Annotated in this window: 44 protein-coding genes (2 of these 44 cut by a window edge); 30 read left to right on the plus strand and 14 right to left on the minus strand. The window is 35.4% G+C overall.

From position 1 onward, the window contains the following. Nucleotides 1-573, plus strand: the final stretch of a protein-coding gene (gene alaS, locus AC3IS6_RS09920) for an alanine--tRNA ligase (RefSeq protein ID WP_489164729.1). It extends 2058 nt beyond the left edge of the window; only the last 573 of its 2631 coding nucleotides appear in the window; the start codon falls outside the window, past its left edge; it ends in the stop codon at nucleotides 571-573. A gap of 355 nt (nucleotides 574-928) precedes the next feature. On the opposite strand, the gene AC3IS6_RS09925 is transcribed toward alaS, so the two are convergent. Then, nucleotides 929-2674 (minus strand): ABC transporter ATP-binding protein, encoded by a 1746-nt coding sequence (locus AC3IS6_RS09925; protein WP_489164730.1) that lies wholly within the window; start codon nucleotides 2672-2674, stop codon nucleotides 929-931. A 273-nt stretch (nucleotides 2675-2947) separates the two neighbouring features. On the opposite strand from AC3IS6_RS09925, the gene AC3IS6_RS09930 reads away from it, so the two are divergent. The 5 genes from AC3IS6_RS09930 to AC3IS6_RS09950 all read left to right on the plus strand — a co-directional run bounded on the left by AC3IS6_RS09930 (nucleotide 2948) and on the right by AC3IS6_RS09950 (nucleotide 13169). After that, nucleotides 2948-3745 (plus strand): hypothetical protein, encoded by a 798-nt coding sequence (locus AC3IS6_RS09930; RefSeq protein WP_489164731.1) that lies wholly within the window; start codon nucleotides 2948-2950, stop codon nucleotides 3743-3745. 98 nt (nucleotides 3746-3843) lie between these two features. Continuing rightward, nucleotides 3844-4800: a GSCFA domain-containing protein gene (locus tag AC3IS6_RS09935; RefSeq protein WP_489164732.1), complete on the plus strand. Its 957-nt coding sequence runs from the start codon at nucleotides 3844-3846 to the stop codon at nucleotides 4798-4800. Between the two features lie 230 nt (nucleotides 4801-5030). Further along, a complete protein-coding gene (locus tag AC3IS6_RS09940; protein ID WP_489164734.1) occupies nucleotides 5031-10121 on the plus strand; it encodes a translocation/assembly module TamB domain-containing protein in 5091 nt (1696 codons plus the stop codon). Next, the gene (gene tamL / locus AC3IS6_RS09945) at nucleotides 10105-12423 is read left to right on the plus strand and encodes a translocation and assembly module lipoprotein TamL (RefSeq protein WP_489164735.1); all 2319 of its coding nucleotides are present in this window, start codon (nucleotides 10105-10107) and stop codon (nucleotides 12421-12423) included. Before AC3IS6_RS09940 ends, tamL begins: the two co-directional genes overlap by 17 nt. Before the next feature lie 116 nt (nucleotides 12424-12539). Continuing rightward, entirely contained in the window at nucleotides 12540-13169 is a 630-nt protein-coding gene (locus AC3IS6_RS09950) for a DUF4230 domain-containing protein (RefSeq protein ID WP_489164736.1), read from the plus strand. Nucleotides 13170-13319: 150 nt separating this feature from the next. On the opposite strand, the gene AC3IS6_RS09955 is transcribed toward AC3IS6_RS09950, so the two are convergent. The 3 genes from AC3IS6_RS09955 to AC3IS6_RS09965 all read right to left on the minus strand — a co-directional run bounded on the left by AC3IS6_RS09955 (nucleotide 13320) and on the right by AC3IS6_RS09965 (nucleotide 16339). Next, nucleotides 13320-15077: an aromatic amino acid hydroxylase gene (locus AC3IS6_RS09955; protein ID WP_489164737.1), complete on the minus strand. Its 1758-nt coding sequence runs from the start codon at nucleotides 15075-15077 to the stop codon at nucleotides 13320-13322. Between the two features lie 144 nt (nucleotides 15078-15221). Beyond that, a complete protein-coding gene (locus tag AC3IS6_RS09960; RefSeq protein WP_489164738.1) occupies nucleotides 15222-15662 on the minus strand; it encodes a hypothetical protein in 441 nt (146 codons plus the stop codon). Nucleotides 15663-15952: 290 nt separating this feature from the next. Beyond that, nucleotides 15953-16339, minus strand: coding sequence for a group III truncated hemoglobin (locus AC3IS6_RS09965; protein WP_489164739.1), 387 nt, complete (start codon nucleotides 16337-16339; stop codon nucleotides 15953-15955). Nucleotides 16340-16723: 384 nt separating this feature from the next. Between AC3IS6_RS09965 and AC3IS6_RS09970 the strand changes: the two genes are divergently transcribed. Next, nucleotides 16724-18880 carry an RICIN domain-containing protein gene (locus AC3IS6_RS09970; RefSeq protein ID WP_489164740.1) on the plus strand — a complete coding sequence of 719 codons (2157 nt, stop codon included), beginning with the start codon at nucleotides 16724-16726 and terminating at the stop codon, nucleotides 18878-18880. 80 nt (nucleotides 18881-18960) lie between these two features. On the opposite strand, the gene ilvA is transcribed toward AC3IS6_RS09970, so the two are convergent. From ilvA to AC3IS6_RS09990, 4 genes are all read right to left on the minus strand, one after another. Beyond that, nucleotides 18961-20205: a threonine ammonia-lyase IlvA gene (ilvA, locus tag AC3IS6_RS09975; protein ID WP_489164741.1), complete on the minus strand. Its 1245-nt coding sequence runs from the start codon at nucleotides 20203-20205 to the stop codon at nucleotides 18961-18963. A 242-nt stretch (nucleotides 20206-20447) separates the two neighbouring features. Then, entirely contained in the window at nucleotides 20448-20987 is a 540-nt protein-coding gene (locus AC3IS6_RS09980) for a DUF4136 domain-containing protein (protein ID WP_173964672.1), read from the minus strand. Between the two features lie 85 nt (nucleotides 20988-21072). After that, on the minus strand, nucleotides 21073-23049 hold the full coding sequence (gene hutU / locus AC3IS6_RS09985; protein ID WP_489164742.1) for a urocanate hydratase: 1977 nt from the start codon (nucleotides 23047-23049) through the stop codon (nucleotides 21073-21075). 325 nt (nucleotides 23050-23374) lie between these two features. After that, nucleotides 23375-23560, minus strand: a complete 186-nt coding sequence (locus tag AC3IS6_RS09990; RefSeq protein ID WP_489164743.1) for a C1orf53 family protein — start codon at nucleotides 23558-23560, stop codon at nucleotides 23375-23377. Between the two features lie 112 nt (nucleotides 23561-23672). On the opposite strand from AC3IS6_RS09990, the gene AC3IS6_RS09995 reads away from it, so the two are divergent. From AC3IS6_RS09995 to AC3IS6_RS10015, 5 genes are all read left to right on the plus strand, one after another. Then, entirely contained in the window at nucleotides 23673-24014 is a 342-nt protein-coding gene (locus AC3IS6_RS09995) for a hypothetical protein (RefSeq protein WP_489164744.1), read from the plus strand. 3 nt (nucleotides 24015-24017) lie between these two features. Next, nucleotides 24018-24914: a 1-aminocyclopropane-1-carboxylate deaminase/D-cysteine desulfhydrase gene (locus AC3IS6_RS10000; protein ID WP_489164745.1), complete on the plus strand. Its 897-nt coding sequence runs from the start codon at nucleotides 24018-24020 to the stop codon at nucleotides 24912-24914. Beyond that, nucleotides 24907-25800, plus strand: coding sequence for a glucosaminidase domain-containing protein (locus AC3IS6_RS10005; RefSeq protein WP_489164746.1), 894 nt, complete (start codon nucleotides 24907-24909; stop codon nucleotides 25798-25800). Before AC3IS6_RS10000 ends, AC3IS6_RS10005 begins: the two co-directional genes overlap by 8 nt. 76 nt (nucleotides 25801-25876) lie before the next feature. Beyond that, complete coding sequence (gene hemL, locus AC3IS6_RS10010) at nucleotides 25877-27163, plus strand: glutamate-1-semialdehyde 2,1-aminomutase (RefSeq protein ID WP_489164747.1); 1287 nt, start codon at nucleotides 25877-25879, stop codon at nucleotides 27161-27163. 404 nt (nucleotides 27164-27567) lie between these two features. Then, a complete protein-coding gene (locus AC3IS6_RS10015; RefSeq protein WP_489164748.1) occupies nucleotides 27568-30042 on the plus strand; it encodes a zinc-dependent metalloprotease in 2475 nt (824 codons plus the stop codon). 53 nt (nucleotides 30043-30095) lie between these two features. Here AC3IS6_RS10015 and AC3IS6_RS10020 read toward each other — a convergent pair whose 3' ends face one another. Next, nucleotides 30096-30536: a DUF4890 domain-containing protein gene (locus tag AC3IS6_RS10020; protein ID WP_489164749.1), complete on the minus strand. Its 441-nt coding sequence runs from the start codon at nucleotides 30534-30536 to the stop codon at nucleotides 30096-30098. Nucleotides 30537-30780: 244 nt separating this feature from the next. On the opposite strand from AC3IS6_RS10020, the gene AC3IS6_RS10025 reads away from it, so the two are divergent. The 4 genes from AC3IS6_RS10025 (at nucleotide 30781) to AC3IS6_RS10040 (ending at nucleotide 33991) form a co-directional block, all read left to right on the plus strand. After that, a complete protein-coding gene (locus AC3IS6_RS10025; RefSeq protein ID WP_489164750.1) occupies nucleotides 30781-31704 on the plus strand; it encodes a DUF4274 domain-containing protein in 924 nt (307 codons plus the stop codon). 76 nt (nucleotides 31705-31780) lie between these two features. Next, nucleotides 31781-32197: a hypothetical protein gene (locus AC3IS6_RS10030; protein WP_489164751.1), complete on the plus strand. Its 417-nt coding sequence runs from the start codon at nucleotides 31781-31783 to the stop codon at nucleotides 32195-32197. 89 nt (nucleotides 32198-32286) lie between these two features. Continuing rightward, entirely contained in the window at nucleotides 32287-33312 is a 1026-nt protein-coding gene (locus tag AC3IS6_RS10035) for a 2-hydroxyacid dehydrogenase (protein ID WP_489164752.1), read from the plus strand. A 76-nt stretch (nucleotides 33313-33388) separates the two neighbouring features. Then, entirely contained in the window at nucleotides 33389-33991 is a 603-nt protein-coding gene (locus AC3IS6_RS10040; protein ID WP_489164753.1) for a hypothetical protein, read from the plus strand. Between the two features lie 352 nt (nucleotides 33992-34343). On the opposite strand, the gene AC3IS6_RS10045 is transcribed toward AC3IS6_RS10040, so the two are convergent. Then, nucleotides 34344-34577, minus strand: coding sequence for a hypothetical protein (locus AC3IS6_RS10045; protein ID WP_489164754.1), 234 nt, complete (start codon nucleotides 34575-34577; stop codon nucleotides 34344-34346). 138 nt (nucleotides 34578-34715) lie between these two features. After that, a complete protein-coding gene (gene lysS, locus AC3IS6_RS10050; RefSeq protein ID WP_489164755.1) occupies nucleotides 34716-36416 on the minus strand; it encodes a lysine--tRNA ligase in 1701 nt (566 codons plus the stop codon). A 435-nt stretch (nucleotides 36417-36851) separates the two neighbouring features. Here lysS and AC3IS6_RS10055 point away from each other — a divergent pair, with 435 nt between their 5' ends. The 6 genes from AC3IS6_RS10055 (at nucleotide 36852) to AC3IS6_RS10080 (ending at nucleotide 42945) form a co-directional block, all read left to right on the plus strand. Then, complete coding sequence (locus tag AC3IS6_RS10055) at nucleotides 36852-37607, plus strand: hypothetical protein (protein WP_489164756.1); 756 nt, start codon at nucleotides 36852-36854, stop codon at nucleotides 37605-37607. 6 nt (nucleotides 37608-37613) lie between these two features. Then, entirely contained in the window at nucleotides 37614-38312 is a 699-nt protein-coding gene (lipB, locus tag AC3IS6_RS10060) for a lipoyl(octanoyl) transferase LipB (protein WP_264522994.1), read from the plus strand. Nucleotides 38313-38337: 25 nt separating this feature from the next. Continuing rightward, complete coding sequence (locus AC3IS6_RS10065; RefSeq protein ID WP_489164757.1) at nucleotides 38338-39159, plus strand: AraC family transcriptional regulator; 822 nt, start codon at nucleotides 38338-38340, stop codon at nucleotides 39157-39159. 78 nt (nucleotides 39160-39237) lie between these two features. Continuing rightward, entirely contained in the window at nucleotides 39238-39828 is a 591-nt protein-coding gene (locus tag AC3IS6_RS10070) for an NAD(P)H-dependent oxidoreductase (protein WP_489164758.1), read from the plus strand. Between the two features lie 92 nt (nucleotides 39829-39920). Further along, nucleotides 39921-40502, plus strand: coding sequence for a Crp/Fnr family transcriptional regulator (locus AC3IS6_RS10075; RefSeq protein WP_173964688.1), 582 nt, complete (start codon nucleotides 39921-39923; stop codon nucleotides 40500-40502). A gap of 67 nt (nucleotides 40503-40569) precedes the next feature. After that, a complete protein-coding gene (locus tag AC3IS6_RS10080) occupies nucleotides 40570-42945 on the plus strand; it encodes a TonB-dependent receptor (RefSeq protein WP_489164759.1) in 2376 nt (791 codons plus the stop codon). 88 nt (nucleotides 42946-43033) lie between these two features. Here AC3IS6_RS10080 and AC3IS6_RS10085 read toward each other — a convergent pair whose 3' ends face one another. Both AC3IS6_RS10085 and rnhB read right to left on the minus strand, forming a co-directional pair. Beyond that, nucleotides 43034-44044 (minus strand): OmpA family protein, encoded by a 1011-nt coding sequence (locus AC3IS6_RS10085; protein WP_489164760.1) that lies wholly within the window; start codon nucleotides 44042-44044, stop codon nucleotides 43034-43036. Between the two features lie 201 nt (nucleotides 44045-44245). Next, nucleotides 44246-44902, minus strand: a complete 657-nt coding sequence (gene rnhB, locus AC3IS6_RS10090) for a ribonuclease HII (RefSeq protein WP_489164761.1) — start codon at nucleotides 44900-44902, stop codon at nucleotides 44246-44248. Between the two features lie 387 nt (nucleotides 44903-45289). On the opposite strand from rnhB, the gene AC3IS6_RS10095 reads away from it, so the two are divergent. The 7 genes from AC3IS6_RS10095 (at nucleotide 45290) to AC3IS6_RS10125 (ending at nucleotide 55815) form a co-directional block, all read left to right on the plus strand. After that, the gene (locus tag AC3IS6_RS10095; protein WP_489164763.1) at nucleotides 45290-48394 is read left to right on the plus strand and encodes a SusC/RagA family TonB-linked outer membrane protein; all 3105 of its coding nucleotides are present in this window, start codon (nucleotides 45290-45292) and stop codon (nucleotides 48392-48394) included. Nucleotides 48395-48404: 10 nt separating this feature from the next. Then, a complete protein-coding gene (locus AC3IS6_RS10100) occupies nucleotides 48405-49988 on the plus strand; it encodes a RagB/SusD family nutrient uptake outer membrane protein (protein ID WP_489164764.1) in 1584 nt (527 codons plus the stop codon). A 183-nt stretch (nucleotides 49989-50171) separates the two neighbouring features. Next, the gene (locus tag AC3IS6_RS10105; RefSeq protein ID WP_489164765.1) at nucleotides 50172-52139 is read left to right on the plus strand and encodes a putative porin; all 1968 of its coding nucleotides are present in this window, start codon (nucleotides 50172-50174) and stop codon (nucleotides 52137-52139) included. Between the two features lie 50 nt (nucleotides 52140-52189). Further along, entirely contained in the window at nucleotides 52190-53551 is a 1362-nt protein-coding gene (locus tag AC3IS6_RS10110) for a pyridoxal-phosphate dependent enzyme (protein WP_173964695.1), read from the plus strand. Nucleotides 53552-53636: 85 nt separating this feature from the next. Next, nucleotides 53637-54119, plus strand: a complete 483-nt coding sequence (locus AC3IS6_RS10115; protein ID WP_489164918.1) for a 3'-5' exonuclease — start codon at nucleotides 53637-53639, stop codon at nucleotides 54117-54119. Between the two features lie 74 nt (nucleotides 54120-54193). Beyond that, entirely contained in the window at nucleotides 54194-55462 is a 1269-nt protein-coding gene (locus AC3IS6_RS10120; RefSeq protein ID WP_489164766.1) for a DUF2851 family protein, read from the plus strand. A 125-nt stretch (nucleotides 55463-55587) separates the two neighbouring features. Next, a complete protein-coding gene (locus tag AC3IS6_RS10125) occupies nucleotides 55588-55815 on the plus strand; it encodes a PspC family transcriptional regulator (protein WP_007810860.1) in 228 nt (75 codons plus the stop codon). 54 nt (nucleotides 55816-55869) lie between these two features. Here AC3IS6_RS10125 and AC3IS6_RS10130 read toward each other — a convergent pair whose 3' ends face one another. After that, nucleotides 55870-57339, minus strand: a complete 1470-nt coding sequence (locus AC3IS6_RS10130) for an APC family permease (protein WP_489164768.1) — start codon at nucleotides 57337-57339, stop codon at nucleotides 55870-55872. 273 nt (nucleotides 57340-57612) lie between these two features. Between AC3IS6_RS10130 and AC3IS6_RS10135 the strand changes: the two genes are divergently transcribed. Beyond that, on the plus strand, nucleotides 57613-57671 hold the start of the coding sequence (locus AC3IS6_RS10135; protein WP_489164769.1) for a ComEA family DNA-binding protein. The gene runs 829 nt beyond the window's last position; 59 of the gene's 888 nt are visible here — the first part of the coding sequence; it begins with the start codon at nucleotides 57613-57615; the stop codon falls past the right edge of the window.

Below are 57671 nucleotides of genomic sequence, written 5' to 3' on the forward strand. Positions count from 1 at the left end.
ATTTCAGAAGGAGCTGTAGCAGCAGGAATCAGAAGAATTGAAGCAATCACCAGCGAGGCTGCAAAAGATTATTTTGAGTCTCAATTGCTTTCTTATGACGAAATTAAAGAGACTTTGAAAAATGCTCAGGATCCTGTAAAAGCGATCCAGTCTTTACAGGAAGAAAATATTCAGTTGAAAAAACAATTGGAAGTACTATTGAAAGATAAAGCCAAAAACATGAAAGGTGATTTGGCAAAGGAGTTACAAGAAATAAACGGAATCCAATTCATGGCAAAACAAGTTGATCTGAATGCGGAAGGAGCAAAAGATCTGGCTTACGATTTAGGGAATTTAGGAAACAATCTGTTTTTACTTTTGGCTACTGCCGAAGATGGAAAACCGATGTTAACGTGTTACATCTCTAAAGAATTAGTTGCCGAAAGAAAACTAAACGCAGGACAAGTAGTTCGTGAATTAGGAAAATACATCCAGGGAGGAGGAGGAGGACAGCCTTTCTTCGCCACTGCAGGAGGTAAAAATGCTGACGGAATTGCTGAGGCTTTGACGAAAGCGATTGATTTCGTGAAGTAGTTTTTTTAAGATACTAAGAATGTAAGTTTCTAAGCTTTTGAAATATTATAATAAATCCGACAGGTTAAAACCTGTCGGATTTTGTATTTAATGCAAATTCAATAGCGTCCAGCTTTAGCTGGATGTTTCTTGAAGTTAAAAAGAAAAGGGCTTTAGCCAAACGTAACAGTTTGGCTAAAGCCCTTTGTCTTAATTTATTTTTATCATCCAGCTGAAGCAGGATGCTATTGAAAAAAAATAGATTAGATCCTAGTTATAGAGATTTCTCTTTCGCAGAAATAACAAATAGTACGTTTCGGGAATGCTAAAAAAAACTTAGCACCTTAGATTCTTAGTACCTTAGGAACTTAAAATATTACTTTCGTTCCCCAATTTGCTGGCGCCACATCGCATAATACAACCCTTTTTCGAAAATTAAATCCTCATGTTTTCCCTGTTCGATGATTTTTCCTTGTTCCAGTACAAAAATCTTATCCGCATGCATTACAGTTGATAAACGGTGCGCAATTAAAACTGTGATTCTGTTTTTGTCTGATATATTACGAATGGTGGTATTGATTTCTTCTTCGGTAATAGAATCTAAGGCAGAAGTAGCTTCGTCAAAAATCAATAAATTCGGATTTCTTAAAATAGCACGAGTAATCGATAAACGTTGTTTTTCACCACCGGAAACTTTGATTCCGCCTTCGCCAATTGTAGTATTTAAACCATCTTCGGCACGTTGCAGAAGTTTTTCACAGCTCGCTCTTTTTAAAGCATCGTATAAGTCTTCATCGGTTGCGTTGGGTCTTACGAATAATAAATTCTCCCGAATTGTTCCGGAGAACAGTTGTGCATCCTGAGTAACGAATCCTAATTGTTTTCTTAAATCCAGCAAATCAATTTCTGCCGAATCAATATCATTATAAAATACATGGCCTTCAGCGGGTGTGTACAATCCAACTAATAACTTTACTAAAGTAGTTTTTCCTGATCCCGACGGACCTACAAAAGCAACGGTCTCACCTTGTTTGATATCGAAATTAATATTTTCTACTGCTTTAAATTTGGCTGTTTTGTGCTGGAAACTCACATTAGAGAAAAGCAAGGACTGAATTGCTCCAACATGTTTAGGGTTCTTTGGACGAAATTCTTTTGGAGCACTCAACAAGGTTTTGAAATTTTCCATGGAAACTTTAGTTTCATTCAGTGCAATAATAAAATTCCCTAATTCTTGTAAAGGCCCGAAGATAAAGAAGGTAAAAAACACCATAGTTAATAAATCACCTACAATGATTTTATTTCCAAATAAGAAATAATACAACGTAAAAACAACGCAGGTTCTTAAAAAATGGACTGTTGTTCCCTGGATAAAACTCAAACTTCTGATAAAACGGATTTTTTCAAGTTCAAGTTGCAGGATTTTAAAGGTGTTCAGGTTCAGACGTTTTTCTTCCTGATATGTTAGTCCAAGGCTTTTTACCAGTTCAATATTTCTTAAACTTTCGGTTGTAGAACCAGCCAAAGCATTGGTTTGATTTACGATTTTTTTAGAAACAATTTTTATCTTTTTACCTAGGTACGAACTTACCAACGCAATAATTGGAGCCGTAACCAAAAAGATGATCGAAATACAATAATCGATTCGGGCAACATAAACAATCACGAATACAAAACCAATAACAGTCTGAAAGATTAAAGAGATCGATAATGTGATTAACTTCTCAGAATCAGAGCGTACTTTAGTTAGTTTGCTTAAAGTTTCACCACTTCGCTGATCTTCAAATTCAGCAAACGGCAGATCGAGTGATTTTTTAATTCCATCTGTATACATTTGGGCTCCGGTACGTTGAATCACTACATTGGTAAAGTAATCCTGAAAGTTTTTAGTAATTCTCGAAACCATCGCAGCACCAAGAGATAGACCAAGCCAAAACGACAGTGATTTTATAAAACCTATTTCATTGCCTGCGTATTTGTGAAGTCCAACACCACAATCCTGCATTAATTTACCGGTAATGATAGAGTCAGACAAACTGAAACAGATGTTAATAGAAGCCATAATCAAAGCAAAAAACAAGAGCATTTTATGTTTGATTATATAAGAATATAATAATTTCATAAGTAAAATTGAATTTGTGGAAGATGCAAAAGTAATGAATAGTTTAACGCTGTTAAGTTGCTTTTTGTTATTAAAAATGTAAATTTTTTATAAATACAGATATAAAAGATTTATTAGGTATCAGATTCAAAATGAGGAGAAACAGAAAGTAATTTAAAACTCAAAAAAACTAAGAAATGAATTAAGAGATTTGTTTTTTCATGGGAAGTACTAAATTTCCTTATTCGAATTATTTTCAATTATATTTGTCCAACTGAAATAGATACCATAAAAATGAAAAAACTTTTATTACTTTTTAGCGCCTTAACATTAGTGTGCACATCCTGTTCTAGTGATGATAATTCTTCTGCAGAAGATATCTCGATTTTACCTAAAACAATTTCTTATATTTATCCATCAACCGATTTAGGTACAAATAGTAGGAGCATTTTAAATTATGATGGGAATAAAATACTAAGCAGTATTGATAATAATTCAAAAACAATATTTACTTATAATGGAAATGTAATTACAAAACAGGAGAAATTTGACGTAGATTCGAAAGGTGTAGAGACAAAAGACACAGATGTTTTATATACTTATGAAAATAATAAATTAAAGACAAGAATCATGAGGGAGGAATTTAGTACGAAATTTCCAGATGGGCAATATATTGATAAAACAGTATATACATATACTTCTGAAAATTTAATCTCGTATGTAAATTACTCAGTTGATCCCAGTACAAAAAAAGAGACAAAAAGTAGTGAGGGTAGTTTGACTTATAAAGATGGTAATCTTGTGAAAAGCCAGCAGATTTTTGGTTCTTCAACTTCTACAAGAACTTATGAATACGATACAAAAAACAATCCATTAAAGAATATTTTAGGATTTGATTTACTGTTAAATGAAATAAGCGAATTTGGAAAAAATAATAGTACAAAAACGACTGTTTTAAACTCAGGAAATTCAAAACCTACAGATTACTTAACAACTTATACGTATAATGATAAAGACTATCCATTGAGGCAAACATCATTTACTGGTGGTGCAGGAAAATCAATAGAGTATGAAATTGAATATACTTATTAATGTAATTAAAATTTGAAATCAGCCAAATAGCCAAATACTTCTGTATTTGGTTTTTTTATTGGTGGAAATTGGTGAAATTCGTGTTCAAATTAAAAGCCATGCAATTCAGAACTCAAATACCAATTTCTAAATCGAATAATCCACTCGATTATAATTCGAAAGTAATTTCTCTTGGTTCTTGCTTTGCAGAGAATATGGCAGAGAAATTTGATTACTTCAAGTTTCAAAACGCCACAAATCCGTTTGGGATTATCTTTAATCCGGTTTCAATTGAGAAGATAATCGACCGAATAGTAAAGCAGGAAGCGTACACCGAAAAAGATGTTTTTTTTCATAACGAACGTTGGCACAGTTATGAAGTACATTCTGATTTGAGCAATTCAGATCGACAGGAATTACTCGAGACTTTGAATAAAGCAATTTCAGAAACCAATAAAAAATTAAAAGAAGCCACACATATTATCATTACTTACGGAACTTCCTGGATTTACCGAAATTTAGAAAGTGATGAAATAGTGGCCAATTGCCATAAATTACCTCAAAAACAATTTACAAAAGAAATGCTATCAGTTGATTTGATTTCGGAAAGCATTCAAAGCACAATTAATTTGATTCAGACTTTAAATCCAGATATCAATTTTATCTTTACTGTTTCTCCGGTACGACACATCAAAGATGGTTTTGCCGAAAATCAATTGAGTAAGTCGCATTTATTTGCCGGACTTCATCATAATCTGCAATCTAAAAGCAACAATCAACAATTAGGATATTTCCCGTCTTATGAGATTATGATGGATGAACTTCGGGATTATCGCTTTTATGCCGAGGATATGTTACATCCAAACGCTGTAGCGATTGATTATATTTGGCAGCGATTCAGCGAAAATTATATTGCCGAAAACAGTATTTCGACCCTGCAGGAGGTAGATGAAATTCAGAAGAGCCTGCGTCATCGAAGCTTCAATCCGGAGTCTGAACAACATCAGAAATTCTTAGCCAAACTACAGCAAAAAATAAAAGTTATAGAAGATAAATGGACGCATATTAACTTTTAAACAAGATTCGTTATGTGACGCTGCGTCATTGCGGGAGTATTTCTAAAGTTCTCTTTTTTATTTGCACTTTCGCGTCTTCATGACAATATAAAAGTAAGAAAATAATTATTTGTCCCTAAATTTTAGAATAATTGCAGGTAATTGTGTAAATTGTTAAAGTTTAAATTTTACAAATTTGTAAATACAGTTTTGTATGAATTAAAATTAATCCAAATGTGTTTTATTGACGTATGAATAAAAAAATCATTCATTTTCTAAAAAAAACACTTCGTGTACTGCTTTGGTGCATGGCTTCCGTAATTACGCTTTTATTGCTTCTTATTATTTTAATTCAGGTTCCGTCGGTGCAGAATTTTGTAAAAGATAAGGCGATTACCTATCTGCATAAAAAGATAAAAACAAAAGTATCCCTTGAACACATTTCGATAGAATTTCCGAAAGATATTGTTTTGGAAGGTTTTTACTTTGAAGATCAAAAAAAGAATACACTGTTAAGCGGGAAACGTTTAGAGCTCGATGTTGATTTGTTTAAACTGATCAACAGCGAACTGGAAATTAACTCCGTTTCACTGCAAAACACAACGACCCATATTTCGAGAGATAAAAAAGGCGTTTTTAATTTTGATTATATTATCAAAGCATTCGAATCTGAAGAACCAAAAGCGGAAGATCCAAATGCCAAACCTTTTAAAATTTCGGTTGTAAAAGTAAATCTTGACAATGTTAGGTTTGATTTTAAAGATGATTTTTCGAAAAACGACATCCGCGTAAAACTCACACATTTTGATACCAAATTCAAAGAATTCGATCTGGATAAAATGAATTTCAATATTCCGAATATTGATTTAAACGGATTAAAAGTAGTTCTGAATCAGGATGTGGTCGAGAAGATTGCGGAAGCATCGGTACAAACCGTTGATACCATTTCGAAAAGAACTGATTTCAATTTGAAATTAGGAAAGATCCGATTCACAAAAATTGATATTGCTTATGACAACAAAGATTCTAAATTAGATTCCGGAATAAAACTGGATCAGTTGAACTTATCGGTAAACAAAATTGATCTGAACCGCCAGTTATTGGATTTTGATGCTTTCGAACTAAAAAATCTAAAAGGGAATTTACGACTGGGCGCAAAAGACAAAAAAGTTCAGACACCTGATTTAGATACCACAGCTATAAAACAAGCAGGCTGGAAAGTAAAACTAAACCTTATCGACATACAAAATATAGCCTTCAAATTTGATGATATGCAATCAAAACCAATTGCTAAAGGAATTGATTACAGTCACATGGATTTGGATCAACTTAATTTTAAAGCAGAAAAATTGTATTATGGGAACGATACGATTTCAGGGAATATAAAAACGCTGACCGTAAACGACAAAAGTGGTTTACAGCTGCAGGCTTTAAAAACCAATTTCTTTTACGGTCCGAAGAATGCTTACCTGAACGATTTGTATTTAAAAACCCCGCAAACACTCTTTCAAAATAGTATTAAAGTCGCTTATCCTTCTATAGCTTCTATTTCTAAAGACTTGGGCAATCTTACTTTGGATGCCGTTTTAAGTCAGTCTAAAATCGGATTTAAGGACATCTTGCTTTTTGCCCCCGATTTACAAAAGACAAATCCGTTTAAAAGTAATCCAACCGCTGTTTTGTATCTCAACACCCGTTTGAGCGGAAAAATAAAAGATCTGACGATTCCACAGTTCGAAATGAGTGGAATCGGAAGCACAAAAGTCGCTGTTTCTGGAAAGATAAAAGGCCTGCCTGACGCGCAAAAGGCAGATTATGATTTAGATATCAAAAATCTTTCAAGCACCTCCAAAGATATTTATTCGTTTGTGCCGGCGGGAACCATTCCGAATAACATTCAGGTGCCTTCTCAGTTAAATTTGCAAGGAAAGTTCAAAGGGTCAGTTCAGAACTTTAAAACAAATCTGGCTTTAAGCAGCAGTTTTGGTAGAGCAAAAGTAACTGCCTTGTTCGATCAGCGGTTGAAGAAAAAAGAAAAATATGATGCGACCGTTTATTTATTGGATTTTGATTTAGGAAGATTGATTAAAAATGATTCGATAGGAAGAATTACGCTTAAAGCAAAAGTAAATGGCAAAGGTTTGGACCCAAAAACAGCTCAGGCAGAATTTGACGGATTGGTTCAGAAAGCAGTCTTTAATAAATATACCTATAAAGATCTGGCTCTAAAAGGGCATATTGCGAATGGTTCTTTTGCTGTAAATTCAGGAATGAAAGACCCGAATCTGAATTTTAATTTAACGGCAAGCGGAGATACCAAAGACAAGTATCCTACGATTCAGTTAAAATTAAACCTGGACATTGCTGATCTTGAAAAACTAAACCTGCATGCCGGTCCAATGAAGCTGCGCGGAAATGTTGATGCCGATATTGCCAATAGTAATCCTGATTTTTTAAACGGAAAAGTGTTTCTTTCGAACATTCAGATTGCACAGGAGGCAGAACCGATCATTCTCGATTCAATTCGGGTAATTGCCTTTGCCGATCAAAATCGAAACAACATCAAAGTATCTTCTCAGTTTTTAAACGCCGAAATCGATGGTAAATACAAACTGACGACTTTAGCTGCAGCATTGAAAAAAACAGCATCAAAATACATTGATTTAAAAAATCCAAAAGTAAAGGGAGAATCCGATGAGCAACGTCTGACTTTTACAATAAAGATGGATAACGATCCTGTTTTACTGAAACTACTTCCAGAATTAAAAGGTTTAGAGCCGATTACCCTAACAGGGAAATACAACAATGTAACTGATTCTCTCGAAATCAACGGAAGTATTCCGAGAATTGTATATGCAGACAATACCATTGCCGATGGGAAAATTAACATTGAAGCCAAAGAGAAAGGTTTGGAATACAGGGTTTCTTTTGGCACAATCGAAAGCGGATCTTTAAAAATTCCGTTTACAAACTTATCCGGAAAAATCGAAAACAATATTTTGGATTATGCACTTGAAGTTAAAGATGCCAAAGAAAAACAGCAGTATTTTATTGCTGGAGATTTAAAGCATGACGGTTCAAAAAACAGCTTCAGGATTGATGCTCAAAATTTTGTTCTGAATTATGATAAATGGAATATTGATCCGGAAAATGAGATTGAGTTTGGAGGTAAAAGATTGTATGTCAATAAATTTAATTTAGAAAATTCAGGTAACGAATTAAGGATTCAATCGCAAGGAGATCAGGATAATGCTCCATTACAGGTTGATTTTGTGAATTTCAAAATAGAGACGATTATGAACATCGTCAAAAAAGATCAATTGTTAATGCAGGGGCTAATCAATGGAAATGCTCTGGTTGAAAATGCAATGACGAAACCTACTTTTACTTCGGACATAAAAATAGATCAGTTTGCTTTTAAAGGAGAGCCGGTTGGAGATATTGCGGTTAATGTGGATAATAAAATCAATAATTTTCTGGCAGCCAATGTCACGCTTAACGGAGAAGGTAATGATGTAAATCTGACCGGAAATTACAAAATGGACGACGGAAATCTGGATTTTGATTTAAATCTGAACAAGCTGAATATCAAAAGCATTCAGGGCTTTAGTATGGGCAATCTAACCGAAGGAACGGGGTATTTAACAGGGAATTTCAAAATTACCGGAAACGCAACCGCACCAAAGGTAAATGGAGAACTCAACTTTAAAGAGACAGGTTTCAGAGTAACGAAGTTCAACTCCTATTTTAAAACAGTCGATGAAAAAATAACACTTCAAAATGATGTGATCACCTTTGATACCTTCACACTGCATGATGAAAATGATAATGAACTGATTGTAAACGGAACCATCAAATCGATAGATTACACTCGTTTTGACTTTGGTTTAACCGTTGTTGCAGATAATTTTAGAGCCATACATTCGAAGGAAAAAGACAATGATTTGTTTTATGGAGACCTGTTGTTAGATACCAAACTAAACATTAAAGGAACACTTGAAAATCCTGTAGTTGGTGGAAATATCAAAATAAACAAAGATACTAAGTTTACAGTGGTAATGCCACAATCCGATCCTTCAATTGCAGATCGCGAAGGAATAGTAGAGTTTGTCAACGAAGACAATCAGTACCTAAAACAAACGGCTGTCATGGAGCAAAAACTTAATCAATCAAGGTTAGTTGGGATGGATGTAAGTGTGGCTATTTCGATCGACAAAGAAGCCGAATTAACATTGGTTATCGATAAAGGAAACGGTGATTATCTGAACTTAAAAGGACAAGCTGAACTTATAGGTGGAATCGATCCGTCAGGAAAGACAACTTTAACGGGTAAATATGAGTTCTCGGATGGGGCTTATGAGATGAATTTCAACATGATCCGACGAAAATTTGATATTCAGAAAGGAAGTTATATCATTTGGAACGGTGAGCCTACCATGGCCAATCTGAATATTACGGCGATTTATAAAGTAAACACCGCACCAATAGATTTATTGGGCAATCAATTGCCAACGGATAACCCTACCGAACGAAACACCTATAAACAGAAAATTCCGTTTCAGACCTTGTTGAAAATGAACGGGGAGCTTTTAAAACCTGAAATCACTTTTGATATTGTACTTCCGGAGGGTAATAATGATGTTTCTGCAAATGTAGTATCACTTACCAAAGCAAAACTCCAGCAGTTAAGACAAGAACCGGCGGAATTGAACAAACAGGTCTTTGCTCTTTTGCTCTTGAATCGCTTTATTGGTGAGAACCCATTTTCGAGCGAAAGCGGAGGAACCAGTGCAGAATCTCTGGCACGACAAAGTGTGAGTAAGATTTTGTCACAGCAATTAAACGATCTTGCCGGAGAGTTAATCACCGGAGTTCAGTTAGAATTTGATCTCGAATCAACAGACGATTATACGTCGGGAAGCAGAGAAAACAGAACCGATCTGAACGTTGGGGTTTCTAAAAAGCTGTTAAACGATCGATTAAAAGTTACAGTGGGAAGCAGTTTTGCCGTTGAAGGTCAGGAACGAGCCAACGAGCAAAGTACCAATATTGCGGGAGATGTGGCGTTGGACTATCAATTAACAAAAGATGGTCGTTATATGGTTCGTGCGTATCGAAAAAACGAATATCAGGTGGCCGTTGAAGGACAGGTAGTCGAAACAGGGGTTGCCTTTATCATCACCATGAGTTATAATAAATTCCGCGAGCTTTTTCATCGCAGTGCAGCCGAAAAAGAAATGATAAAAGAAGAAAAACTGCGCAAGGAAAAAAATAAACTCAAAGAGAAAGAGGAGAAGCAAAAAAAGGAAAATCAAATAGAAGGAAATGAGCAAAAAACATAGCAACAGGAGCATGAGATATATCAGATGTTTTGCTGCGCTATCCTTATTTTTTGTTTTTGGATGCAGTAATACAAAGTATTTACCGGAAGGCGATTTATTATACACAGGAGGTTCTGTAACCGTAAAAGATTCTATTCTTAAAAAGAAAGAACGCAAAGAACTGGAGAACGAACTGAATGATTTGCTGCGCCCGAAACCGAACAAACAGTTTCTGGGATCACGGCCTAAACTATGGTTTTATAATATGGCAGGAGAACCTAAAAAGCAAAAGGGAATCCGATATTGGATGCGCACTAAAGTGGGCGAACCTCCAGTGCTTTTTAGTAAAGTCGACTTAGACTATAATGCAGCTGTTCTTCGGAATTTTACCGAAAATAGAGGATATTTTAAAACCCGCGTGAGTGCCGACTCCACCGTAAACGATAAAAGAGTTACAGCAGAATATACAGTGGTACCCAAAAAGCAATACAGGATTAAAAGCGTAATTTTTCCTGATGATTCATTGGCAATGTCAAGAATAATTGGAAGATCAAGCCGAAGAAGTTTGTTGAAAGTGGGGCAGCCGTATGATTTGGATGTTATAAAAGCAGAACGGGAACGTATAGACGCCAGACTGAAGGAGAAAGGATATTATTATTTTAACCCCGACTATCTCTTGGCTCAGGTCGACAGTAGTAAAGGAGATCATGAAGTAAAAATTAGATTGGTCATTAAAGCAGATACGCCTCCAAAAGCGCTTACAGCTTACAAGATTAATAAAGTTGTAGTCTATCCGAATTTTACCATTTCAAAAGACAGCGTAAAATACCAGTCTAAAGATGTGGTTCAGTACAAAGATTTTACCATTATTGATACGGCAAACACTTTTAAACCAAGAGTTTTTGACCGCGCCATCTACTTCAAAAAAGGAGATGTCTACAACCGTAAAGACCACAATCTGACCCTAAATCGCTTTGTGAATCTGGGAACATTCAGTTTTGTTAAGAATGAATTTAAGCCTTCTGATAGTTTGTCAAATGCGCTGGATGCGTATTATTATTTAACACTTTTACCAAAGAAATTTATTCGGGTAGAAGTTTTGGGGAAAACAAATTCAGCCAGTTACACCGGAACAGAAGTAAATCTAAACTGGAACAACAGAAACTTATTTCGCGGAGCAGAATTACTGACGGTTTCTATTTTTGGCGGTGCCGATTTTCAGCTTTCAGGAGCGAATAACGGGAGAAACATTTACAAACTTGGAACAGAAACCAGTTTGACCTGGCCAAGATTTATTGTTCCGTTTTTTCATATTGAAGGTTCCAGTGAATATGTACCGCGAACCAAAGCAACAGTACGCTATGAATATCAAAACCGAACACAATTGTATGCTTTAAACTCTTTTAAAACGTCTTTTGGATACCAGTGGAAAGAGAATATTCGGAAAGAACATCAACTGAATGTAATTGATGTGACCTATGTGAGTCCCAATCATGTCACGGCTGAATATTTAGAAGATATTAAACAAGACAAATCTTTGGAAAAAGTAATTGAAAAGCAGCTTATTTTTGGACCAACTTATACCTATACCTACACCAATACCATGCAAAAGCGTAGAAAAAATACGTTTTACTTTAGTGGTGATTTAGATTTGGCCGGAAACGTTACGGGACTGGTGACAGGCGCTAATATTAAGAAGAATGATACCATAAAGATATTTGACGTTCCGTTTAGTCAGTTCGTAAAAATGAGAGGTGATTTCAGGCATTATTTAAAACTGGGTAAAGAAAGTGAATTGGCCAGCAGGATTATTTTGGGAATAGGACTTCCGTATGGAAATTCACGAGCTTTGCCAACGGCTAAACAATTTGTGGTAGGAGGAACCAATAGCATTCGGGCTTTCAGAGCCAGATCACTCGGGCCGGGAAGTTATCTCAATACACAAACGACTAATAACTTTCTTCCGGATCAGTCAGGCGATTTGAAATTGGAGTTTAGTACCGAATACAGGGCAAAACTTTTTAGTATTGTTCGTGGTGCTGTATTTGTAGATGCAGGAAATGTTTGGTTGTTAAATTCGGATCCAAATAAACCTGGCGGAGAAATTACCAAAAATTTCATGAAAGATATTGCCGTAGGAGCCGGAGCCGGATTGCGTTTTGATTTGTCTTTTCTGGTTTTAAGAACCGATCTGGCATTTCCGTTGAGAAAACCCTATTTGCCACAAGGACAGAGGTGGGTCATCGACGATATTAATTTTGGAAGCGGTCCCTGGAGAAAAGATAATTTGATTTTAAACATCGCAATTGGATATCCTTTTTAGTTTTTTACGAATTTAATTTTTATTTCGCTATCGCTCGCGTAGTGGTAAAAAAAACGTAGCAGAAAACGTTTAACCTCTTGAAAAAAAGAAGTAAATTGGTCTAATAAATTAACGGAATGCAAAATTTAATAAAGAGAATAATAGTTTTGGTTGCAGTCGTACTTGTAATAGTACTGGCTTTCAAGTATTGTGAGTTTAAAAAAGGCGACGATTCGACTATCGACTATAATACCAATCTGATTCAGCAGCAAATCTTAAATGTTGGAAAGTTAGTCGTTACCGAAGGCCATTTCTCTGAGGTTATTACCTATAAAAATCAGCAGAAGTATTTAATGGACATGGTTTCTTTTGAGAAGAAAGCACTTGTAGTGGTAAATGCAAATGTTACCGTAGCCTACGATTTGCACAAAATGAAGTACGATATCGACGAGAAGAACAAAACGATTACGATTTTAAACATTCCAAAAGAAGAAATCACCATCAATCCGGACATACAGTTTTATGATGTAGAACAAAGCAAACTGAATCCATTTACCGGAGACGATTACAACAAAATCAATAAATCGGTAAAAGCGAATCTGGCTAAAAAAATAGACGGCTCTACGCTGAAAACAAATGCTCAGAACCGATTAATCAGCGAGTTGTCTAAAATTCTAATCCTAACCAATTCAATGGGCTGGAAATTGCAATACAACGGTAAAACTATTGAATCTGAGAAAGAACTGAATCAGGATTTGAAGCTTTGATTATTTGAGGTACTAAGACGCTAAGATACTAAGGTTCTAAGTTTTTATTTCCAACCAGATTGCTATTGTTTGTCAAAAATGACAAGATTTTAAAAAAAAACTCAGAACCTTAGTATCTCAGAAGCTTAGCAACTTACAATAACTTCTAAACTAAACCGCTTCCTTATCAAAAATCAAATCCAAACCTCCCGAAATCAAATGTGCTACTTCCGGACGTTTCAGTTTCAATTGATCCAAATGAACCAAAACTTCCTGTAAAAGTTGTTTCTCATTGGAGTGTTCTAAAAGCTCGGCAATTTCAACAGCAAGTAACCAATCATTAGAGTGGCTTTCCTTTAGTTTGTGAAATACAGCTTTTAATTCAGTCGTCGCACCTTTATTTTCTCTAATCATGCGAACAGTTTGATACAGGACTTCTAAGTCATCACGTTCGTCTGAATGTTTTGCTTTTATAGTAGTTGTTTTGGGTACAGTATTGATCAGATCGAAACTATTTACATCGGCCGGGCCTGAAAAAGCCGAAACGACTTTTTTACCAATCGCCATGTCATAATTCCCCCATTCAGGCTGAAACAAGATCGTTTCGCCATGCGTCACCGTACAATTTCTGAAACTGATCAGAATGATTTCACCATGCAAGTTTCTGGAGCCTGTAATGATTTCACCTTCAACAATAATATTTCCTTCGAATTCTAATCTTACGGTTTCATTTTCTACAATAGAATAAGCCTGTAAATCCTTTGGACTCATGTCTTCAATCGCCAGGTTAAAACCTTTCAGTTTCCCAATCGGACTTCCGAATCCGTGTGGATGCGTTAAAGTTCCGTGACCAACCAATTCTTTTTCACGGTACGATAAAGCTGTTTTTCCGGTAGTCTGGATGTATATTGGTTTTCCTTCATCCTCCAGAACATTGGTAAATACACCTGAAACTTGTAAACCTGTACTCAGTTCAATGGTTCCTAAGGCATTCGAATGAATTAGTTTTTGTATTCCGGATAAACCTCCGGTTCTCAAAGCCATTTTGTTGGCAAATTCTTCTAAGACCAAACTCAAATAAGAAAAATTTGGTGTTACATAAAGCTGAGGCTGTAACTGCGTGATATCAAAATTCTGATTGGCAGCAGAGATGTTATACGGGATTTTTTTTACATTATCCGTCATACACCAGGCACTTTCTCCGATAGAGGATAGTAAACCTGCACCATATATTTTTGGATTTTCAACTGTTCCGATCAAACCGTATTCTACCGTCCACCAATGCAGGTTTCGAATTTGGGCCATTTCAGACAATTCACCCATATTGTTTTGTAAATCGGCAACCGCTTTTTCAGCTTCGTCTATTTTTTCCTGAGGCGTATCTTCGGCTTCTTTCAAAATAGAAAGCAGTCGGATCGCTTCATACATCTGATAATCTTTATGAGAGGAGATGGCTTTACAGCCAATTTCTCCAAAACGTCTTAAATACTCTGCATATTCCGGATTGGCAATAATAGGAGCATGACCCGCACCTTCATGGATAATATCTGGTGCCGGAGTGTATTCGATATGTTCTAATTGACGAATGTCTGAAGCAATAACCAAAACGTTATACGCCTGAAATTCCATAAAAGCATTTGGCGGAATAAATCCGTCCACTGCGACAGCTGCCCATCCAATTTCAGTCAGTATTCGGTTCATTCCGTACATACTTGGAATGGAGTCAATTTCGATACCCGTTTTTTTCAAACCATCCAGATAAGAATGGTGCGCAACTCTTGAAAGATAATCTACATTTTTGCGCATCACATAGCGCCAAACCGCTTGATTAATTGGTGTGTAATCACCATAATCCTGAGGTTTAATAAATTGCTTTAAATGTTTAGGCAATCGCTCTAATAACGGGTTTGTTTCAATACTGGCATTCATTTCGAAAACGTTGTAGATTAGAATGTAAAATTACAAATTAAAGATGCTAAATTTTGCTATTCTTCACAATTTTTTTGGTCCAAATGATTTTTTATTGCGTTTTTCGTGGATTTCTTTTGCAGCAGTAAAAAACAGAATTGATGCTTAGCAATCGTTATTTTCATAATTTACTTTCTCCAGTGCCTTCTCGTATTTTTCAATCTCTTTTTTTGTTATTGAAGTCTCTTTCAGATCCACTTTTAATTGTTTTTTGCTGTCAGGACTAATCCATAAACCGCTAAAAGCAGTTCCTTCTTTTTTAAGAATAAATAAACCTGTAAAGGCATGTTCTACCAGTGCAAGCTGATTTTCATTTTTTATATTTTGAGTAATATCAAGCTGAATCCAATTGCCTGATTTATCATAACGGTACATCGAGGTGTACATTAAATCGGCAGTGCACGGATTTTCTTCGGCTTTGATGTAAAGGGTAACGTTTATTTTTCCGTCAACCGTTCCTTTGTATAAAGTGTTTTTTGCTGATTGTGCTTGTGTGAGGTTTAAAAATAAAAGAGACAATAAAAAAGAGAGTAGTACTTTTTTCATATTCAAATGTAATAATGGGTATAGGTTAGTATAAATTTAATTTGTTGGGGTGTAATGAGTGAAAAATGATTTGACGCATAGATACATAGATTGAATGTGTAAAAAAGAACATCAAAAGAAATGTATTTATTTTGCATAGCTGGCTATGTACATTTAAATGAAGTGAAACGCCTTTTTAAAGGCTATAAAATCTATGTTTCTATGTGTTTAAATATCAATTTTGGTTTAAAAATACTGGATATTTTCTTCATGGTAAATAATGACTCCAACTAATTGCAGTTAAAAAAAAATTACTGGTTTTCGGGATTCCTGAAATAATCAATTTTATAATTGAACATGTACGCCATGTTGGCTGCTCGCATTTTTGCTTCTTCGGTTATAGTTCCTGAAAACAGTCCATCGATAGAAGTGTTAAAGAGTAATGTCCAACGGTCAAAATGAGTTTTTTCTACTGGTAATTGTTTGTGTGGAGGAAAAGGACTTCCAGAGTAAGCACGAACATCAAACAATATAGTTTGCCAAAAGCCGTACATTTTTTCTAAATGTTCAGGCCAGCGATCCTGCAATTTGTCATTAAAAATAGGGCCAAGTAAATCGTCCTTTCTTACTTTATCATAAAAGCTGTCTACCATTAATTTTATGTCTTCTATGTTTGAGATGTCTTTAAGAGCTGCCATGTTTTCTTACTATAAAATGAAGGATAAAAATACGATTAACTTAGCTGTAATCGGTGATATTTATCATTTTCAGGTTATTTGTTCTGTTCAATGGTAGATAGTTTCGCAGTACTCAAAAAACAATTTTGAGAAGGAACAATTTCTTTTTGGCAGGGGTGAAATTGGTAGAGCAGGATTTTTATTGATTTTTATGTATGTAATTATTTGGTAATCAATTACATGTAAAATAATAGGATAAGGTTTTGTAAAGGTGAGTTTTTGGAATGATGTGTATTTGTAAAGCTTTTAAATTGTCGATTTAAAGTAAATTGACATAATATTGATTGGTATTAACAAAATTAATCTTAAAAAATAAGGAAAATTTAATTATTCAAAAACAAAAAAATGATGAACAAAACTACCCCAAAATTACCAGAGAAAAGGAATCGTAAAGTATGGCTGTATGTCTTTTTTATGATTTCATTTACGATTAACATGATCGGTCAAACGGTTACTCCGTGGATAACCAGTGGCGATCAGACTAAATTATTGCAACAGCAGGCGACCGTAAGTTTCGGTACAAATTCAGGAAGTAATCCCTCTACTGTAACTGTTAATGCAGGAACAACCTATCAAACCATGGACGGTTTTGGTTATACGCTTACGGAAGGCAGTTGCGAAGTCATTAGTGGAATGGCAGCAACACAGCAAAATCAGCTGTTGAATGATTTGTATCATCCTGTTACGGGTTTGAATGCCAGTGTAGTTCGTATTAGTATAGGAGCTTCAGATTTAAGCAGTTCTTCGTACAGTTATAATGAAATTTCAGGTGATGTGAACATGAATAATTTTAGTCTCAACGGACCGGATTTGACCTATTTGATTCCAATTATCAAGAAGATACAGCTTATTAATCCCAATATCAAAATACTGGCAACTCCTTGGTCGGCACCAAGATGGATGAAAAGTAACAACTCATGGGTGGGTGGAAGTTTACAGACACAGTATTATGCTGCTTATGCGAGGTATTTTGTGAAATATTTTGCGGCCATGCAGGCGCAGGGAATTTCGATTTGGGGAATCACACCTCAAAATGAACCCGAAAATCCAAACAACGAACCGAGTATGTTGATGAATTCGACAGAACAAAAGAATTTTATCAATACACAGCTCGGTCCACAGATGGCAGCAGCGGGTTATGGCAATATAAAGATTATAGCATTTGATCATAACTGTGACAATACAGCCTATCCTATTGATGTTTTGAACAACAGTAGTTATGTTGATGGAGCGGCATTTCATTTGTATTTGGGGAATATTACTGCGATGTCAACAGTACGAAATGCAACAAACAAAAATGTTTATTTTACAGAGCAATACACCGGCTCAGGTGGAAGCTTTAGCGGAGATTTTGGCTGGCACATGCAAAACGTTGTGATTGGAAGTACCAATAACTGGGCAAAAACGGTTTTAGAATGGAATGCTGCAAATAACTCGGGTCTTGGGCCGCGAACACCAGGCGGATGTAATACCTGTTTAGGGGCAATTACCGTTAATAATAGTACAAGTTATACCAAAAATGTAGCTTATTACATTATTGGTCAAATCTCAAAATTTGTAAAACCAGGGGCAGTAAGAATTGGTTCTTCAAGTACTAGCGGAACAATTCAAACCGTAAGTTTTAGAAACTCTGACGGATCGATCGCACTTGTAGTTTATAATTCAGGATCGGCCAATACCATAAAAGTAGTTTCGGGATCTTCAGCATTTAATTATTCAGTTCCGGCATCATCAGCGGTTACTTTTAACTGGTCAGCAGGAGCACCGCCGTCAACTTCTTTTCCGGGTTATTACAATATCATTTCAAGAAACAGTAATAAAGGACTAGATGTTGCCGATAATTCGACAACAAGCGGAGGTCGCATTCAACAATATGATATTACGAACGGAGGGGGAAGCAACCAACGCTGGAAGTTTGTTTCTGACGGAAGCGGTAATTACTACATTATTGTAAAATCGACAGGGATGTATCTGGCAACTGAAAATAATAGTACTGCCGATGGAATAAAAGTGCATCAAAAAACATTCTCCGTTTCAAACGAGTTCAAATGGACGGTTACAAGTGTTGGCGGAGGTTATTATCAGATCCTTAATGTGAATAGCGGTAAATCACTGGATGTTGAAAATGTTTCTACAGCAAATGGTGCGAATATCCAGGTGTGGGCATACGGAGGAGGTTTAAACCAGCAATGGCAGCTGGTACAGGTTGAAGCTTCATCGGCCAGACAGGCTTTAACAGCCGAGACTGTGACGGTAAGCGAGACTGCTTTTTCTGCTTACATCAATTCGACAAATAACTATTTAAAAATCAATACCCCAAATTCAGGTACAGGCGAGGTCGAAGTTTATGCGGTTACAGGTCAAAGTGTTTTAAAAAGAGCCGTTGAATTTAGAAATGGAAATGAAACCGAAATAGAAATCTCAAAGCTGCCAAAAGGACTTTATGTGGTAAAAGTTAAAGACAGTAAAACGTTATATTCTAAAAAAGTAGTTAAACAATAATTGCAAATCCTAAGTTTAAGTAGTAATTTTATTTTGTTTTGAAACGGCTGTCTGATTTAAAATTCAGACAGCCGTTTGTTTTATCCTATCAGTTGCGTAAATAAATCCTGATTGTCATTTAGATATTGAAATTCAAAACCATTCTTAGTCATATTTACTTTAATGTCGAGAATATCTTTTTTGTTTTTTAGTTCTAAGCCAACGACTACAGAACCAACTTCGCGGCTGTTTTTCTTTGCAAACTGGAAATACGTGATATCGTCATCAGGACCTAAAATATTGTTTACAAATTCTTTTAAAGCCCCCGGGCGCTGTGGAAACTGAATCATAAAATAATGCATCAGGCCTTCATATAGTAGAGAACGTTCTTTTATTTCGGCAGTTCTTTCGATGTCATTATTGCTTCCGCTTACTACACAAACGACTTTTTTATCTTTGATTTTATCTTTGTAAAAATCCAAAGCTGCAATAGTCAATGCCCCTGCAGGTTCTACTACCATAGCCTCTTCGTTGTACAAACGCAAAATCGTAGTACAGACTTTTCCTTCGGGAACCAGAACAATGTCGTCTAAATTATGACGACAGATTTCAAAAGTTTTATCACCAACTTGTTTTACGGCAGCACCATCTACAAATTTGTCGATTGTTTTTAAAGCGGTGTTTTTCTTTTCCTCAATAGAGGTTTTCATAGATGGAGCTCCTTTGGGTTCAACACCAATAATTTTTGTATTTGGACTCAGCTGTTTAAAAACTTCAGACAAACCCGAAGCCAGTCCGCCACCGCCAATTGGTACAAAAACATAATCGATAGGCTCGTTGTAACTCTCTAAAATTTCCAATCCTACAGTTCCCTGACCGGCAATAACCTTATCATCATCAAAAGGATGGATGAAGATTTTCTGGCTCTCGGTTGCATCTGCTGTGGCTGAAGCATAAGCATCATCAAAAGTATCTCCGGTAAGTACAATTTCAACAAACGATTTCCCAAACAGCTGTACTTGTTTTACTTTTTGTTTCGGAGTGGTTTTGGGCATGTATATTTTGCCTTTGATTTGCAAAAGATTGCAGGAATAAGCGACTCCCTGTGCATGATTTCCTGCACTGGCACATACAATTCCACTTGCTTTTTCAGTTTCGGTTAACGAGGAAATTTTGTTGTAAGCCCCTCTGATTTTGTACGACCGAACAATTTGTAAATCTTCCCTTTTTAATAAAATGGTCGATTTGAACTCTTCCGAAAGATTTAAATTTTGGGTGAGTGGAGTAGCGGCAACTACATTTTCAAGTTGCTTTTTAGCAGCAAGTACTTCGTTAAATAAATTCATAATGATTAAATTGTTTTTGTCACAGATTAAAGGATTTGATAAGATTTTCAATCTGTGATAAAATGTTTTGCAATATTTTTTAAATAAAAAAAACCTCCCGTTTTGGGAGGTTTTATAAATTGTATTTTGTTTACTTATTTACATATTACCTCGCCATTATTGCTGAATTGCAATAATAGTAATAGAGATAATGATGTTATTTAAGTTTTTCATTTCAGATAATTGAATCGCAAATGTATGAATTATTTTTTAACAGGAGGATATTGTGCTAAAATTTTAGTTACAAACTCGGCAACCTTTTCGTCTTTTTTAGCAACGTTTTTGGTTAAAGTTCCAACACCTTCTCCCTGCCATATCATTTCTTTCTTTTTAGCATCAATCAGATCAATGAATAAAGTTCCTTCTGTAGAAGTTGAAACGGTAGTCTGGTTTCCTCCATACATCATGTATGGATTCCATCCCCAACCCCAACCGTAACCCCATCCGGCGCTAAATTGATTCACATTTACTTGTTCCCTTGCTTTAGTAAAAATATTAATTAATAAATCAGGGTTTTCGCTTTTGGTAAAACCTTTGGCTTGCATTTGATCATCGATGGCGCGTAGAATACGTCTTTTATCCAAATCAGATATTTCGACCTTATCAATTCCCGGCTTAAAGAAAGCATACGTTTTATAAGGGGCAAAATCTACGTTTTTGTCGTAATCAGAGTAAACACTAACCGTGCTGCATGACGCTAGTATTAAAAGCAAAAAAACGGGTACTAATTTGAATGTTTTCATATGTTTAAAAATTTAATGTTCTTCTTCCTGTAATGATAACATGCTCCGTTTTTGCGATACGGAGTGAAGTCAAAGTCCCTTTTTTCTAAAACAGATTTTCATCTACAATATTAGGTAAAGTTACTTTTAATAAAGGCTGAACTTCCATTGCTCTTTTTATCGCAAAAATAGCTTCGTCATTTCTGGCCCAGCTTCTTCTTGAAATTCCGTTATTAACATCCCAAAAAAGCATTGATGCTAAACGTTTTGAAGCTTCCTTAGAGCCATCAAGAACCATACCAAAGCCACCATTTATAACCTCTCCCCAGCCAACTCCGCCACCATTATGTATAGAAACCCAGGTTGCACCTCTAAAGCTGTCGCCAATCACGTTTTGAATCGCCATATCGGCTGTAAAGCGGGATCCGTCGTAGATATTTGAGGTTTCTCTGTATGGAGAATCAGTTCCCGAAACGTCATGATGATCGCGTCCTAAAACAACCGTTCCAATTTCGCCTTTGGCAATAGCCTGGTTAAAAGCTTCGGCAATTTTAATTCGGCCTTCTGCATCGGCATATAAAATTCTGGCTTGTGAGCCTACAACTAGTTTGTTTTCCTGTGCACCTTTGATCCATTTGATATTGTCTTGCATTTGCTGCTGAATTTCATCCGGAGCTGTTTTGGCCATTTCTTCTAAAACCTGGCTTGCTATGGTATCTGTTTTTTGTAAATCTTCTGGTTTTCCGGAAGTACAAACCCATCTAAATGGGCCAAATCCGTAATCAAAACACATTGGCCCCATAATGTCCTGAACGTAACTAGGGTATTTAAAATCAATATTATTTTCGGCCATAACATCTGCACCTGCACGGGAAGCTTCTAATAAAAAGGCATTTCCGTAATCAAAAAAGTAAGTTCCTTTTGCTGTGTGTTTGTTAATCGCTTTGGCTTGACGGCGCAAGGATTCCTGTACTTTTTCTTTGAAAAGTTCGGGATTGCTGGCCATCATTTCATTAGCCTCTTCAAATGAAATTCCGGCAGGATAATAACCTCCGGCCCAAGGATTATGAAGAGAAGTCTGATCAGAACCCAAATCAATTTTGATGTTTTCTTTGTCGAAACATTCCCAAACGTCTACCACGTTTCCTAAGTAAGCGATGGAAACCACTTCTTTATTGGCTTTTGCCGTATGTACTCTTTTGACCAATTCGTCAGTTGAAGTTACAATTTCATTGATCCAGCCCTGTTCGTGACGAATTTTTGTGATTTTTGGATTTACTTCTGCACAAACCGTGATGCAGCCTGCAATATTTCCGGCTTTTGGCTGCGCACCCGACATTCCGCCAAGTCCTGAAGTTACAAACAGATTTCCTTCCGGATTTTGTTTGATTTTTCTAAAACCATTCAAAACCGTAATCGTTGTTCCGTGTACAATTCCCTGTGGTCCGATGTACATATAACTACCGGCTGTCATTTGTCCGTACTGTGAAACACCTAAAGCATTCATTTTCTCCCAGTCGTCCGGTTGAGAGTAATTTGGAATCACCATTCCGTTTGTTACGACAACTCTTGGAGCTTCTGCATGCGAAGGAAACAATCCCATTGGATGACCTGAATACATGGTCAGCGTTTGTTCGTCTGTCATTTCAGACAAATATTGCATCGTTAATAAATATTGTGCCCAGTTTTGAAAAACGGCTCCATTTCCACCGTACGTAATCAGTTCGTGAGGGTGTTGCGCTACAGCATAATCCAGATTGTTCTGAATCATGTGCATAATTGCTTTTGCCTGTAATGATTTTCCCGGATATTCGTCAATTGGTCGGGCATACATTCTGTAATCCGGACGTAAGCGGTACATATAAATACGTCCGTAAGTTTCTAACTCTTCTGAAAACTCCTGAATTAATTCAGCATGATGTTTTGCTTCAAAATAACGTAACGCATTTTTTAAAGCCAGTTTTTTTTCTTCTGCCGATAGAATTTCTTTTCGTTTTGGCGCATGGTTAATCGCCAGATCATACTCCTTTTTTGGAGGTAATATTGTTGGAATTCCTTGTTGTATTTGTTCTTTGAAAGTCATTTTTTTAAGGTACTAAGTTGCTAAGATTCTAGGCTGCTAAGGTTTTGATCTAAGCAAGCAATAATCTGCGATTTATTAAATATGCTATAAGCTCCATCGGGGCGACATGGCAATTAAAGAAATAAAAATAATTTTCAAATTCTCAAATTGTCACATTTTCTAATTTAAAAAACAACTAAGGATAACGGATATCCGATCTATGATAGGATTTGTGGATAGTAATCCTAAATTTTCGTAACAGAATATCCATATAAATATTTTAGATTGGTGATTTTAGATTTTAGATTGTTGGTTTGGTTTTAAAATTATCAAATTGGCACATTTTCTAATTCGCGTTTTTTCTTATTTGACCTGTTCGTTTATCAAATCCATACGGACAATGACGGCAGCCACTTTTACAGCAATAACCACGTTTCAGATGGTATTTTTCAGTAAAGCATTTATAACCTTCGGCAGTATAGTAAAAATCTTCCCCTTCGATTAATTTATTTTCATTACTTTGCTCTTTCATAAATCTGCATTGAGTTCGTGTTCCGCTTTTTAAAAGTCAAAAATAATTAATTGATTATGATTTTAATGAAATCGAACAATTTTCATCTACAAATTTATAAATTTTACAGCTAATGTTTCTGATTGTTGCTAAATATTTAATTCCAAAAGGATATAGAGGAATGGCTGTGTTTCCGCTTATCATTTTGAAATATGATGAGGATAAAGAAAATGCTGTTTTTGTCAATCATGAAAAAATTCACCTGCGACAGCAATTAGAATTGTTGGTATTTCCGTTTTATGTTTTTTATGTTTTAGAATATGCAGTTCGGCTGATTCAATATAAAAACAAAGAACTGGCCTATCGGAATATAAGCTTTGAGAGAGAAGCTTACGCGAATGAAACTCATTTAAATTATTTGAAAAACCGACCTTTTTTCGGCTTTTTAAATTACTTAACATTAAAACACAAATAGATTTTGAATCAGGAAATTCATATCGCTTTGCCCAATAATATTTCGTTGACTATAAAACGAGAAGATTTGATTCATCCCTTTGTTTCAGGAAATAAATTCAGGAAACTGAAATACAATTTGCTTCAGGCGAAAGCCGAAAATAAAAAGACTCTGCTGACTTTTGGTGGTGCTTTTTCCAATCACATTGCAGCAGTTGCTTATGCTGGGAAAGAGCAGGGTTTTAGAACGATCGGAGTTATTAGAGGTGATGAGCTTTTTGATAAAATAGAGAAGAATCCAACGCTGAAATTTGCTCAGGAGAACGGAATGCAGTTTGAATTTGTGACGCGGGAGGAGTATCGGCTTAAAAATGAAAATGCCTTTATCGAAAAGTTAAAAGATAAGTTTGGAGACTTTTATTTGGTCCCTGAAGGAGGAACAAATGAATTGGCTGTAAAAGGATGTGAGGAGATTTTGACCAAAGAAGATGCACGTTTTGATTTTGTTTGTTGTGCGGTAGGAACAGGCGGCACTATATCGGGTTTGATTAATAGTGCACCGCCACGTCAGAAAATTTTAGGGTTTCCGGCGTTAAAAGGTGACTTTTTAACCGATGAAATTCGTATTTTTGCAAAGAAAGATAACTGGGATTTAATTTCTGACTATCATTTTGGAGGTTATGGGAAGGTAAATTTGGAATTAATTGAATTTATCAATGCTTTTTTTGAAGAAAATAAAGTGCCTTTGGATCCAATTTATACAGGAAAGATGGTTTTTGGCGTTATAGACTTAATACATAAAAACTATTTTCCTGCACATTCAAAAATTTTATTGATCCATACCGGCGGATTGCAGGGAATTGAAGGGATGAATGTTAAATTGAAGCAGAAAAAATTACCAATACTCAAAAGCAATGGTTAAAAAAATAATAGCACTTTTAATGCTGGTGACTATAGTAGGTTGCTCCTCAAGTAAACCTACTATTGCGACGACCAAAAAAGCGGCGGCAGTCCAGAGACCCAGAGTGGCAACAACCAAAAAGCCAACTTACACCAAACCAATTGGCAAAAAATATCCTTCTACAAATAATACAACTGAGGTCATTCAGTCTACTTCAAAAACAGTTGTAACCAGCGATTTAATCAATAATTATATTTTACAATTCAAAGATATTGCAATAGGGAATATGCAGAAATATGGCATTCCTGCAAGTATTATTCTGGCGCAGGGGATTTTAGAATCTGGTGCGGGAAAAGGAGATTTGGCGCTGGAAGCCAATAATCATTTTGGAATTAAGTGTCACAAGGACTGGCTGGGAGAAAGTGTGCGTCATGATGATGATTCTGCTCAGGAATGCTTCAGGAAATATACAGAAGCTGCAGAATCTTATAGAGATCATGCCTTGTTTTTGGTTGGCAAAAATAGATATGCAACTTTATTTACTTACGAAAAAGACGATTATAAATCCTGGGCAAAAGGGTTAAGAGCGGCTGGTTATGCCACAGATCCCAATTACCCGGATAAATTAATTAGTTATATCGAACGATACAATCTGCACCAGTACGATTGTCAGGTTACCGGAAAAAGCTACAAACCTTTCGAGAAATCAGCTCCGGTAAGAAGTTCTTCACCTTCTGGTTCTCCTTCTAATGCTAATTCGAACGATCCTAATTTATACGAAGTTCAAAAAGGGGACACCTTATATTCGATTTCAAAAAAATTCAACCTTTTGGTTGACGATTTAAAACAGAAAAATAATCTTTCAGACAACGCACTTTCTATCGGGCAGAAGCTGAAAGTGAAGTAGTGTTTAGTCTCAGTTTTTCAGTCTTGATTCAAATTCGTTAAAATCTAAATTCAGAATTCAAAAATCTAAAATCAGAATGATATATAAAAGAAGTAGTCAGCTTTTTGCTGAAGCAGAAAAAGTAATTCCTGGAGGCGTAAATTCACCGGTAAGAGCGTTTAAAGCAGTTGGTGGAACTCCAATTTTTGTAAAAAGTGCCAAAGGTGCTTATTTGTATGACGAGGACGGAAATAAATTAATCGATTATATCAATTCATGGGGACCAATGGTTTTGGGTCATGCCTACCAACCGGTTGTGGATGCTGTAATTGAAAAAGCAAAATTGGGTACTTCATTTGGAATGCCAACGGAATTAGAAACGGAGATTGCTGCTTTGGCGGTTTCTATGGTTCCGAATATTGATAAAATAAGATTTGTAAATTCAGGTACCGAGGCTTGTATGAGTGCAATTCGTCTGGCTCGTGGATTTACAAAAAGAGATAAAATTATCAAATTTGCAGGTTGTTATCACGGACATTCAGATTCATTTTTGATTCAGGCCGGAAGCGGGGCAGTAACTTTTGGATCGCCAAACAGCCCGGGAGTTACAGAAGGTACTGCAAAAGATACTTTGTTGGCAAAGTACAATGATTTAGAAAACGTAAAAACCTTAATCGAAGCCAATAAAAATGAAATTGCTGCGATTATCATTGAGGCAGTTGCCGGAAATATGGGATGTATTCCACCTCAAAAAGGTTTTCTGGAAGGTTTAAGAGAATTGTGTACAGCCAACGGAATTTTACTAATTTTTGATGAGGTTATGACAGGTTTCCGTCTGGCTCGCGGAGGAGTTCAGGAATTGTATAATGTCAATGCCGATATTGTAACTTTCGGAAAAGTAATTGGTGGAGGTTTACCTGTGGGGGCTTTTGCTGCCCGTGAAGAAATCATGAACTATCTGGCACCGCTTGGCCCAGTGTATCAGGCCGGGACATTATCTGGTAACCCGTTGGCTATGGCAGCAGGATTGGCGATGTTACAATCTTTAAATAATGACAGTGCTATTTTTACCCGATTGGAAGAAAAAACGGCTTACTTGGAAGCAGGAATCGACAGGGTTTTAAAAGCGAATAATGTTGTTTTCACCATCAATAGAGTAGGATCGATGATCTCTGTTCATTTTGATGCAAATCCGGTTGTTGATTTTCAAACTGCCGCAAAAGGTGATAATGAAACGTTTAAGAAATTCTTCCATGGTTTATTACAGGAAGGGGTTTATATCGCACCATCGGCTTATGAAACCTGGTTTATTACCGATGCCTTAACCTATGAAGATCTGGATTTTACCATTAATGCGATTGATAAAGTTTCAAAGACCTTTTAGATCTTAGAAGTTAAAGTATATATTTTTTTTCAATTGGAGGCTCAGCTTTTTTATTAAAGCTGGGCTTTTTTTGTAGTTTTCAGTCACAGTATTCAGTCACAGTATTCAGTCGCAGTATTCAGTCACAGTATTCAGTCACAGTATTCAGTCACAGTATTCAGTCTCAGTGTTCAGTCTCAGTATTCAGTCTCAGTATTCAGTCTCAGTTCACATCTCGCAGTTCACATCTCACATTTCACATTTCACATTTCACAGTTTACATCTCACACTATTCAGTCTCATTTTTACAATTTAAACTCTATAATCAGCAAGTAGTTAATGAAAAGTTAATAAATAGGTTTTGGGGCGTATATTCAGGATAAAAATTATTTTTGTTTATTAAATAACCATTAAACCTGTAATAAATGAAGAAATTTTTCATTTCTACTACGATAGCTGCTTTTATGCTATTTCCTGTCTCTCAGTTTGCGCAATCAAACAAGAAGAAATCAAAAAAAGATGAGCTGGCAGCTGCCTCGCCGGAAAAGAAACCAGAATCTGCAATTAAAGACTACAGCAAGGTAATCACCAAAGATGCTGTCTCTGATGACGGACTTTTTAAAGTTCACAAAGTCGATAAAAAATACTATTTCGAGATTCCGAATAAATACCTGAACAAAGACATGCTTTTAGTAAGCAGATTGTCAAAACTGCCTTCGAATTTGGGTGGAGGTTATGTAAACGCGGGATCAGAAACCAATGAGCAATTAGTAGTCTGGCAACGTTTTCAGGATAAAATTCTGATCAAATCAAAATCATACAATGCCGTAGCCAATGATACTTTGCCGATTAGTATTTCGGTTAAATCAAATAATTATGAGCCTACGTTATTTGCTTTTGATATCGTAGCTTTTAGTAAAGATTCTGCAAACACTGTGGTTGATGTTACTAAATTTTACAGTACAGATGTTAAGGCGATCAGTGGAATATCAGGAGAAATGCGCGAAACGTATAAAGTAAAAGGGCTTGACGATTCAAGAAGTTTTATCAATACGATCAAAAGTTTTCCAATGAATATCGAAGTAATTCAGGATATGACGTATAATGCTTCGAAACCATCGATGCTGGAAGATACCGAATCGATTAGTATTCAAATGAATCAATCGATGATTTTACTGCCTGAAGTACCTATGACACCAAGACTGGCTGACCCAAGAGTAGGCTGGTTTACGGTAAGTCAGTACGATTATGGAAGTAATGAATTAAAATCTGATCTTAAAACCTACATTCGTCGTTGGAGACTGGAGCCAAAAGATCCGGAAGCGTATGCAAGAGGAGAATTGGTTGAACCGGTAAAGCCTATAGTTTATTATTTAGACCCTGCTACTCCTGAAAAGCTACGAAAATATATCAAACAAGGAATAGAAGAATGGCAGAAACCTTTTGAAACAGCAGGATTTAAGAATGCTATTATTGCAAAAGATGCCCCAACAAAAGAAGAAGATCCTGATTTTAGCCCTGAAGATGTTCGATATTCAGTTGTCCGTTACGTTGCAAGTACCACCCGAAATGCAGTTGGTCCGAGTGTTTCAGATCCAAGAAGCGGTGAAATTATCGAAAGTGATGTTATCTGGTACCACAACCATTTACGTTCGTACAGAAACAGGTATTTGTTAGAAACTGGAGCGGCAAATCCGTCAGCACGAACTTTGCAGACAAGCGATGAGGAAATGGGAGAAATGATGCGTATGGTAATTGCTCACGAAGTGGGGCACGCTTTAGGTTTTCCACACAATATGGGCGCAAGCTGTGCGTATGATGTAGAAAGTTACCGAAATGGTGATTTTACGCAACAAAACGGAATTTCAGCTAGTATAATGGATTATGCGAGGTACAATTATATTGCACAACCGGGAGATAAAAACATTCGCTTTATTCGTAAGATGGGAGCGTATGATCACTATGCCTTAAACTGGGGATACAGAGTGATTTCAAATGCGAAATCTCCTCAGGAGGAATCAGCTACTTTGGATAAATGGATTCTTGATAAAGCGGGTAATCCTTTGTATAAATTTGGAAAACAAAGTAGTGCTTTCGATCCTACTTCACAAACAGAAGATATTGGGAATAATTCAATGAAAGCAAGTACTTACGGACTTAAAAATTTGGAATATGTTGTTGCTCATTTAAACGAATGGACGAGTAATGTGACTAATAATTATGAAGATCTGGACGAATTGTACAAAGAAATGCTGGATGTTTGGAGCCGATATGTAGGTCATGTGGTGACTAATGTTGGTGGAGTTTATGAAAACACTAAAAATCCAAATCAGACCGGAAATGTTTACGAGGTAGTACCAAAAGCCAAACAGATTGAAGCAATGAACTGGCTTCAGGCTAATGCTTTTGCTTCGCCAACATGGATGGTAAATGTTACGACTTTGAAGAATACTGATTTTGCCGGTTATGCGGAAAGATTCAGAAGCTTACAGGTGAGACAGTTGAATAGTTTGCTTAGTATTGGCCGTATTGGCAGATTAGTAGATAATGAAATCGTTGGAGGAGATACTTATAAAGCACTGGATTTATTGAGAGATACACGAAAAGGAATCTGGAAAGAAGCAGCAGCACCCGGAAATGTGACCATCTACAGAAGAAACCTGCAACGTGGTTATATCGATCGAATGGGAGTATTAATGACCGAAGAAATTAAGCCGTCTGACCGATCAGTGGTATATTATAATGTAAACCAATCTGATGTGAGAGCTTTGGTACGTGGCGAGTTGAATGCGCTAAGAACGACACTTTTGGCAGCAAAGGCGAGACCTGTAAATGCAGAAACCAAGTATCATTATGAGGATTGTATTAAAAGGATAGACTTAATTCTTAATCCGAAATAAGATTTTATACTAAAGAAAAAGAGGCTTTTAAGCCTCTTTTTTTATGAACGATATTAGTTGTTTGCTTTTTTGTATTCTCTTACTTTCTCTTTTGCTTTTTCTTTATTTTCGTCCTGAATGGAAGTCCATTTTTTATATTGATCGGCATTTAGAATCGATTTCATTTTGGCATCGTTAGCAGCTTGTTCATCCAGCATTTGTTTTCTAAAAGCAACTTTATCTTCTGTTGTCAGGCTTGTACCGTTCTCTTTCTTGCTTTTGCGGTCTTCTTTAAACTTTTCAGCTTTGGCGCTTCTGTCTGCTAAAAGCTGTTTTATCTGCGCTTGCTGATTGGCATCTAAATTGAGTTCCGAAGTGAGTTTTTTTAACTTCTTTTCATTGCGTTGTTCCGGACTTAGTCTTTCTTTTGGTTCGCGTGCAGGTTTTTGATCTGCCTCTTGTGCAAAACTCGCTATTCCAACGAATAACAAAGCTGCGATAAGTAATTTTTTCATGATGTACGTTTTTTAATTGTTTATATAGCTTAGACTTTACTGGATTAAAGAGGTTTAATCTGACAGTCAGAATTATAGATTATTTAACAAAATTAAATATAAAAGCAGTTCATTTGTTTGAATTTTAGCGGTTTACGGTTAGGGCTTCATAGATCTCTGCTTTTTATCATGTTTTTATAAGAAATGGTTTTTTAAATTTGTTTCAATATTAGAAATAAGGAGTAGCCATCATCTGAATCAAAAAATGGAAGTATTATTTAGCAAAAAGAATAAAAATCGGGTTTTAAAAGCGGTAAACGGAGAGATGTCGTATCAGAAATTAACTGCTCCAGAATGGCATCAGTTTGTTCAAAACTGGAATTATGATGATGGAATCGAGCCTTTTGAATGGATTATCAAACAAAAAACACTTGATAAAGGAACGGCTCTTTGTTTGTATTGGTTTCTGCAACCCGATTATTTTTGCAGGTTTAAAAGTGAAGAGGGAGTCAAGGACGGTTTGTATTTTGAACAATATAAATTGTTGAAAGAAATTGAGGAAAGATATCTTGCCGGCTTTTATCAGGATGAGAACTTTTCGTTTGATCCAAATCAGGAATTTTTGGATAAAAATTCTAATGCAACATGTATTCCAGGTGAAATGTTGCTTAAAACTGGAGGAATAGCTTTCGAACGATTGGATATTGAATTTGCTTTTTTGAGGAAACCCAATGAAAAGGAGTTAAAAACAATTGCGACCAGGATAACGGATGCTGTAAAGATGATTCAGATTTCAAATCCGGATTTTATTTATGATGATACTGATGCTGCAGTAAACGCCATTGTTGAAAGTGTTGAATACTGGAAAACCAAAGAATTAGGGAAGATGAAAATTAATAATCTATCTTATTTGTGGATGGATTGTATGCATAAAAAACACCAGTGGGATTGGATTGTATGGGATTGGGAAACCGGAAATAATCTGGGAGTTACAAATGTAACAAAAGAATTGACCTGTTTAGCAGATACGATTATCGCTCACACAATAGACGGATTTCAACCTGCTTCGATTATTTTGGATTTGTACAAAGATCTGGAAGGAGTAAATGATTTTTATGATCTGAAGAGAGATCCTTACAGTGGAATCGGATTATTGTTTAGCACAGATCATTTGAAGTTTAGAGCATAGTAAGCAGAGAAGATTTTTTGCTAAAAAGAGAGACGAAGGGATCGTTTGGTTTTTCAAAGCGTAACATTTTAAACGTATGGTATTAAGAAAAATTACAGTTGAAGAGAATGTTTATTGGTACAAAAGCGTTACTAAATATACGCTTGATACAGAAGCAGCAACATTTGAAATAACGATATTCCTGGAAGATCATAAACAAACTCCGTTGAAAATCAGCTTCGTTACATGGGAAGATCTGTATGACGGAAACCCTTTAAATAGCGGAGTAGTGCTAACCAGACTATCTGATAAAGAAACTGAAAATGTTAATTTAAACCGGCCAAAATATATGAGAGAATGTATTTTATACGGTTTGAAAATGGGATGGAATGGCGGTAATAAAGTAGCAATTATAGATGGTTTAGAGATCCTTAGAAGTTTAGGTTATGATGTTTCCAGTCTTTGCCCAAAAGATGGATTTGTTATGGCGTATGGAAAAGAATATTTAAAGTAAGCTGATTTTTCAGGATCAGAAATTTACTTCAGAAGAATTGTTTAATTTAGTAGAACAGGAAGATAAAAACCTCAAAAATAGTAATCAAGATGAGTTTAAAGGATACAGTAAATACAAATAAAATAGCTTTTTTTTCAACGCAGCCTTACGATAAAACGTTCTTCAATAAATACAATGATGCTTTTGGGTTTGAATTGGATTTCTTTGAAACGCAATTAAACTCTCAAACCGTTATTTTGATTGAAAATGCTTCAATTGTTTGCGTTTTTGTAAATGACATTGTCAATGAGGCAGTACTTAAACAATTGGCTGAAAAAGGAGTAAAGATTATTGCTTTGCGTTGCGCGGGTTTTAATAATGTTGATCTGGATGCTGCTAAAAAGTACAATTTGAAAGTATGCCGGGTTCCTGCTTACTCACCTCAGGCCGTTGCAGAGCATGCGATGGCAATGATTCTAACACTGAACAGAAAAACACATAAAGCTTACAATAGGGTTCGGGAGCAAAATTTTTCATTAAACGGATTATTAGGTTTTGACTTGTTTGGGAAGACGATCGGAATCATTGGAACGGGGAATATTGGGAAAGCTTTCGCTAAGATTGCGATAGGATTTGGCTGTAAAGTTCTGGCGTATGATATCGTAACAAGCGCGGAAATGGAAAAAGATGGTGTTCGGTTTGTTTCGTTGGAAGAAATCTTCAAAACCAGCGATATGATTTCATTGCATTGTCCCTTAAACGATCAGACGAAACATATCATTAATAAAGAATCTATCGCTTTAATGAAGGAAAGTGTAATGCTTATAAATACGAGCCGTGGAGGATTGATTGAAACAGCCGCTGTCATTGAAGGTTTGAAAGAAGGTAAAATAGGGTATTTAGGAATTGATGTTTACGAACAGGAAGAAAAACTATTTTTTAGAGATCTTTCTGCCGATATTATTCAGGATGATGCCATTCAGCGTTTAATGAGTTTTCCAAATGTTTTGGTGACTGCACATCAGGCGTTTTTTACCAATGAAGCCTTAACGCAGATTGCTTTGGTTACCTTTAACAATATAAAATCTTTATTAACAGAGAATGATATTGAAAATAAAGCCGCTTTGTTAGTTTAAATTGACAATGCCGACAGGTTTTTAAAACCTGTCAGGTTTAGGAACGTGATCGTAAAAAATAAAAAAAAGAGAAACTATGAAAAGAAAAATTTTAATGGCATTTCTAATTTTAGGAATGATTTCTTGTCAGAACAAAGAAAAAACAGAAAAAGAGAATGTTATTGAAGCCATTGCAACTGACACCATAACAAAAACAGCAACCGGAACAGCAGATGTAAGCGATGCTCCTCATAAAAACGATAAGGTTGTAGAGATGATCGGAAAGCAGCTTCTAGCATTGCTGAAGAAAGATTTGCCAGCACTGACAAAAGAGGATAGGTTTTTTTATTATGATGCATTTGATTTAAATAATGATCAGAAAGAGGAGTATTTTGTAGGCTTCTCTAATTCCTATTTTTGTGGAAGTGGTGGCTGCTCAGGATACATTTTAAATAATGACGGAAGTCTGATTAATTCTTTTACGGTAACTGATTTCCCAATTTATGTAACCACTTCAGTATCTGAAAAATTTTATGATCTAATAGTTGTAAGCGGAGGAAAATTTCATCTTCTAAAACTAAAAAACGGAAAATATCCGTCAAATCCATCTGTTCAGGAAGTTGTTAAAGAGGAGGCTACAAGAGAGAGTGCAAAGGTTTTGGATATCGATGGGAAGAAGTTGGAGAAGTACTCGTTTTAAAATAACAAACCCGACGGGTTTTTAAAATCTGTCGGATTTACTTTTTTCGGACAAAAGCATTTTATTTTTTTAAAATTTTAGCCAACGTTTTGGGATTTTGGCGATTGTACCAAAAGGCCATCACAATTAATTCTTTAGGAGTTAATTTATAGAAAATATTATAATGCCCTAATGTCGATGTCCGTATGCCAGGAAAATTTGTTTTTAACGTAGATTTCAGGATTGAGAATTAAAAACTGGACTCTTTGTGCAATTTCGGCAATTAACTTTTTAGAATAAACAGAGGATTTATTTCTTTTAGTCCAGTAAATCAATATTTTTCTTCTTTGTAAAACAGCAGTTTTAGTCCAGATTACTTTGACAGCCATTCTAAATCTTCTTTGTCTAAATCCTCCTGAGAAATAACTCTTCCATATTTTATGTCTTCCTCGCTTTCATTAAGAACATCTATTTCATATTGTTCTAATTGATAGTTTTTAGAAGTGTCTGTGTTTTTTAAAAGACCTCTGATTTTTTCAAGTAAAGTGATATCCTCAATGTTTTTGAGTCTGTCAAATATTTCTAATTTTAGTTCTAGTGTTCCCATCGTCATAAGTTTTGAATATCAAGGTTATACAAAATATACTAAGAAAAAACCGACAGATTTTTAAATCTATCGGGTTTAAATTATCATATATCAGTTTTGGAATTTGGATTTTCCAAAATTTGAATTTTAAAAAAAAAACTATCCTACCAATTCCACAAATTTAAACTCACCCTCAACAGCGACTTTAGTCAAACCGTGTTTAGATAAGTTTTTCATGGAAGCGTCCCATTTTTTACCGCTTAAATTTGCAGTGATTTTTAGTTGCTGAAGATCCATTTTATTTTCATTTCCTTTTAATAAGTCTACGATAAATTTCTCTTCGTCTGATAATTCGACAGTCTGTTTTTTCTCCGGACGCATTTGCGGGAATAATAAAACTTCCTGAATAGATGCGTTATCGGTTAAGTACATAATCAAACGGTCCATTCCAATTCCCATTCCGGATGTTGGAGGCATACCGTATTCTAAGGCTCTTAAGAAATCCTCGTCGATAATACCGTTTGCTTCATCATCACCTTTTGCAGCCAGACGCATTTGATCTTCAAAACGCTCTCTTTGATCAATTGGGTCGTTTAATTCAGAATAAGCATTCGCAATTTCTTTACCGCAAACCATTAGTTCAAAACGTTCGGTTAAGTCTGGATTATCGCGATGTTCTTTACATAACGGAGACATTTCTTTCGGATAATCGGTAATGAAAGTAGGCTGAATGTAATTTCCTTCACATTTTGCACCAAAGATTTCATCGATTAGTTTTCCTTTCCCCATTGTTTTATCAACTTCGATTCCCATTCCTTTTGCAGCTTCAAAAAGCTCTTCTTCTGTTTTTCCTGAGATATCAAAACCGGTAAAATGTTTGATCGAATCCGTCATCGTAACACGGGCGTAAGGCGCTTTAAAGTTAATTTTGTGCTCGCCAAAAGTAACTTCACTAGTTCCGTTTACGGCAATAGCACAATGCTCAAGCAGTCCTTCTGCAAATTCCATCATCCAGTTGTAGTCTTTGTAGGCTACATATATTTCCATTGCTGTAAACTCAGGGTTATGGGTTCTGTCCATTCCTTCATTACGGAAGTTTCTGGAAAACTCATAAACGCCTTCAAATCCACCAACAATTAATCTTTTCAAATACAATTCGTTTGCAATACGCATGTAAAGCGGAATGTCAAGCGAATTATGGTGCGTAATAAAAGGTCTTGCCGAAGCACCACCGGGAATCGACTGCAAAACCGGAGTATCAACCTCAAGATATCCTGCATCATTAAAGTAACCACGCATTGCTGTAAATAACTTGGTACGTTTGATGAAAGTATCTTTAACATGTTGATTCACTGTTAAATCTACATAACGCATTCTGTAGCGTAATTCAGCATCATTAAATGCATCGTGTACATTTCCGTCTTCATCCACTTTTGGTAATGGCAACGGACGTAATGTTTTACTCAAAAAAGTAAAACCGCTCACACGAATACATTTCGCTCCAACCTGAGTCGTGAACAATTCACCTTCGATACCAATAAAGTCACCTAAATCGGTTAATTTTTTAAATACTGTGTTGTATAAAGTTTTATCGTCACCTTCACACAAAACATCACGATTCACATACATTTGAATACGCCCTTCACTATCCTGCAATTCAGCAAAACAAGCTTTCCCTTGATCACGAACACTCATCAAACGTCCCGCAACGATCACCTTCTTACCTTCTTCAAACGACTCCTTTATTTGCTTTGAAGTATGATTTACAGGAAAAAGATTAGCCGGATAAGGATTGATTCCTAAGTTGCGTAAGTTTTGAAGTTTTTCTCTTCGGATGATTTCTTGTTCTGATAGTGCCATTTTGTGCTCTTTTTTAAGTGTGCAAAGATAAAGAAAAGAATGTAGATTTCAGAATGCTGATTTTAGATTTTTTGAAGCAGTAATTTTCGGGTTTTCAAGGTGGTTTTGTCCCGCTATCCACTTGTATCTTTTTTGCAGAAAAAGCAAAAAAGGATACCGCTGCTATCGGGGCTAGAGTAGACGTTTTTGTTTTCAAAAAACGTTTGAGTTGAAAAGCTAATCTAGCTGTTCTTAGAAAATCATCTTCGATGATTTTCTAAGAACCTAAGAACCTAAGAACCTAAGAACCTAAGAACCTAAGAACCTAAGAACCTAAGAACCTAAGAACCTAAGAACCTAAGAACCTAAGAACCTAAGAACCTAAGAACCTAAGAACCTAACAAAACGATTAAACAATTAACCAAACTTCGTATCTTTGAGAAAAAATTAACCACGATGAAATTATACAAACTACTTAGTTTTTCTTTTTTAGTAGCAACACTCGCAAGTTGTACTTTTACCGAGAGTATTTATGTAAATGATAACGGAACAGGAAAGTTTTCTTTAAACATGGACGGTTCTTCTTTAATGGCCATGGCGGGGAATCAGATAGGAGATCAATTGGGAGCTGATGCCAAAAAAAATGTAGATTCTACTTTTACCTTCAAACAATTATTGGCGGATAAAAGCGAAAGCATTTCAAAATTATCCCCTGAAGCTCAAAGTGAGATTAAAAAGCTGGAAGACCTTGTGGTTAATATTAAAACGAACGAGGAGAAAAAAGAATTTCTGATGGATTTTTCAGAAAATTTTAAAAATGTAAACGAATTACACGACATATTACAATCCATCAACACTCTTCAAAAACTGACAGGAGGAGCAGATGCTTCAACACCTTTTTCAGGAGGTTTCGGAGATAACAGCAGTAAAGTAAACTACAATTATGACGGAAAGAAATTTAGCCGTAAAGCGATAGTTGACAAACAAAAACTGTCCGCAAAAGTACAGGATTCAACCGCCGAAATGTCAAAAATGGTTTTTGCATCCTCTACTTATGTGATAAAATACCATTTCCCTAAACGCATTAAAAAAGTATCAAACCCGACTGCTTTATTTAGTGAAGATCGCAAAACAATTACAATTCAATACCCTTTTACGGATTATATGGAGAATCCTGACAAGCTTAACTTTGATGTTGAGTTTGAAAAATAATTAATAATGAATAAAAAAATTCAACTTCAGGATTTAGGAAGCAAAGACTATAAATCGACCTGGGAATATCAGGAAGAACTTTTTAAAGACATAGTCGACTTAAAAATCAGAAACAGAAGAGAAGAGCTTGATTTAGAAACACCCAACTACTTGTTATTTGTAGAACATCCGCATGTTTATACGCTTGGTAAAAGTGGTGATTTTGAGAATTTGCTCTTAAACGAAAAACAACTGGAGGCCAAAGGAGCTACCTTTTATAAAATTAACCGTGGAGGTGATATTACTTATCATGGACCGGGGCAAATTGTAGGTTATCCCATTTTAGATCTGGAAAATTTCTTTACCGATATTCATAAGTATTTACGTTTTTTGGAAGAATCTATTATCCTAACTTTAGAAGAATACGGTTTAAAGTGCGGACGAAGCGATGGAGAAACCGGAGTATGGTTAGATGTAGGAACTCCGTTTGCCAGAAAAATTTGTGCGCTTGGTGTTCGCGCCTCACGCTGGGTAACAATGCACGGATTTGCTCTAAATGTAAACGTTGATTTGGGATACTTCGATAATATTATTCCGTGTGGAATCCGCGGTAAAGGAGTGACCTCATTGCAGGTAGAACTTGGTGTCGAAAAAGTAGATGAGGCAGAAGTAAAGGCAAAAATCATAAAACATTTAACCCGTTTGTTTGAAGCTGAGTTTGTTTAAACAGGCTTTTGAAATACAAAAAAATATGGCAGATGCTGAAGAAAATAACAATTATAAAATTGCTGTTCCTTCAGCATTTGATTCCGTTTTCTCTCATTTTTACTTTGCGGAGAATAAAACCGATATTCCGGTAACAAAAACATTATTACCCAGTTTTCAGACGATCTTAGTCTTTGTTTTTGGAAAAGGAGCTTCTTTAAAATCACAGCAAAATACGATTCTGGAAGCAGAACGATGTGTCGTTTTAGGCCCAATAAAACAAGCTTTTGATTACACCTTAAATCCTGATTCGGAGATTTTGGTAGCCAATTTTAAAGAAGATGCTTTCTATCGGTTCTTTGGAAATGCGCTTTTAACTCATTCTTTACCTGTTCACCCGGATACTTTGATGGCCGAAAATTGCTTTACCGCTTTATGGGAGGAACTAAAAGAATTCTCTGATCCAAAAGAGCGGGTGGATCATATTTTAGAGTTTTGCCGGCCTTATTTACGGGAACAGCACTCCATTACCTCTCTTTTAAGCGATTTTAGGGCAAAAAACATCAATCCGATAAAAGCGATTGCCTCTAAAACAAATCAATCCGAACGAAACGTTCAACTCAATCAAAAGAAGTTTTTTGGTTATACCATCAAAGAAATTAGCCGTTACGAACGTTTTTTAAAAGCAGTAGAAGCAATTCAAAAAGATATTTTAAAAAATGCTAAAACAGATTGGCTTGCTATTGTTGAGCAATGCGGTTATTACGATCAAAGTCAGTTGATACATGATTTTAAACATTATATGAATATCTCTCCAACCAAATTCCTGAAATTTCAAAACGATATCTGTAACTCAAAGACAGAATAGCCCCTTTTCGTTTTCTTACAATTGTGATCGGATCAGCAGTTTTACATTTGTCATGTTCAATCTTAAAAAACAGAAAACATGAAAAATTTAATTGTTTACGCACATCCCAATTCAGCTAGTTTAAACCATTACTTCAAACAAATTGTTATAGAGAACCTTGAGAAATCAGGGCAGGAAGTTATTGTTCGTGATTTAAACGCCATCCATTTTAATCCGGTTTTATCTCTGGAAGATATGAATGGGCAAAGAGTGGGAGAAATTGCCGACGAGGTAAAAACAGAACAGGATTTTATTAGCTGGGCCGATCGTATTGTTTTTATTTATCCAATTTGGTGGACCGGAATGCCAGCGATCATGAAAGGGTATGTCGATCGGGTTTTTAGTTATGGATTTGCCTATCGCTACGACCAGGGGATTCAAAAAGGGTTGTTGACCGGGAAACAAACCATCATAATCAATTCGCACGGGAAATCAAGTGCAGAATACGAGTCCATCGGAATGGATAAAGCTTTGGCCTTAACCTCAGACTTCGGAATTTTTAAGTACTGCGGATTGGAAGTTCAAAAACATTTTTATTTTGATAAGGCCGACAGAGCTTCTGACGAGAATATTTCAGAATGGACTAGCCAGCTTAAGGAAATGTTTCAGGAAAAGGTTGTATGCGACTAATTTGTTATATTTCTGCTTCAGAGCAGTTTAGAGCAATTTTTTTGAATAGTTTTAGTTATCTATTAAACCATTTTTTCTAAAAACCTGATACCATGCAAAATGTAATTACTGACCTGTCTCGATTTATGGAATTTAATGAAACGGAAAGTATGGCCTTTAAAAACATACTTAAACTAAAGAAAGTCAAAAAAAATGAACATCTTTTGGTTGAAGGAGATGTTTGTAATTTTGGAGTTTTTATTGCAGAAGGATGCATTCGTTACTATTATTCACTTGATGGTGTCGAATCTACCGGAAATTTCTTTTTTGAAAATGACTGGTACTCTGATTTTGAGAGTTTTTTATACAACAAACCGTCATTGCTGAATATCGAGGCTCTGGAAGACTGTGTGCTGTATTTGGCCTATAAACACGATTTTGAAAAACTGGTTTCTGAATATCCGGTATTTAATTCCTTTCTTCGGATTATGATGGAAAGAACGATCAAAGGATTAACGGGCAGAAATATGGCAATGTCTTTATTGTCTCATGAGGAACGTTATTTGCGGTTTGTAAAATACTGCCCGAAAGTAGTCGAAAGAGTTTCGTTAAAACACATCGCCAGTTATTTAGGAATTCAGCCGGAAAGTTTAAGTCGGATCAGAACCAGGATTACATTGAACAGTAAATCTTAACCCAAGTCAATTTTTAAGAAAATTCAGCTCTTTACTTTTGCTTTTATAACTGTAAAGCAAAATAAAAATGAAAAGAATATTCTTGATTATTATAGGTTTTTTTGGGCTGATAACCTATGCTCAGACGGGAACTGTAAAAGGAAAAATTATTGATAAACAATCCGAAAAACCACTTATTGGAGTTGTTATATTATTGATAGGGGATGAGAAGAAAAATGCCACTTCAGATGCTGATGGTAATTTTAAACTGGCGAATGTCCCTTTGGGGCGACAGAGTTTGAGTTTTAGCTTTGGGGGTTATGAAAACACTTCCGTTTCGGATCTTGATATTACCACAGGAAAAGATAATTTATTAACGGTTTCGATGATCGAAAAATTCAATACCCTTGATGAAATTATAGTCTCCTCAGGCTCTAATAAAGCCAAACCTATTAACAAAATGGCGTTAGTATCAACCAAACAATTTACGACCGAAGAAGTTAATCGATATGCAGGAGGAAGAAGCGATGTGGCACGTTTGGTTTCTAATTTTGCAGGAGTTTCTACCGGAGATGATAGCAGAAACGATATTGTTGTTCGTGGAAATTCACCATCGGGAATGTTGTGGAGAATTGAAGGAATGCCGGTTCCAAGTCCTAATCACTTCTCGACATTGGGGACTACGGGAGGGCCTATTTCGGCACTGAATCCAAATCTTTTGGCCAATTCTGATTTTTTAACTTCAGCTTTTCCAGCGGAGTATGGAAATGCAATTGGAGGTGTTTTTGATCTGAGTTTCCGAAAAGGAAATCCCGATGATTACGAATACATGCTGAGTGCAGGTGCTTATCCCGGAGTTGAATTTATGGCAGAAGGACCGCTTGGTAAAAAAGGAGGTTCGTTTGTAGCGGCCGCAAGATATGGCTTTGTCGGGGTTCTGGGAATAGCGGGTACAGATGCACAGCCCAATTATAGAGATATCAGTTTTAATGTTGATTTAGGGAAAAGTAAAGCTGGCAATTTCTCCCTTTTTGGAATCTACGGAACGTCGGATATTGATTTTCTGGGAGATAAAATAGATAAGGAAGATCCTTTTGCGGCCCAGGATGAAGATGCTTACGTAAAATCGGGATTTGCTTCGTTTGGATTGAAGCACAATCTGGACATTGGAACAAAATCGTATTTAAAAACGATTATCGGTTTTGCGAATTCAAATAACTCTTACGAGAATTTCCGTTATTATAACTTCAACACTGCCGCAGAAAGCCGTTTGCCTTTTACGGATATTAATAACAATGAAAACAGAGTGACATTCTCGACTTTGTTCAATTCTAAAATCAATAAAAAAACAACTTTCAGGGCGGGTTTGCTTTTTGAGAATTATACACTTGATGCTAAAATGTCTTCCCGTGACAGACAGCAGGACAACGATGGTGACGGTTATCCAGATTTTGTTCAGCTGATAAACAACAGTGGAAATTATAATGTTATTCAGCCGTTTGCTCAGGGGCAATTTCGTCTGACCGAAAAGCTAACTTTTAATGCGGGGATTCATGGACAGTATTTTTCGATAAATAAAGAATTTGCTTTTGAACCCAGAGCTGCTCTGGCTTATGCAGTAAATCAGAGAAACACTATTAGTTTTGGTTACGGTTTGCACCACCAAAGTGTTCCGGTGCCGATATTATTTCTGAATGAATTTGTAAATGGAACTCAGGTTCAGTCCAACAAGAATCTGGATTTAGTTCAAAGTCAGCATTATGTTTTGGGCTATGATGTGCGACTGGCCAGAAAATGGAGAGCAAAGGTTGAGGTTTATTATCAGGATATAAGTAAGGCCGGAGTTCAGTCTTTTCCAAGCAGTTATTCTACCTTGACAGAGGGGGCTGATTTTAGTTATTCCATTGATAAAACATCTTTGGTAAGTAAAGGAAGTGGATACAATCAGGGTATTGAATTTACCGTCGAAAAATTCTTTAGTGAAGGCTATTATGCTTTATTTACTACTTCACTATTTGAAAGTAAATATAAAGGAAGCGATGGTATAGAGCGAAATTCACCTTTTAATAACGGATATATTATCAATCTGTTGGGAGGGAAGGAATTTAGAATAGGGAAGGCAAAGAAAAATGTTTTTTCGATTGATACCAAATTCACAACAGCAGGAGGACGTTATTATACACCAGTAGATTTGATTGCTTCAAATAATGTAGGTTATGAAATTAGAGATGATGCAAATGCCTTTAGCAAACAGTATGATCCTTATTTAAGACTGGATGTTAAATTCGGTATTAAATTTAATAGCAAAACAAAGAAAAGGTTTCATCAGTTTTATATAGACCTTCAAAATGTGACCAACCATACCAATATTTTTACGAAGGAATACAACCGATTAACCAATAGTGTCAACCAAAAAGATCAAATTGGTTTTTCTCCTGATTTTGGATATAAATTTCAATTTTAGTTTTTTACATAGAATAAAGACAACAAATGAAAACAATAAAAGGATCTTCGGTTTTCATTTGTTGTATTAAGGCCTTCGAGAACGGGTACTACAATTTTACAATTTCTACCCTGCGATTTTTTGCCTTGTTTTCTTCACTCGTATTGTCGACAATTGGTTTATCTGCACCTAAGCCTTTTGTCTGTAATCTGGATGCATTTATCCCCTTAGAGATTAATGCTGTTTTTACAGCATTTGCTCTTTCTTCAGAAAGTTTTTTATTCTGTGCTGCAACACCAGTATTATCAGTATGACCTTCGATGGCAATTTTAAGGCTGCTATTAGCAGTTAGCAATTTTTGAATTTCATCAATTATAGGCGAAGATTCTGTTTTTACAGTAGCTTTATTGGTGTCGAAATTAATGTACAGTGCAATGTGACCTTTAGAATCGAGCTCTTTTTTCATTTCATCTGCTTTGGTAAGTGAAGCAGTCATTTTAAAAGGTTTTGTTTCCAGAATCATCCATCCGGCCGATACAGCATCGTCACCAGGAGTAAGCTGGACCCAGATATTTCTGTCCGGACGTCGAATAAGATAGGTCGTGGTAATTGCATTGGCCATAAAACCATAGCCGTTCATGTATTTAACACGGTTGTTATCCGGAATTGTATGCGAGGAATCCGAAGGAACTTTCATTTCAGATACTTTTACACCATCAACACTTTTAATTAACTCCTCTAAATTTTTTGCTACTTCAAGATCGCTGTATGATTTTCCTTCTTTTGCAGTAATCCTGGCGTAGAACATTTTTCCTTCTGGTTTTTCAAAATGATTTTTCACCCAAAAATAAGCAACATCATAATCAGCTGTATTATTCTTTGGAGTGCCTTCGTAATTTTCGGGTAGGTTAAAGTAAGGAAAAGCGCCAAGAGGTTTGTCTGAAACCGGGATAGTATTAATCTCGAATTTTTTAACTGAAGCCTCTTTTGGGGGAGTTTCAGTAGCTGGGGTTGATACAAGAGAATCTGTGTTATCTGTCACATCATTCTGCTTTTTGTTGGAATTGCATGCCAGGGTGATGCACGCAATTAGAGATAATGTTAAAAATTTGATTTTCATGTGGTTAGTTTTGTATTGAAAATCAAAGATAGCAAAGCGAAGAGATTTTAACAAAAAAAAGAATCAGTTTAATGGAGTTTTTTTTGAATGTAATGTTTTGAAAAAGTGATTGTTAGTGTTTGTTTTGTCTTTGCATTTTTGGAGATTTAGTATAGGTTTACTTTATACGGAACGACGTTTAGCTGAAGTGATTCACTTTTTTTAAAACAACTCCAACTGAGTAGGCAGTAATTTAAAGGACATTCTATGGTATTTTGTAGTACCGTACTTTTTAATGGCTTCGCGATGTTCTTTTGTTGGGTAGCCTTTATTTTTTTTCCAATTGTACATTGGAAATTCTTCGTGAATCTGATCCATATATTCGTCACGATAGGTTTTAGCAAGAACTGAAGCAGCAGCAATACTTAAAAACTTAGCATCTCCTTTTATAATACTTTGATTCGGGATCGATTTTAGCAATTCGATTTCAGTTTTAGTAAATTGTTTTCCAACAGTATTCTTTAGACCCAGCTTTGCATTTAGCGATCGGTTTCCATCAACAATAATAAACTCAGGTTCAGGATTTAATTTTAAAACACATTCCTGCATTCCTTTCATCGAAGCATTCAGGATATTTATTTCGTCAATTTCATCAGGGAATAAATGTGTAACGGCAAAACAGATGGCATGTTCTTCTATAATAGGTTTTAGGAGAGATCTTGTTTTTTCAGACAATTGTTTACTGTCGTTTAGAGTTTGATTTTCAAAATCAGCAGGTAAAATTACGGCTGCTGCAGTTACGGGTCCAGCCAAACATCCCCGACCAGCTTCGTCAGTTCCGGTTTCTAAAAGATGTCCTGAGTAATTTTTTTGAAGCATTTTCTGTTTTTTTATATTCAAAGTCAAAAATATTGTAATTTTTTTTAATAGCGTTTAAAATCTCTTCTTTAATAATAGCGTGGATTTGCGAAAAAAAGAAAAAAAGATGCAATTAAAAAGATGTTCGCAAAAGCAGATCTTATTTTTTTAACAGATTTGCTTTTTCTGAGGATTAAGTGTTAAAAGGGTGTTAAGTGTTAAAATTACATAAATTTATGTTTTTAGTAAAAAATAAGGAATATTGCTACTAAAAAGAATGAAACCTAAACGAATTATGATAGATGTTGATAGATGTTTAGGAATTTAGACTAAAATTAAGTTAAAAAGTTTTGGAGTTTTAAGAAATAATTAAGATGTTTGCGCCATACTAATTCAAAATAAATTAAAATGAAATTAAAATTTAAATGGATTTTTACGCTGGTTGTGGCGTTATCTATGCAGTTTTCTTTTGCTCAGGAGAGAACTGTGACTGGAAAGGTCTCTGATAAAACAGGGGTTATTCCGGGAGTAAATGTTCTTGTGAAAGGATCTAAAGTAAGTACTCAAACTGATTTTGACGGAAGTTATTCCATAAAAGCAAAGACAGGTGATGTATTAGTTTTTTCATATGTAGGTATGAATAACAAACAAGCAACTGTTGGTTCTTCAAATTCAGTTAATGTTGTATTGGAGTCAGAGGCTCAATTAATGAATGAGGTTGTAGTTGTAGGTTACGGTGTACAGAAAAGAAAAGAAGTAACCGGTTCTATCTCTAAAATTGCTGGAAGCGACATTTCTAATCTTGTAACTCCAAGTTTCGAGGGCGTATTAGCCGGTAGAGCAGCTGGGGTTCAGGTTGTAACCAATAGTGGAATTATTGGAGTAGCTCCAAAAATTAGAATTAGAGGTGTTGCTTCTATTTCAAGTGGAACTGATCCGTTAATTGTTGTTGATGGTATGCCTATTCTTTCCGGAGATATTGGAGGTTCAGCCAATACAAATGGATTAGCCGATATTAACCCGGATGATATCGAGTCTTTTGATATCTTAAAAGATGGTGCTGCAACTGCGATTTACGGTTCGAGAGCAGCAAATGGAGTAATTTTGATTACTACAAAAAGCGGTAAAAAAGGAAGTTTAAAAGTAACATATTCAACTAATTTTGGTGTAGCTAGTGCTGCTAAAAAATATGATTTATTACAAACACCTGATTTCTTAGTTATTGCTAACGAGAAAAGAACAAACAGAGGGCAAACTCCTTGGGCTGTTGGAAGTACTTATAATACAGATTGGCAAGGTGCCGTTTTGAGAAATGCGCCTCAAATGACACATAATCTTTCTTTTAGCGGAGGTTCTGATAAAACGAAATATTATTTATCTCTTGGATATACAGATCAGGATGGTATCAATTTAGCGAATAGCATGAAGAGATATTCTGTTAGAGCAAATATCGATCAGGATATTAATAGATGGTTAAGTGTTGGTACAAATTTAAGTGTTACCAGAACAGAGTACAATGGTTTAAATACTAGTGCTAGTGGACTTTCAGGAAACATTTTTAATACAATCAGACAGTTGCCTAACGTTCCGATTTACGATGCTGCTAACCCAACGGGATATAACTTAACGTTACCATTGGGTACTAATACAGTAGGGAAATGGGATAATACAGATCCTGTAGGAGATAACATTACTAATATTGTATATGCTTTAGATCACAATAAATACTATTCTAAAGTAAACAGAACTTTATTGAATGTTTTTGCAAATGCTAAAATTACTTCAGATTTAAGCTATAGACTTCAGGTAAGTGCTGATAATTCTATTACTAGCGGATTTCAATATTGGAACCCGGTTCATGGTGACGGTCGTTCAAGAAACGGTTATTTAATAAATGATAACACAGAATATGCAAGATGGAACTGGCAAAATATTTTAAACTATAAAAAGACTTTTGCAGAAAATCATAATATTGGTGTAACAGCAGTAGCGGAGTATCAAAAACAAAAATACCAATACTTCTTTGGTCAGGGAAGTGATATCATCAGTGATTTTTATGATAAAAACCTTGTTACCAATTCTTATATCACTAAAGATTCTGGTGGATCTATCACTGAGAATGGTATCATGTCTTACTTAGGTCGTTTTACTTATAACTATAAAGAAAAATACTTCTTACAAGGATCGATCAGAAGAGACGGTATCTCTAAATTAGGAAAAGATAAAAGATGGACTAATTTCCCTGGAGTTTCTGCAGGTTGGACAGTTTCTAAAGAAGATTTCATGCAGCCTATCAGCAACACACTTTCTGATTTAAAGCTTAGAGCTTCTTATTCAAAAGTTGGAAATACTGAAATTGGAAACTACCCATATATGGATTTTACATCTCCATCTCCTTACGGTCCTACAAATGGTATTGGTTATTCTCAGTTTGGAAACCCGACGCTTCAGTGGGAATCTAGTGAAAAAATTGATTTTGGTGCAGATGTAGGATTGTTCAATAACAGATTGACTATCGGATTTGATTACTATAGAAATAATATCGACAAGTTAATTTTATCGGTACCTGTTGCAAACTCTTTAGGTATTCCAGGTAGTGTAACAAACAAAAATATTGGTAAATTGTACAACGAAGGGTATGAGTTTGCTGTAAGTTTTAAAGCAATCAATACTGAAAACTTTAAGTGGGACGTATCTTCTAACTTAACATTGTCTAAAAACGTTGTAACTGATTTAGTAGCCGGTCAGGATATTATTGGAGGTACTTCTTCAGACACCAATATTGCACCTAACTTAATTCTTAGAGAAGGTGAGTCTATGAACTCATTATATGGATTTAAGTATTGGGGTGTTAACAAAGCAAACGGTAACCCGGTTTACTATAAAGCGGATGGAAGTTTAGTACAGGGAGATTTAGCAAAAACAAGTTATTTTGTATTCGATCCAAACAATCCTGCTGCTGCGACAACTCCTGCTACTTTAAGTGCTGCTACTGATAAAGTTATTTTAGGAAATACACTTCCAACTTATTACGGATCTGTAAGTTCTACGATGAAATATAAAAATATTGATTTTGGTTTCATGTTTAGATTTAGTGGAGGAAATAAAATTTTCAACTCTACAAGAAGAGAGTTAATGAACCAAAACTTTAACAATAACGGAACAGAAATTTTAGGAAGATGGCAAAGTGTTGACAATCCTGGAGACGGATGGACTCCAAGATTATGGGCTAGTTCTAATACATTTACTAACCTTTCTGGAAATGCGAGCTCACGTTTTGTTGAAAAAGGAGACTTTATTTCACTTGACAATATTAGTTTAGGTTACACTTTACCAAAATTATTGTTAGATAAATTAAAAGTGGATAACTTTAGAATCTATGTTCAGGCACAAAACATTTGGTTGATCTCTGATTATAAAGGTATTAACCCAGAGATGGAAACGTCTGGAGTAGATATTAACGGTACTCCTCGTTCTAAAGTGATATCAGTGGGTCTTAATGTAAGTTTATAAAATGAAAAATATGAAAAATATAATAAAATCAATTTTACTATCTGTAGTTGTCTTAGGGCTGAACTCATGCTCAGAAGATAAGATATTAGATCTTGTTCCTGTAAATAACGTTCCTACAGATATTGCCTTTTCAACGCCTGCTTATATAGAAACCTATATGAATGGGGTTTATAATGCAGCTGCTATTGGTACTTATAACAGTGGAACTCCAAATGGAGGTAGAGGTTATATTTGGGGAGCTGCTTTTGTGGAGCAGGGAGAATGTATGGGAGAAGATGCTGTTAATAATGCGACTTTTTATCAGCTGACCTATACTCAAACTTATGATCCTACATCGGCTAACAACGTGTATTACTGGGTTGATGGTTACAGACTGATCAACAGATGTAACTTAATGATTGAAGGTACAACTGAAGCGGTTGCAAAAGGTGTTATTACTAAAGCAGTTGGTGATGATTATATCGGACAAGCTAAGTTTTTAAGAGCTATAACACATTTCGAAATGTTGAATTATTTTGCAAGACCTTATTTCCACACTCCTGGTGCTACTCATGCGGGTATTCCTTATAGAGAAGTTGGTATTAACACTCAGGCAGAAATAGATTCAGAAACTATAAAGCCTAGAAATTCAGTTGCTCAATGTTATGATAAAGTAATTGCAGATTTAAATGATGCTGAAAAATTGATAACATCAAATGGATTTGCAGGAGGTAGAGTAGTAGCTAAAGCAACTAAATCTGCAGCTATCGCTTTTAAAACGAGAGTATATCTTCAAAAAAGAGACTGGGCAAACGTAATTACTGAAGGGGTTAAGTTAAATGGTTTATACACTTTGACTGCTAAACCTGGTGACGTATTTGTTCCTGCAAGTAACTTGTCTAATACAGAATCTATCTTCTCTATTCAGCATTCAGCTACAGCTAACCCTGGAGTTAATGCAGGTTTGGCGAGTATTTTGAACAATAGAGCTTTAGTGAATATTAGCCCTATTATTTGGAGAAATAGCAAATGGTTAGCGGATGATAAAAGAAGAGAAGAGGGTGTTATGATTAAAACTGTAGCTGGAAGAAAATATACTAATAAATATTCTGACATTACAAACTTAACTGATGCTGCTCCGGTTATTAGATATGCTGAAGTGGTGTTGAATATGGCAGAAGCTCAGGCTCGTTTATCAAATACCACAGTAGGTCTTAATTTGTTAAACTCTGTAAGAAACAGAGCATTGGGTAATCCGGTAGCGACTCCTGCTAATCCAGTTGGACAGGCTTATACTGCTGCTTCTTTTGCTACACCTGCTGATTTGGTTGCTGGTATTCTTATCGAAAGAAGAATCGAATTCTTAATGGAAGGACGTAGATGGTCTGATATTCACAGATTACAAGGAGATCCAATTGCTTCTGTTGCAATTAATGGTGTACCTGCAAAAATAGCTAATGCTGCACCAGCTGCTGCATTATATACTTTAGGAACGCCTTATACAGGTCCTTATGGAGTTCCTGCTCTTCCTTATGCAGATTATAAATTTATTTGGCCAATACCACAAATTGAAATGCAAACTAATCCAGGACTAGGACAAAACCCAGACTGGTAGAATTAAGATAAATATTTTGATTTTTTTTGAAAGCCCTCAATCATTTTTTTGATTGGGGGTTTTTGTTTCAAGAGTTTGGTTTGAAAAAGAATCCAGATAACAATGATTTGTTTTTTTATACGTTTTTATCTTTTACCTTTGCCTGATAAATTTTGTCGTAATAATTACCTATAAAACCATCAAATGAGAATATTCATTTTTCTATATCTTTTAGTTGTGCCAACTTTAGTATTTTCTCAGGAAAAAACTACATCTAAAAATAACTTAGACATGAACACAAAATATTCAAGTATAACTGATACGGTAAAAAAGAAAAAAGCCAAGATTGCTACTATAGATCAATATCAGATTATAACACTGGAGCACGATACAACTTACGTAGATACGTCACTAACCTTAAAAAGTGCCTACAAACAAAATCATCTTAGAAAAGACGATTTCGGGCTTTTGGCTTTCTCAAACATCGGACAAACTTTTAATACGCTGCAATACAGTTTAACCAATTTTTCTCCTTATCCGGAAATTGGTTTTAGCGGCAAACATTTTAATTATATGGAAGCCGATCAGATTCATTATTATTCGGCGGCAACTCCTTTTACCGAATTGTTTTTTAATACTACCATTAATAAAGGTCAGAATGTAGACTCCTTTATTACGTTAAATACCTCAAAAAATCTTAATTTTTCTATTGCTTATAAAGGTTTGCGTTCAGAAGGAGATTATATAAATCAGTTGGTAAGCGCGGGAAATTTTAGATTTACAACGAGTTATGCGACAACAGATAAAAGATATGCTATAAATGCTCACTATACGTATCAGGACATTTCAAATGAAGAGAATGGCGGGATTACAACACCTACAGATTTTGAAAGTGATAATAAAGATTATAAAAATCGTCAAAGATTACAAGTTTACCTTACAGATGCTAAGTCATTTTTGAAAGGAAGACGCCTGTTTTTTGATCATGCATTCAGAGTAAATCCGAAGGACGGAAGCAATAATTTATATGTAACACACCAGTTTAATTACGAGAATAAACTTTTCGAGTACACTCAGGCGACACTAACATCAACCGTTGTTAACACACAAGTTCAGCGATTTGGGGATTCGTACGTTACAAGCGGTATTAACGATAAAACGAAATACGAAAGATTGTATAATAAGGTAGGACTTGCTTATGAAAATTCTCTTTTAGGGAAATTTAATTTTTTTCTGGACGATTATAGATCGAATTATGAATATGGTAGAATTATAATTCAAAAGGATAAAACAGTCATTCCTGATAATTTATTTTTACAAATTAATAATTTTGGAGGCCAGTACGAATATCAGAAAAACAAATGGAACGGTCGTTTTTTATATTCTAGATCGATTACAAACCAGTCTCTTTCAAATTTAGATGCGAAATTGAGATACGATATGAATGATAAAATTCAGTTCGATTTTAGGTATCGTAACATCAATAAATTACCGAATAACAACTTCAATTTATATCAAAGCAGTTATACGGAGTACAACTGGTCGAATAATTTTAAAAACGAAAAAATTAATTCCCTTAGTGGTAGTGTCTCAACACCCTGGGTAAACGCAGAAGTTCAGTATACCGTTCTAAACGATCATTTGTATTTTAGAGACGACTCTTCTGCTAAAGAAGCGGCTGTGTTTACTCAAATTATCGCACCGGCTCAATATGGTAATGCGATTAATTACCTCGAAATTAAAGCAAGCCGTGAATTTAAATTTGGCCGATTTGCCTTAGACAATACACTTTTGTATCAAAAAGTAGGGCAATCAGATCTGATTTTAAATGTACCGGATTTTGTAACAAGAAATACGTTCTACTATTCAGGGTATTTTTTTAAGAAAGCATTGTACATGCAGTCAGGGGTTGTATTTAATTATTTTACAAAGTATTACGGAAATGATTATAATCCGGTTATCGGAGAATTTTTTGTTCAAAATAGCAAAAAGATTGGTGGTTATCCGTTATTCGATCTTTTTTTTAATGCCAGAATTCGTCAAACTCGCTTTTATTTAAAAGCAGAGCATATAAACGCTTTATTCTCAAAAAGCGATTATTATTCGGCACCTAATAATCCTTATCGTGATTTTGTGATCCGATTTGGTCTGGTTTGGAATTTTTTCCAATAAGATTAGGAGCTTCATATTTTTAAAAACCAAATATTAAAAATCAAATAGAAATGGACTTTTCAAAAAACATTTTAGAAACAATAGGTAATACACCATTGGTAAAACTCAACAAAATTGTTGCTGAAATAGATGCGCTGGTATTGGCAAAAGTCGAAACTTTTAATCCTGGAAATTCTGTTAAAGACAGAATGGCTGTGAAAATGATTGAAGATGCAGAGGCAGATGGCCGATTAAAACCAGGAGGAACCATTATTGAAGGTACTTCAGGAAATACAGGAATGGGATTGGCACTTGTAGCAATCATTAAAGGTTACAAACTGATTTGTGTGATATCTGACAAACAGTCTAAAGAGAAAATGGATATCTTACGTGCAGTAGGAGCTAAAGTTGTAGTATGTCCTACCGATGTGGAGCCTACTGACCCACGTTCTTACTATTCAGTTTCAAAACGCCTGGCTAGTGAAACGCCAAACTCATGGTACGTGAATCAATACGATAACATGTCAAATTCATTGGCACATTATGAGCAAACCGGACCGGAAATCTGGAAACAGACTGATGGAAAGATTACTCATTTCGTAGTAGGAGTAGGAACAGGAGGAACAATCTCAGGAGTTGGAAGATACCTGAAAGAGAAAAATCCAAACATTAAAATTTGGGGAATTGACACTTACGGTTCTGTTTTTAAAAAATATCATGAAACTGGAATTTTTGACGAAAATGAAATCTATTCGTACATCACAGAAGGAATTGGAGAAGATATTTTGCCTAAAAATGTTGACTTCTCTTTAATTGATGGATTCACTAAAGTAACAGATAAAGATGCAGCCGTTTACACCAGGAAAATTGCTTTGGAGGAGGCCATTTTTGTTGGTAACTCTGCCGGAGCTTGTATAAAAGGGCTTTTACAGCTAAAAGAACATTTCAAGCCTGATGATGTAGTAGTGGTGTTATTTCATGATTCAGGAAGCCGTTATGTAGGTAAAATGTTTAACGACGACTGGATGCGCGAACGTGGTTTCCTGGAAGAAAATGTAACAAAAGCCGAAGATGTTATTAAAGATCATATCGATAAGCAATTGATCGTTGTTCGTACTGAAGAATTGGTTTCTCACGCAATCGAGCGTATGCGTAAATATAAAATTTCACAAATTCCGGTAGTAGATATCAACGGATTTGTGGGTTCTGTTGACGAAACGGATTTATTCAGAAGTTATGTTGCTGATAAAAATGTAGCCGAAAAACCGATTAAAGATGTAATGGGAAAACCTTTTCCAATTGTGAAATTAGGAACTCCAATCGAAGAGGTGTCTAAGTTATTTACCAAAGAAAATGACGCTGTTTTAGTAGATCTTGAAAACGGGAATCATCATATCATTACAAAGTATGATATTATCGGATCAATAAAATAAGACAATTTTTAATAAATTTATAAATCCATAAATCTAGTTGTAAACAATTAGATTTATGGATTTTTTTGAATCAATAGAATTGAATATGAATTTTACCGCCATAGATTTTGAAACTGCAATCAGTTATCATCCGTGTTCTGTCGGGATTGTAACAGTCGAAAACGGCATAGTTGTAGACGAATTTGTTACTTTGATTAAGCCGCCAAACAATCAATACAATCCCTTTACAATTCAGGTTCATGGGATATATCCGCGAGATACTGTTAATGCAAAGACTTTTAAACAGGTTTATCCAGAAATTGAAAAGAGATTAAAAAATAGGGTTATCATGGCGCACAATGAAAGTTTTGATCGTAATGTACTAATGAAATCAATGGCGCTTTACGACCTGAATTACGAAGATTTGAATATTGCTGCTAAATGGGAGTGTACCGTTAAAATTTATAAGGCAAAAGGCTTCAAACCTACTAAGCTTAGTGATTGTTGCCGCGAAATGAAAATTCAGTTAAATCATCACGAAGCATTATCCGATGCGCGTGCGTGTGCCAGATTGTATCTGCTAAAATAAAATTACATTTTGTAAGATTATTATTGGTTTTTTTGTTAATTTAGAGCTTTGTAAATCATTCTATAAGCCTAAATATGAAAGAAGATTTTCTTCACTACCTCTGGAGATTCAAAAAATTTGAAACTCTAAATTTAAGAACTACTCAAAAGGAGCTGCTCACTATTATTAAAACGGGTGATTATACGGAGCTTTCGGGTCCGGATTTTTTTAATGCACAAATTATAATTGGCAATCAAAAATGGGCTGGTAATATCGAAATACATCTAAAATCTTCAGATTGGTATGTACATGGTCACGAAAAGGACACTGCTTATGATAATGTAATTTTACATGTGGTTTGGGAGCACGACACAGAGATTTTTGGAAAAAGCAATACAGAGATTCCGGTTTTGGTTTTAAGAGATTATACGGCTGCAGAAACGCTTTCAAATTATAATACACTACTAACGCCAAAATCTTGGATATTCTGTGAAAAGAGTATAGCTGAAATTGATGATTTTGTTTTTAAAAACTGGCAGGAAAGACTTTTTTTCGAACGTTTGGAGCGTAAATCAGAAGTCATTTATGATTTGCTCAGGGAAAATAAACAAGACTGGGAAGCGGTTTTATTTTCATTATTAGCGAGAAATTTTGGATTAAACACCAATGGGGGGTCTTTTTTGCAGATGGCAAAATCTCTTCCATTTTCAATAATCAGAAAGGAAAGCTTTGAAGTTGAAAATTTGGAAGCGTTGTTTTTTGGAACAGTAGGATTATTAAATCCTGAAAAAGAAGATGTCTATTTTATAGATTTAAAGATCAGATACTATTATCTGCTGAACAAATATCAGATTAAGAAGCGTTGTGTCGATCCCGTTCAGTTTTTTAAGCATCGTCCCGATAATTTTCCCACTATTCGACTCTCACAGTTAGCTAATTTATACGGGAAGCAAAATCTGTTTTCAAAAGTAATTTCTGTAAAATCTGTTGAAGAGGTACGTCAACTACTTATTGTTTCAGCAAGTTCTTACTGGCAAAATCACTATCAGTTTGATAAAGAAAGTGCTAAGAGACCAAAGGCTCTGTCTCATGCATTTATAGATCTGCTCATTATAAATACGATCATTCCACTTCAGTTTGCCTATGCAGGTATAAGAGATGAATCAATTTCTGAAGATTTAATTGCTTTTATGAATCAGGTAGCTCCGGAGAGCAATGCTGTTATCGATAAATTTGAGCTTTTCGGAATAAAGGCCAAAAATGCTTTTGAGACCCAGGTACTTTTAGAGCTTAAAAAAGAATATTGCAATCAAAAAGGTTGCTTAAGATGTGCATTAGGAATAGAATTGCTTAAGAATAATTAGAGAATGTGATAATTTTTTATTTTTCGGGAATGTTCACTTCAAAAATCTACAATCTGCAATTAGAAAATGAGACAATGTGATAATTTTGTACTTTTGTGGAAATTGAGAAATCAAAAATCAATAAAATGTCAGCTATTTTAAAATTAAAGTTCTTTTTTGAAAAATATGGATTTCATGTATCTTCAAGATTGGCAGATAAACTGGGTATGCGTGTTACAAGTGTAAGATTATTTTTTATTTACATCTCGTTTGTTACGGCCGGTTTAGGTTTTGGAGTTTATTTAACCCTTGCCTTTTGGATTCGGTTAAAAGATCTGATCAGAGCAAAACGAACTTCTGTTTTTGACTTATAAAAAAAGCTCCAAATTTTAAATATTTGGAGCTTTTTTAGTTTTATAGAATGACGTTTATTCGTTTTCTGTACTGTTGTTAAGTCTTGATCTTTTTTTACTGTATCCAAAATAAACCAGAATACCAATAGCTAACCATCCTAGTGAAAGAAATTGAGCATCGTGGCTTAAATTGATCATTAAATACGTGTTGATTGCAATACCTAAAACGGCAATAACTGGTAGTGCAGGAACCTTGAAAGTTCTCGTTAATCCAGGTTGTTTTACTCTTAAAATCCAAACCGCAATACAAACCATTGTAAAGGCAAATAAAGTTCCAAAACTGGTCATATCAGCTAATTTGTTGATTGGTGTAAAAGCAGCAACTGTAGCAATAATACCACCTAAAATTATTAAGTTAGTTTTTGGAGTTCCTGAAAGTGGATTTACTTTAGAGAATACAGCAGGAATTAATCCATCTTTAGACATACCAAGGAAAATTCTTGATTGTCCCATAATCATAACCATTAATACTGAAACAAGACCTATTGTAGCAGCGATAGTGATTATAAGACCAGCCCATCCTTGTCCGGCAATATCAAATGCATATGCAACAGGAGCTTTAATAGCATCAGGATATTTTCCTAGTGGGTTAAAATCTTTATAATTCATCATACCTGTTAGTACTAAAGAAACAAGTATATATAAAGTAGTACAAATTAATAACGAAGCAATAATAGCAAACGGAACATCCTTTTTAGGGTTAACCGCTTCTCCTGCCTGAGTAGAAACAGCATCGAAACCAACGTATGCAAAGAAAATAGCAGCGGCTCCGGATACAATTCCTCCAATTCCGTAAGCGTTGTGAGTAGTTTCTTTTTCAATAATTTGAGTAGCTGCTGGAATAAATGGAGTCCAGTTAGCCGTATTAATAAAGAAAAGACCGGCAATAATTACAAATATTACAGCAGAAACTTTTAGTATAACAATAAAATTGTTTGCTTTTGCGGCACTTTTAGTTCCTTTGATAAGTATGGAAATAACTAAAATGACAATTAAAAAAGCCGGTAAGTTCATAGAAAAACCTTCTCCGGTGTAACTGGCAGGATCTGTTGTTAGCCATTCAGGTAAATGGATATGAAACATTTTGAGCAGTTTATTAAAATATCCGGACCAGGAGACGGCGACCGTCATGGATCCCATTGCATATTCTAGAATAAGTCCCCAACCGATAATCCAGGCAAAAATTTCTCCAATTGTTCCATATGCATAAGCATAAGCAGAACCTTCAACAGGTAAAATAGAGGCAAACTCAGAATAACAAAGAGCTGCAAAAACGCAGGCAATCCCTGCAATGATGAAAGAAACAGCTAACGCTGGACCTGCATGGTAATATGCTCCAGTACCTGTAAGTACAAAAATTCCTCCACCAATAATGGCACCAACACCAATAGCTGTAAGGCTCCATTTTCCTAAAACTCTTTTTAAATCACTTTTTTTCATATCGGCCTCAAAGGCAGATATAGGTTTAACTCTCCAAATTGACATATATTATATTGGTTTATTTGTTACTAAGCTCCAAATGTATCGTTTTTTGTAAAAAATAAAAACAATTATCTCGTTTTTAGTTGTAAAATATTAAATATTTTGACAAAACATCCGTTGATTGATCTTTAAATACTGAGATTCATTAAATTAATTGGGGATAAATGAGGAAATGTGTAATTTTTTAAAACGCAATATTTTTACTAATTTTCTTAATAAATTGTAAGTTTTTCTTTATTTTAGTACTTTACTTAATGAAGAGAAATTTTGAATAAAATGAATTTAAAAAATTTTGCAACCTATTTTAGGTTTACAAATGAACAGCGCAAAGGAAT

Source organism: Flavobacterium sp. KH_035 (assembly GCF_057839565.1).

Excerpts from the sequence above, each read along its gene's own strand:
- hutU (WP_489164742.1), bottom strand. The coding sequence starts at position 23,049 with ATGACTTTCAAAGAACAAATACAACAAGGAATTCCAACAATATTACCT.
- AC3IS6_RS09930 (WP_489164731.1), top strand. The coding sequence starts at position 2,948 with ATGAAAAAACTTTTATTACTTTTTAGCGCCTTAACATTAGTGTGCACA.
- AC3IS6_RS10095 (WP_489164763.1), top strand. The coding sequence starts at position 45,290 with ATGAAATTAAAATTTAAATGGATTTTTACGCTGGTTGTGGCGTTATCT.
- AC3IS6_RS10055 (WP_489164756.1), top strand. The coding sequence starts at position 36,852 with ATGAAATTATACAAACTACTTAGTTTTTCTTTTTTAGTAGCAACACTC.
- AC3IS6_RS09990 (WP_489164743.1), bottom strand. The coding sequence starts at position 23,560 with ATGAAAGAGCAAAGTAATGAAAATAAATTAATCGAAGGGGAAGATTTT.
- AC3IS6_RS10075 (WP_173964688.1), top strand. The coding sequence starts at position 39,921 with ATGCAAAATGTAATTACTGACCTGTCTCGATTTATGGAATTTAATGAA.
- AC3IS6_RS10115 (WP_489164918.1), top strand. The coding sequence starts at position 53,637 with ATGAATTTTACCGCCATAGATTTTGAAACTGCAATCAGTTATCATCCG.
- AC3IS6_RS09925 (WP_489164730.1), bottom strand. The coding sequence starts at position 2,674 with ATGAAATTATTATATTCTTATATAATCAAACATAAAATGCTCTTGTTT.
- AC3IS6_RS10025 (WP_489164750.1), top strand. The coding sequence starts at position 30,781 with ATGGAAGTATTATTTAGCAAAAAGAATAAAAATCGGGTTTTAAAAGCG.
- AC3IS6_RS10080 (WP_489164759.1), top strand. The coding sequence starts at position 40,570 with ATGAAAAGAATATTCTTGATTATTATAGGTTTTTTTGGGCTGATAACC.
- AC3IS6_RS09935 (WP_489164732.1), top strand. The coding sequence starts at position 3,844 with ATGCAATTCAGAACTCAAATACCAATTTCTAAATCGAATAATCCACTC.
- AC3IS6_RS10130 (WP_489164768.1), bottom strand. The coding sequence starts at position 57,339 with ATGTCAATTTGGAGAGTTAAACCTATATCTGCCTTTGAGGCCGATATG.
- hemL (WP_489164747.1), top strand. The coding sequence starts at position 25,877 with ATGATATATAAAAGAAGTAGTCAGCTTTTTGCTGAAGCAGAAAAAGTA.
- AC3IS6_RS10125 (WP_007810860.1), top strand. The coding sequence starts at position 55,588 with ATGTCAGCTATTTTAAAATTAAAGTTCTTTTTTGAAAAATATGGATTT.
- AC3IS6_RS09970 (WP_489164740.1), top strand. The coding sequence starts at position 16,724 with ATGATGAACAAAACTACCCCAAAATTACCAGAGAAAAGGAATCGTAAA.
- AC3IS6_RS10045 (WP_489164754.1), bottom strand. The coding sequence starts at position 34,577 with ATGGGAACACTAGAACTAAAATTAGAAATATTTGACAGACTCAAAAAC.
- AC3IS6_RS09950 (WP_489164736.1), top strand. The coding sequence starts at position 12,540 with ATGCAAAATTTAATAAAGAGAATAATAGTTTTGGTTGCAGTCGTACTT.
- AC3IS6_RS10085 (WP_489164760.1), bottom strand. The coding sequence starts at position 44,044 with ATGAAAATCAAATTTTTAACATTATCTCTAATTGCGTGCATCACCCTG.
- AC3IS6_RS09995 (WP_489164744.1), top strand. The coding sequence starts at position 23,673 with ATGTTTCTGATTGTTGCTAAATATTTAATTCCAAAAGGATATAGAGGA.
- AC3IS6_RS10030 (WP_489164751.1), top strand. The coding sequence starts at position 31,781 with ATGGTATTAAGAAAAATTACAGTTGAAGAGAATGTTTATTGGTACAAA.
- AC3IS6_RS09960 (WP_489164738.1), bottom strand. The coding sequence starts at position 15,662 with ATGAAAAAAGTACTACTCTCTTTTTTATTGTCTCTTTTATTTTTAAAC.
- AC3IS6_RS10020 (WP_489164749.1), bottom strand. The coding sequence starts at position 30,536 with ATGAAAAAATTACTTATCGCAGCTTTGTTATTCGTTGGAATAGCGAGT.
- AC3IS6_RS09965 (WP_489164739.1), bottom strand. The coding sequence starts at position 16,339 with ATGGCAGCTCTTAAAGACATCTCAAACATAGAAGACATAAAATTAATG.
- AC3IS6_RS10070 (WP_489164758.1), top strand. The coding sequence starts at position 39,238 with ATGAAAAATTTAATTGTTTACGCACATCCCAATTCAGCTAGTTTAAAC.
- AC3IS6_RS10005 (WP_489164746.1), top strand. The coding sequence starts at position 24,907 with ATGGTTAAAAAAATAATAGCACTTTTAATGCTGGTGACTATAGTAGGT.
- ilvA (WP_489164741.1), bottom strand. The coding sequence starts at position 20,205 with ATGAATTTATTTAACGAAGTACTTGCTGCTAAAAAGCAACTTGAAAAT.
- AC3IS6_RS10040 (WP_489164753.1), top strand. The coding sequence starts at position 33,389 with ATGAAAAGAAAAATTTTAATGGCATTTCTAATTTTAGGAATGATTTCT.
- lysS (WP_489164755.1), bottom strand. The coding sequence starts at position 36,416 with ATGGCACTATCAGAACAAGAAATCATCCGAAGAGAAAAACTTCAAAAC.
- AC3IS6_RS10105 (WP_489164765.1), top strand. The coding sequence starts at position 50,172 with ATGAGAATATTCATTTTTCTATATCTTTTAGTTGTGCCAACTTTAGTA.
- AC3IS6_RS10100 (WP_489164764.1), top strand. The coding sequence starts at position 48,405 with ATGAAAAATATAATAAAATCAATTTTACTATCTGTAGTTGTCTTAGGG.
- AC3IS6_RS09980 (WP_173964672.1), bottom strand. The coding sequence starts at position 20,987 with ATGAAAACATTCAAATTAGTACCCGTTTTTTTGCTTTTAATACTAGCG.
- AC3IS6_RS09955 (WP_489164737.1), bottom strand. The coding sequence starts at position 15,077 with ATGAATGCCAGTATTGAAACAAACCCGTTATTAGAGCGATTGCCTAAA.
- rnhB (WP_489164761.1), bottom strand. The coding sequence starts at position 44,902 with ATGCTTCAAAAAAATTACTCAGGACATCTTTTAGAAACCGGAACTGAC.
- AC3IS6_RS10015 (WP_489164748.1), top strand. The coding sequence starts at position 27,568 with ATGAAGAAATTTTTCATTTCTACTACGATAGCTGCTTTTATGCTATTT.
- AC3IS6_RS10035 (WP_489164752.1), top strand. The coding sequence starts at position 32,287 with ATGAGTTTAAAGGATACAGTAAATACAAATAAAATAGCTTTTTTTTCA.
- AC3IS6_RS10120 (WP_489164766.1), top strand. The coding sequence starts at position 54,194 with ATGAAAGAAGATTTTCTTCACTACCTCTGGAGATTCAAAAAATTTGAA.
- lipB (WP_264522994.1), top strand. The coding sequence starts at position 37,614 with ATGAATAAAAAAATTCAACTTCAGGATTTAGGAAGCAAAGACTATAAA.
- AC3IS6_RS10110 (WP_173964695.1), top strand. The coding sequence starts at position 52,190 with ATGGACTTTTCAAAAAACATTTTAGAAACAATAGGTAATACACCATTG.
- AC3IS6_RS10065 (WP_489164757.1), top strand. The coding sequence starts at position 38,338 with ATGGCAGATGCTGAAGAAAATAACAATTATAAAATTGCTGTTCCTTCA.
- tamL (WP_489164735.1), top strand. The coding sequence starts at position 10,105 with ATGAGCAAAAAACATAGCAACAGGAGCATGAGATATATCAGATGTTTT.
- AC3IS6_RS09940 (WP_489164734.1), top strand. The coding sequence starts at position 5,031 with ATGAATAAAAAAATCATTCATTTTCTAAAAAAAACACTTCGTGTACTG.